Genomic DNA, 56,389 nt, shown 5'->3' on the forward strand with positions numbered 1-56,389 from the left:
ACATTAACAGGCATATTTCCGCCCGGGACTGCATACGCTGCGCAGCGACGTGTCGGATTATTTAGAGGAAAAATCCAGGAATTGATGAAACCCGTTTCCTACAGGGAGGCGGGTTTTGTTATGTCGATCTTTGTCGAATTGCATCTCTTGCCGTCTAAAGTCCTAGTCCACTATTCTGGAAGAAAAAGGGGGTGAGGTAGCTATGGCAAGAAGACGCAAATCAGATGCAGGCGCGGCAGGACTCGGACTATTGTTAATTGGTGGAGTCATATATCTCATCGTAAAGTATTGGGTCGGGATTGTCTTGTTAATTATAACTGGCACTCTAGGGTACCTGAGTTATAAAAAAGGTTTTGGGACTAAGGAAGGGAAATGGGCGGTCAGAGGTGCGACGTTTTTCGCCCTGGCCTTTCTTGGCTGGCTTGTTTCTGACGAGCCGGCAGGCTCGGTACCGGTCAACACAACGGCTGTCAGCCAAACGGTCACACCAACGCAGGAGACTGCTAAGACGGAAACGGTTTCGTCGGCCAGCACTAATGCTGTCCAATCTGCGACTAGTGCAGTAGTAGCCACATCTGCACCGACAACTGCAGCACCCACTCAGCAGTCGGAGGTTGTGCCCGCGCGGATCCAGGCAAAAGTTACCGAGGTAGTCGACGGCGACACCTTCAAAGTTACCATCAACGGCAAAGAGGAAACGGTGCGAATGCTCTTGATCGACACACCGGAGACGAAACACCCGGACAAACCGGTGCAGCCATTCGGTCCCGAGGCAAGCAAGTTTACGAAGGAACTACTTACGGAAAAGAGCGTTGAACTGGAGAAAGACGTTTCCGAGCGGGACAAGTATGGCCGGCTGTTGGCCTACGTCTACGTCAACGACCAGTCGGTGCAGGAAAAGCTGCTAGAGAAGGGATTGGCCCGGGTAGCAGTGTACCCGCCGAACGTAAAGAACGTAGACAAATACCGCGATATTCAGGCGAAAGCTCAAAAAGCTGGCGTCGGTATCTGGGCGATCGAAAACTACACGCAAGAAGATGGTTTCCATGAGGAAGTCGTGAAGAAAAATGGTCCGGGGCCGGGTAAAAGCACAACGACGACCCAAGTACAGACACAAAAGCGGAAACCGGAGCCCACACAACAACCACAAATTGAGCAAACGGTTGAGCAGATAAGGAACGATGTTTTCTATGCGAACTGTAGTGAAGCAAGAGCGGCAGGGGCTGCGCCATTGTATCGAGGTGATCCGGGATATCGACAGAAGCTCGACCGAGACAATGACGGTATAGCTTGTGAATAATGAAGAGCCCGTATTTATCTGAGCGGGGCAGTTAGCAAAATACTACATAATGGAGAAAATTGATATGTCTATTCGAAAGTATTTAAGCGAATTTGGGCTTAATATGATTAATGAATGGATTTTTGTATTACAACAAGATCAATTAGACACGATTAAAGAATTTCCTCATTCATTTCATATTTACATGATTGCAAGGCGACCGAGAATAACACTTGATCCCGATGTGATGATATTCACTGAAGAACATGTCGAGGGGCAGTTCAAGATACAAAAGGGAAATAGTTTTGACTTGTTTAAGTTTAATGTCCCCAACCATTTGGGTGCAAATGTAAGGCTTGAATGCCCTTATCCTCATACAGAATATAAGATCTATAATGACCAGGGTAATTTAGTTTCGGCAGGAAATGCAGCTGCACTAATGACAAAATTTGCGTATGAAAATACGACTGAACATGAAGCACTGGACCTAGAGGTTTTGTATATCGGTCAAGCGTATGGCGATTCTGGAGAACGAACAGCACCTGATAGACTTGTAAATCATTCAACTCTTCAGGAAATATATGCTGATACTTTAAGAAAAACTCCGGATCAAGATATTTGGATACTTCTTTGTAGTTTCGAGAGGATGTTAATGACAAGTTTTGATGGAACAGCTTCCATATATGGAACCACTGATGAAGAAGACCTTGATCACATAACTACGGTATTGAAAAATCCAATAACTATGCAGCAAGAAATCAATTTTACTGAAGCTGGGCTAATTCGGTATTTTCAACCTGAATACAATGACAAGTTCAAATATAATTTTCCAAACCCTGCACACTCGACCTACTCACAATGCTACGAATTGGATTTAAACGCCTTGTCAATTGAATTAAATACCGAAGAATTGATGTCAAGATTATGGTCTCCAAACATTTCAAGAGATTGGATTCATCTCATAGAGTATCCCCTACATTCAAAAGAACAACGAAAATATATGTTTGATTTTTTTGGTTGATGGCTCCCCCCTCATAGTTATCTGTGAGGGGGGGATCTCGCTAAATAAGAATGGGGTCTTGAAAGAATTTATCTCTCTAGTATTTTAAGATACTCTTTAACCATCGGCATGTACCTATTTGAAGGTCGAAATTCGTCCTTTTCCCATCCCAGAATCATACGGGCACTTAACCCAAAAATCTGGGCGAACCCAGCTTTAGTATATCCATGATACAGTCGTGCTTTTTTGATTCGCTGGCCAAGTGTATGTTCCGGAAGGTTCTCGAAACAACCGAGGTAAGCGATTGACACCCCCAATGCCTCAGACAACTTTCTGAGGTTAGGCGGGCTTACTGTTGTCTTGTTCTGTTCGGCCAGACGAAGAGACACTACACTAAGACCGGTTGTGGTAGCAAGATCGACCAGCATCATGTTTTTCTCTAAACGAGCACGTCTGATTCGCCCTCCAGGCGTATCATCTTCCGGAATTGCGGGAGACAGTGAAGTTTCCTTGTGTATCGAAATTCCCAAGTTGTTATCTTCACGCTTGCCCCTGCGGGTTTTACGGTTCCCGCGATCAGCGCGAATGCACCTGTACGCCGCAGCAGATCCAAAAGTATCGCTCGAAATTGTCCGGCCCGCTGCTTGACCGGATCGACCTGCATCTGGAAGTCCCCCGAGTGCCGGTAAGTCTGCTGCAGGAGCGGCCGCGAGCGGAGACGTCCGAAGAGATCCGCTGCAGAGTAGAAGCGGCGAGGGCCATTCAATGCGAGCGTTACCGGCACCGCCCCGGCGCTCCTTTCAACAGCGCGATGAACGGAGAGGAGCTGCGCCGGTATGCCGGCCTGAACAGAGAGGGGCAGAAGCTGCTGCAGCTCGCTTTTGAAACGCTCGGCCTGAGCGCCCGCGCCTACAACCGGATCGTCAAGGTGGCCCGCACCATCGCCGACCTGGCGGGAGCGGAGCAGATAGAGGCCGCCCATGTGGCGGAAGCGATCCGATATCGCGCATTGGATCGCGGGGTGCTGGGATGAGGAGTGTATCGATTTAGCCGGTAGAGGATACATAGCAGGGTATGGTCATGATAGATATTTGGGGGAACAGCCTACCGACCATGAGAAAGAGTGTGAGAGGAGCAACGATCGCCACACGAATACCGGCTGGACTGGACAAGTAGTAGCCGGTTACGCAAGTGAATTGTTTGCGGAGCAAATGTTGTCTACACACGTGACGTTCTTCCACGATGCGTGGGGAAAAGATTAGCTCATAATGTAAAGAAGCACATAAACAGTAATGTCGCCTTTTCGTAAGCAGAGGCGCATTCGGCGCGGTCGAGGTGGTGCCGCTCGTCCTGATTGGATTCGAGGCCTGTGAAAATTTGCGGAACAGCAAAGTAGTACGCGCGTTCCGCCGAATTTTTGCACCAGCCGCTGCTGCAAAATCTTGTCTGGAGTCGTGCAGCGGGTGACACGATTTTTGCCGCGGGCGTGGTTGGTATTGCCATGTTCGTGATCGGTTTGGCAACGGGCCGTTCGTGTGAGAAATCGTCCGCCGCGACAGCCATGTGCAGCCTGATCAAGAGATGGCGTGAGGCTTTTGCCAGGTCTGATGCATACACTCACCCTCGCGTAATGTAAATAAACGATACTGCCATTGGTAATAGTAAGTGTGATTCGTCATCCGGATTGAAATTGACTGGCAGGAGTTGGGGAGAATGAAAGTATACCCACTGTCATTCGAGGAATCCTTTATCCAGCCGGTGCTGGATAATGGTGTGTCCAAAGTCGTGAAGTTCTCGTTTCCAAAAGGAAAGGTATTACAGAAGCACAAGACGACCAGCGATATCCTGGTATTTGTGCTGCAGGGAAAAATCCGATTTGTCGCCCATGAAGAAGTGGAACTGGCTCAAGCCAGCATGATCTCCCTCGACAAGCAGGTGGAGCATGCCATCGAAGCATTGGAAGACAGTGTGGTTGTGCTTGTGCTGACACCCAGCCCGGCAGCTCATTCCGTGTTTAAACCGTAACGAAAGCGTTTCAGGCCCGTTGTTAGCGTTCTTCCCGTTCGGATCGGCGGGCCAGCCAACGTTGCAGCACGATGGCCTGGTTGTGGACGGAATCTTTTGCGGAATAGACCAGTGTGACGTTTTGTTCAGCGGTCATGCTGCAAATTCGGTCGGCCAGTTCGTTGCGGAGTGGATCTCCTTCCAGTTCCCGTTCGTAGCGAGCGCTGAATTCGTCAAACCGCTCCGGTTGGTGGCCGAACCACTTGCAAAGTTCGGTGCTCGGGGCAATCTCTTTCATCCACTCGTTGACCGCAGCCCGCTCTTTGGAAATGCCGCGCGGCCAAAGCCGGTCAACCAGAATGCGGACGCCGTCTTCAGGGGAGGGCGCGTCGTAAATGCGCTTCACCAAAATCTGATGCATCATAGGACAATCAGCCTTCTTTCGCAACATGCAGTGATTTGACTGCGGCCATTATATCACTCCGGAGCGAGGAAATGAACCAAGGCCCGATTTACAATACCGTCATGGTGAATCAGTGAGGTGGTGACCGTGAGAGAGCAAAAGCGTTCAGCCCTTCCTCCGCATCTGAATATGTTACCGGTAACATTCACCTTTTTTGCCGCTGGAGCCTTGTTTTTTCTCGCGGCTCTTCTGTTTGGCTTGGGGAACATGCCCCATTTGGTAACAACAGCGGCTTTGCATTCTACCGAGGGGATCTTGTGGGCGCATATGCTGTTGCTCGGCTGGGCGACGATGATTGCGATGGGAGCCAGCTACCAGGTGACACAGGTGCTGTTGAGAACTTCCACCTATAGCCGGAACCTCGCTTGGCTCCATCTGATCGCTTACGTGACAGGCGTTATTCTCCTCTTGGTCGGCTTTTGGAACTGGAACCGCATCGGAATTGTCAGCGGCGGGGGGCTCATCGTGCTGGGCGTGGCGGTCTACACCTTCAACCTGGGAGCCACTTACGCTCGCGGCAAGCTGTGGACGCCGGTCACCGTTGGAGCTATCCTGAGCCTTCTTGACCTGGGTGTGACCGTTGTGCTCGGTACGACCCTGGGCATCGCCGCCTGGACGGGTTGGTCTCCGACACGATACGAGTTACTGTTTTATACGCATATGTGGTTCGGTCTGGCTGGCTGGTTGGGAGGTCTGATTGCAAGCTACAGCTTGAAGCTGCTTCCCATGTTTTATGTATCAAGGAAGACGGGGACGAAGTTGAACTACGCGATCGTCATCCTGTTCCAGGCGGGAGTATGGCTCGGGGGTGCAGGATGGTGGTCAGATTACCGGATGTTTTCGAGCGCCGGACTGCTGCTTGTTGTCGCGGCACTCGGAATGCTTGTCTGGTTCGTTCGCGATGTTCGGCAACAAAGCAGTGGCAAGCAGCCGATCGGCGCGGTAATAGTGGCCGATGTACTGTTAACCATTACGTTTCTGGTTGCGTTGGTATGGGTAATCCTGCACGGATGGCATGGTGGCGCTGCCCGTTCCTACACGGTCGTTTCCACCCTGATTCTGTATGTGGTCCTTGGTTGGTTTTCCGCTTCCATCCTTGCGTACTTGTCCAAAATCATCCCGTTTTTATGGTGGGCTCACCGGTTTCGGACCAAAGAGCAGAAAAAGGGCGCCGTCCTGTTGGCAGAAATGGTCCGGCACGACAGGTTGACGTTGGAGCTGTGGGTCTTTCTCTTAGGATTGGGCCTGTTTATCATCGGGAATATGGGCATTCATTCTGCTGTTGCGACGGTCGGCTTGCTGATCATGGTGATCGGAGTCGTGATCTATCTGGCGGAGCTGTCAAGGGTATTTCGCCATTAACGTTGCCCATCGAGGTGGTGCTTCGCGTTAATTATCCTCTTTCCATCGTTTCAGCGCATCCCTGTCCAAAATGATGATTTCCGAACGGTGCGTATCAAGAATGCGTTGCTTTTTCAGTTGGTTTAACAGCCGGTTTACGGTTTCTCTGGTTGTTCCGATCGTATTGGCCAATTCCTGATTGGTCATCGGCAATTCGATGTGAATACGAGATCCTTTTACCTCTCCGTGTTTGTCAGCCAATTGCAACAAAAAGAAAATGATCCGGTCGTGCACGTCGTGGCCGGTAAACTGTTGAAGTTTTTGTTGAAGTTCGCGAATCTTGGCGCCCATGACATCGATGACTTTGATCGCAATGGACGGCATCGCCAAGATGAGCTGCTCAAACGCGCGGACGGGGATGGCCAAAACGTGAGTGTCCACGAGGGCTTCCGTCGTTGCCGGATAAGGCGATTGATTAAAGAAACCGGTATGGGGAAACATATCGCCAGTCTGCAAGAGCGACACGATCTGCTCATGCCCCTCCTCGTCGGTTTTGTATGCTTTGACCAGTCCGTCCTGAATGAAAAAGACCGCTTCTTTTTCGCTACCTTCCATAAAGATGATCGTTTTTTTCCGGATCAGGCGATGGATGGTGATCTGTTCGACGCGGTCCAGTTCCTGCGGGTTCAAATCCCGGAACAAAGGGACCTGCTGCAACATGTTCCGATTTCCCATAAAATAGATCCTTTCCGCTGGTTTTTATTTTGATGATATCAGATCAGAGCGGTCACTTGTAGCGAATACGAGAATGGCACCAGTCCCGTCCGGCGATCGATGCCCGACCAGCAATGCGAACAAAGAACAATGAGACATCCCTTAAAGCCAGGGGAGGGAACCCTGCTTTAGGGGATGTCTTGTTTAATCGTGTGTGTGCTTACGTTTTTTGCAGATTGTCATCCGCGTACGGCAATGGTTGATCCGTAAGCGACCATCCGGTCTTGAGTCCCAGGATGAACCAACCGAGCGCCAGCGCACCGACGGAGAAAATGGTATCACCGATGACGCGCAGCCAGACAAAGATGTGGATGATGTTCTGCGTCATGAACTCAGCAGAGCGGGCGTACCACATCCCATGCTGGACGCTTGCCCAGGTTTGCATCAGCCCGATGGGTAGCAAGCTCAATACCACCATCAACGCCAAACCGATGTTGATGGACCAAGTGTGGTCTCCTTTTGGCAAAATCCCAAAACACACGTTTTATTCTAACCAAATCGCGAGTGACACCCGTCTTCATGTTGATTATCGCCATGCAGTTGGCTGCCGCGATGCTGTTGAGCGCTGGATGCCAGGAACGGTGAAGCTGAAGATGACAGGAGATTGGAGCGTACCGTCACGATGACGCAAAAGCGAAAAAATGAACGGATTCGTGAAAAGGATCCATCTGGCCAAACAGACCCCCTTCATGATGCATGTAAATGACCATCAGTTTGCCGTCATTGGTCTTACGGACCCTTCCGTGATTGGGCTGAAGGTGGAAAACACCGTCCCCGAAACCGAGGACGGTGCTGCCATGTAAAGCTTTGCTCAACAGAAGCCGAGCCGCTCTTTCGCTTCCTCCGACATCATCTCGGGCGACCATGGCGGATCCCAGACGACATCCACCCTGACGGAGCGAATGCCCGGTTGGCGTTCCAGCAACCGTTCCACTCCCCCCGCGATGGTGTCGTGCATCGGACAGCCCGGGGTCGTCAGCGTCATGCGAACATAGACGTCCCCATCTTCGTTTTGGATCTCGTACACCAGCCCGAGATCGACGATATTGATGCCCAGTTCGGGGTCGTACACCTGTCTCAACAGCTCGCGAATCTCCGCCGTATCCATTCCAATCACCTCCTGTGTCCTGCCGGGTGATCTGCAAATCCTTTCCGATTAACTAACGGGTAAACACCCATCCGATCAAGCACGCGTAAAAGAGCGAGGACAGGGACAGCGCTGCGCCGCTCCAATGTATCAACACCGCGTCGTCCATCCCCAACCCGATGATCAGCATAACCAGACTTGCCGCGGTTAGAGCGAGCCCATAAGCGACGTAACGGTCTTCCAGCAAGTCGGCCATCGCTGGGATCTTTTCTTTGCCGACGCGAGGCCCGTACTTGTGTGTCCACCAAAGGAAGGGGATGATCTTCGACAAATACCCGAGAATGGTCAGAGCGACCCAGCCCCACAGATAAGCCCAACCGAAGATCACGACAGACCGTTCATCCGTGGACCGTTCGGGAGCGAACAGGGTGTATGCGAGCGCGGCGGTACAGACAACGGCCAGTGCACGCGTGCTGTAGACGGCCGCCAGCACGCCTGCGCCAGGACTTTTTTTGTGGCGCGCTTTGCGGATCTGGGTCGTGTGCACGTTGTAGGCGTACACCGCCAGGGTCAACAAACCGACGGCAGCTCCGACAGCAGGAAAGGGTGCGTCTGTCAGGAATGCGGCGGCTCCCGCAAGGACGGTGGCGTTCCACAACCCAAAAACGACGTATGCCATCCGGTTGGACACACCGTGGGCCAAGTAGAACATCGGCAGCATTTTGTGGCTGAAGCCGGTGATCAACAACCCGAACCATCCGATGGTCCCCAGCCACATATGGGTGTAAAACAGCCGTTCATGCCACTCCGGCCACAACCGGAATGCGAAATTGAACCCCATGAAAAGCCCGGCGAGTCCTGTCAGCACGAGGAACAAAATGGAGCCGGCGGTACTGAGCGTGATCGGGTTCCATTGGCCCGCCCGGATCAACGTCACCCCGATGTTTACGGCAAACAAGACGATGCCAATCCAGGCCAGAGCGGCAAACACGGCGATCCATTGCACACGTCCGGCGGAAAACCCGGCCAGCAAACCGACGGTTCCGACGGTATACAGCGCGTAGTGCACGTAACCCAGCTTCCGGCTGAACACGTCCTTTTGAAGCACCACGTTGAGAAGCTGATACACCGCGCCCATGGCGATCATCGTCGCCCACCCGAGTACGAGCAAATGAACATGAAACCATCCCACCGGAATGCGGGGCGGGTGCGCGATCCAGACGGCCGCCTGCGCGAGTGTTGAAAGAGAAAACAGGGCAAAACAGGCCAGCCCCGTGGCAATGAACAGAAAAGGAAGGAGAAACATCGAGGTCCCACCCTTACGTCTTTTGGATTGTAACCCGCGCCGATCCGTCCGGCTGTTCCTCCACTGTATAGGGATATCCCAGTGCCCTCAGCTCCTCAATCAGAAAGACAGGTACCCGGTCGTTGTGTATGACGACCCGGTCGCCAGTCCGGCAACCCTCCAGGGCCTTCAGGGTTCGAATCATCGGCTGCGGCGGTTCCAGTCCCCGGTTGTTCAGTTCAATCGTCTGCGGCGCCTCCGGCGAAGCAGTGGAGGGAGCTTCGCCCAAGCGGTTCTCGTCGTCCGGTTCGCTTCCTTCCAATTCGCCTTTGCGGGCCCTGGGAACAAACGTCACTTTCCAGTGATCATTCGCCAGCCGCTCGGTTTTATAGGCAAACCCTTTCGCTTTCATCAGGCCGAGCAGCGGAACGGGCTTGAAGGTGGTGTGCAACACAAACGTATCATCCGGACCAAGCGTCTTGACCGTTTCCATGATCAGTTGGAACGGTTCCAGTTTTTTGCGAAGGTGGGGTCGAACGTCCAATTCCACGATTTGCGGAGAGTCTCCCATTGGCATCATCTCCTTTTGGAAGTGTGGCCGATCCTACGCGGAACGCAGTGCTGCCTTTGCCTGTTCGTACAGCGCTGCCATCCCGCCGTAAAGCGTGTAGAAAAACGAATCCGGCGCATCGAGCGAGAATGAGAGATACTGTTTGGGATCGACGCCCAGCATGTGTTCAAACAGAGCTGAGCTGTCGTAGGCGTAAAAACAGAAGTGGACGAAGTGAAACTCCGGCATTTTCTCGTAGATGGTCGTGATGTCTTTGGCGTAGCGCTCCACATTCCGCTCGGCCTCGCGAATCATGGCGAGGGCGTCTTCGAGGTCCACCGCGATCCGGAGCGTCTTTTCGTCTACAACGGTAACCGTCGCCATGGCAAAGGCCTCCCTTACTTTTTCGCGATTTTGACCTGGAATAGGTCGGGGCCTTCCTCGAGGTACTCCCAGGTGAACCCTCCAGGATGCATCGATTCAAACTGGAACCGCAGCGGAATCGGATTGTGGTCGTTGATCAAAAGCAGGGCTTCTCCGGGCTTCAATCGTTCAAACGTCTCAAAGATCACCTTGTGTTTCAGATGCGGCGGGTATTCCGGCACCCGGATGGTGGCGACAAATTCGTTCATCATGATCTCCTCCTTGGGATAATTGGGGGGATATCTTTATTGTAAGCAGTTTGATCGTTTTCCATTGTGATACGCATCATAGTTGCAAAAACAGAAGGGAGAGGAGTGCCGCTTCCACCAACTGCAAAGATGGATTGTGGAAGGAACGCTTCAGCCGGGGGAAAAGCTGATGGATGCGGAGATCGCGGAGGAGTTGGGGATGATTGAGGATACGTAGCAGGGTATGGCCATGATACATGTATAGGCAACAAGCAGGCTGACTAGAGAAAGAGTGGGGAGAGGCTCCATTCGATAGAAGCCTGCTTTTATTATGGGATCGTACTCCCTTCGATACCATGCTGCTTGACAGCTACTTGTCGACGGGCAGGGACACCTCATGCCGACCAATCCGCTGACTCGCGCAAGATAACAGGTAGATCATGCTTACTTGACAAAAAGAAAGGAACGGTTTATTATACCCATACGGGTATATGTATATCAAAATGATCACAAAGGGGGGACATGTGTAAGGCAAAAAGAGACGGATGGGATCAGATCATCGGGAGTGTCGTGCTGGTGGTCTTCTGAGCTGCGTGGTGCGGACCTTGTCCGCATGATGGTTCCGATTTTGGATCATTTGGTTCAAGAAGTCGGCAAACATTGTAATCATGCAAATGAGAGGGGGTTTTATGGAACTGGATCTCGGGTGGATCATCACCTTATTCGCGATCGGCTTTGTCGGTTCCGTGATTTCCGGAATGGTCGGGATCGGCGGTTCCATCGTGAAATATCCGTTGCTGCTGTATATTCCCCCGCTGCTTGGGTTCGCGGCCCTTAGCGCGCAAGAGGTTTCCGCGGTCAGTGCGGTCCAGGTGTTTTTTTCCACACTGGCCGGAATGTTTGCTTACCGCAAAGGCGGGTTTATCAATAAGAAACTGGTTCTCGCCATGGGCATTCCCATCATAGCGGGGAGTTTTATCGGCGGCTTCGGCTCAAAATATTTACCCGATTCCGCGATTAACCTGACGTATGCTGTGATGGCGCTTGTTGCGGCGGTCATGATGTTTTTGCCCAAAAAAGAGGCGGTCAGAAGCGATTATTCCGACATTCGCTTCAACACAACCGTTGCGGTCATTGCCGCGGCAACGGTGGGCCTCCTGTCAGGAATCGTCGGTGCGGCTGGCGCTTTCATCACGGTTCCGATCATGCTGGTCGTATTGAAGATTCCGACCCGTGTGGCCATCGCCTCGTCATTGGCGATCACGTTCATTTCCTCAATCGGTACCACGGTCGGGAAAGTGATGGGCGGCCACATGCTGCTGATTCCGTCCCTGGTGATGGTTGCGGCGAGTATTGTTGCTTCGCCGATGGGCGCTTATCTCGGCCAAAAAATGAACGTGAAGGTACTGCAATGGATCCTCGCTGCGCTCATCACGGCAACGGTCATCAAGATTTGGCTGGATATATTGTGACCACTGTACCCTGTGTGAGGAGTATCTGCCGTCCACGGATAAAAAGGGTTGCCAGTATAAACGGCGGCGTGATCGAATACGGAAAATCTACATGCGATCGTAGGGGGTAATGTTGTGAGAAGAGAAATTCACACGGATCATGTGCTTGAATGTGAACAATTGTCATGTCCGATGCCGGTGGTAAAAACCAAGAAAGCCATGGAAGAAATAATGCCGGGGGAAGTTCTCGAAGTGCGGGCGACCGATAAGGGCTCTGTCGCGGATTTGCAGAACTGGGCCAGACGCACCGGCCATCAATATATCGGTCTTATCGAAGAGAACGGGGTTTTCCGCCATTTCTTGAGAAAAGCCTCACTCAACGAAACGAAAGCGGAAGTGAATTTTCCTCACACCATGAGCAACGAGGAATTACATCACAAACTGGCTTCCGGCGAAAGCATCATCGTGTTGGATGTGCGCGAACCTGCAGAATATGCCTTCGAGCACATTCCCGGCGCCATATCCGTACCTTTGGGACAACTGGAGGAAAAAATCCCTCAGTTGGACCCGGGGAAAGAGTATGCCGTGATTTGCCGTACGGGAAGCCGCAGCGACATGGCCTGCCAAATTCTTGCCGAGCACTGTTTTTCCAACGTGAAAAATGTGCTGCCGGGCATGTCTCAGTGGCAGGGAGCCACAGAAAGCGACGAATGAGAAACTTCGAAGAACGTAATGGAACACACAAAAGAGGACTTCGTCGGCGGCAGGGAATTTGGCGGTGCGGCGACATTTTGGAATATGCCTTTGTCGTCCAAGTAACATTGAACTTCTAACAGGAAAGGAGATTACGAATGGAACAAGTTCGATCGATTACGGCGGAAGAGCTTCATCGCAAAATGAGTTCCGGTGAAGATCTCGTGATTCTCGACGTGAGGAATGAAACGGATTACAACGATTGGAAAATTGAAGGCAAGAATCTGAGAACCATGAACATTCCGTATTTCCACTTTCTGGAGGAGGATGTGCAGGTGTATGCGGGACTGCCGAAGGATGCGGAAATCGTCATTGTTTGCGCAAAAGGCGGAGCATCCCATTATGTAGCGGAAATGTTGATGGAAAAAGGATACAATACCTGCTCGTTACAAGGCGGGATGCTTGCCTGGAGCCAGTTTTACCATCCCACCATCGTATATATGGACGATCAGTTGAAATTGATTCAAATCAACAGGTTGGCGAAAGGCTGTCTGTCTTATGCGGTTATTTCCGATGGAAAAGGCATGATCATCGATCCGAACAAAGAGATTGATGTGTACATCGAACTGGCCAAAACACACCAATTTGAGATCGAACATGTGGTGGATTCCCACATGCATGCCGATCATATCACCGGCGGTCCGCGGCTTGCCAAACAAGTCGGCGCGACATATTACATTTCTTCCGAAGAGGCGAAGGGGACGAATTTGAAGTTTGAACCGCTGGATCGTTACGACCGGATCAAGGTCGGCGATGTTCATGTGGAAGTGTTGTCGATCCCCACGCCGGGCCATACGCCGGGTTCCACCTCTTTCCTCATCGACAACCGGTTTTTGCTGTCCGGGGATACCATCTTTGTCGGCGGTTTGGGAAGACCCGATCTCGGGGGCAAGGCGAAAGAATGGGCTGAGGATTTGTATCACACTGTGTTTTTCAAGCTGAAAGATCTCCCGGATGATTGCCTGGTTTTGCCGGCGCATTACGCCGATATTCAGGAAATCAACGACCGCGGCGTTGTCGGGGAGCTGCTTGGCAAGATTCGCGAAAATAACGAGATTATGCGCAACGTAGACAAAGCATCGTTTACGGAACAAGTGGCCAGCGCAGCTTCCATGGAGAAGCCCCCCAATTTTGAGGAAATCGTGGCCATCAACCGGGGCGAACTGCAGGTCGATCAGGAAAGGGCAATTGAGCTGGAAATCGGTCCCAATCGCTGCGCAGTACACCATCACGGTTAAAAAAAGGAGGAGGACTACGCATGGCGGACGTATTTGTCGACGCAAAGGGCCTGGCTTGCCCGCTGCCGATTGTGAAAGCAAAGAAAGCCATCGATACGCTGCAGTCAGGTCAAATCATGGAGGTGCGCACAACCGACAAAGGCTCCATGAACGACTTCTCAGCGTGGATCAGACAGTCCAACCATGAATTGATCGAAGCAACAGAAGACAACGGTGTGTTTATCTTTATCGTGAAGAAAAAATAGGATGTGCGGAAGATTCCATTGCAGTCGATTCAAGGTCATGCGCCAAGTATGACTGATTTTACTCGCAAAAAATATACCCATACTCGTATATGTAAGGGGTGATTGTATGAGCCAAAAAGAAAAAACCACCATTATCCTGTTCAGCGGTGATCTGGACAAGGCGATCGCCGCCTTTATCATCGCGAACGGAGCGGCTGCATATGGTCATGAAGTGACGATCTTTTTCACCTTCTGGGGGTTGAATACGCTTCGCAAAGATCAGCCTGTTTCGGTTAGGAAAGGGTTTCTCGAGAAAATGTTTGGCAAAATGATGCCGCGCGGAGCGAATAAACTGGGACTTTCCAAAATGAATTTTGCCGGAATCGGTCCGAGATTGATCAAACATGTCATGAAGAAGCACAATGCATTGAGCCTGCCGCAATTGATAGAGCTTGCCCGGGAACAGGGAGTCAAGCTGGTCGCGTGCACGATGACCATGGATTTGCTGGGACTCGCAAAAGAAGAACTGATCGACGGGATCGATTATGCCGGTGTTGCAACCTATTTGGGGGATGCTGCAGAAGCGAAGGTGAACTTGTTTATCTAAGCCTGGTTCCCCGGATATAGGGTATAATATACCTATACACGTATAGTGAATAGGGGGAGATTCCGTACCGATGAAATATGACGAGGATGTGAAAAGAAGGCTGCGCCGCGTGGAAGGACAAGTCCGCGGGGTGCTGAAAATGATGGAGGAAGAGAAAACCTGCAAGGATGTGGTAAGTCAGCTTTCGGCTGTCCGCAACGCGGTTGACAAGGCCATTGCTTACATCGTGGCGGTCAATCTTGAACGGTGCATCTTGGAAGAGAAGGAGGCTGGCAACGATACCAGCAAATTGGTTCAGGAAGCTGTTGCATTATTGATCAAAAGCAGGTAGGGGAAGTAACCTGCGCAGGTGGTCCTAGACAGAGAGGGACAAAAGCTGCTGCAGCTCGCCTTTGGAACGTTCGGCCTGAACGTCAGGAATCGGCGGGCTTGTCGAAGGCGTTGTTGCGATGTCCGACAAACCCGCCTCGTTCCTTATGACGTTGACGACAAATGAGAGCATGCCCAGTATATTCAGCAGGCATGTCCCTGTATTGCATGCTCAGAACGATGAGATTACTTTGTGACTATTCTGAACGCTTAGCGTCTGCTGTGGATGACTCCGTTCCTTCATCGATACAACTTCATTTTCCGTACATACTGTGAGACCTGTTCAAGTCCAGCTTGCAGAACGTCTGTACTGCAAGCATAACCAATACGAACATGTCCTTCCATATCAAAGCACGCACCAGGTGTCAAAAAGGCACCAGTATGAGCAAGCAGATCTGTACAAAACGTCACAGAAGGGACTGGAAAATCATATTTCAACATCGCTGTCGTTCCCGCGCGCGGTTTGACATAGGAAAAGGATTGTTCGTGTTTCACCCATTCATCCAGGAGGGCAAGGTTGTCCCGCAAAATTTTTCGACTTCTGCTTACAATCTTGTCGTAGTTCTTCAGGGCATGGACAGCCAGTACATCGTCCAACATCCCGCAGCTGATCGTTGTGTAGTCCCGGTGCTTCATACATTCCGCAATGACGTCTTGAGGAGCGGCAATCCAACCAAAACGGAGACCTGCAAGCGAGAGTACTTTTGAAACACTGGACGTGCTGATTCCCTTCTCATATAGATCAGCAATTGAAGGAACGTCGGCCTCAGCATCCTGGAGTAAGTCCTGATAGACTTCATCACAAAGTACATAAGCTCCACACGATCGTGCAATCTCCACAATTTGTTCCAGGATATCCCGTTCCATTAAGGCACCAGTTGGGTTATTCGGATTATTAATACAAATCATTTTCGTGTTCGGTCGAATCAGAGACTTCAGCTCGTCAAGATCGGGGAGAAAATGATGTTCAGGGCGCAGCTCCAAAAGGTCTACTGTCGCTCCAAATGATCGAGGAACTTCATAAAGCTGCTGATAGGTCGGATGCACCGCAATAACGTGATCGCCAGGTTCGATAAGAGAGTAATACACTAAAAAGTTGGCGCCGCTTGCCCCATTCATGACGAGAACTTGATGAGGCTCAATGGTTTCGTACAAGTTCGCAACCAGCTGCCTGAACTCGGGAGAACCCTCAATATGACCATAGGTTAGCTTCAGCGGATAGAGGGAGCGAAAAAATTCATCAGGATTTGTACCATCTATCGTAATAAGTTCCTTCAACGTGAGGGAGTCCACACATGTTTCCGCCATATTAATGGTTGCGTTCTTTTCATGGGCATTCATCCATTCTTCTACCAGGAAAGCCTTCATTTTCATGGTTCATATCCTCCCTTACAGGTTCGCGACGATACCGATGCCTTTTGCTTCCGCTTGTTTTAAAATATAATCAGCCGTGATCAAGTCTTGCAGGGCGATCCCTGTGCTGTCAAAGATCGTAATGTCGTCATCTGAAAGACGGCCAGCAGTTGTACCAAGCATCACACTGCCTATTTCCGCAACAATGTTATCTCGTTCTATGACTCCTGTTTTGATCGGTATCTCTGTTTCTCCTACCTGGACAGCCTGGTCAACATCATCGACGAATACTCGTGCAGAAGCGAAAATTCGCTCGTCGATTTCCTGTTTTCCCTCCAGATCTGCCCCAATGCAAGAGAAGTGTGTTCCCGGCCGAACCCATTCTTTTTGAATGATCGGTTGTCGCGAAGGAGTTGCGGTAATAATAATGTCTGCTTCTCCTGTTGCCTTCTGAATCTGGTCAGTTGCCGCAAATTCTACTTGTTCGATGCGAGAAGCGTATCTCTCAAATAACACCGGATTGTCCCGATACGGAGCCAGGAACTTTTCTTTTAATATTGCTGATATCGTAGAGCAAAATGATCTTGCTTTCTCCAATGAATGATGATTGTAAACTGTCACCTTTTTGATATGATCCATGAGCATCAGCGTGGACATAATCAGATAAGGAGCCAAGTGACCTGTTCCGACGATCAATAAATGCTCAGACTCTTTTCGTGCAAGATACTTGGCGCCAATCCCTCCTGCTGCTCCTGTCCGCATTAACGTGATTGCTTCTCCTCCCATCATCCCGATGGGGACGCCTGTTCTGCTGTCGAGCACCAGCACGAAACCAACGAGGGGAGGCAGCTGTTTGGCAGGATTATCCCCAAACCATGACACGAGCTTTAATCCGAAAATATCAGCACCCACCAGATGTCCTGATTTGATGTCCATGTCAGCTTTTCCTGGAGAAAATTCATGGAACATCAGCGGGAATACCGCTGCCTCTTTTTGTGCCTTTAACAAATACGCACGCTCAACCAATTCGATTACCTGTTTCATATCCAATAGTTTCTCTACATTTGGTGGATCAATGACTCGAAATGAAAACAACCCTGCTCCTCCTCTGCATTGAAATCTTGTTGGTCATAATTTACCATAGAGTCTAAATCAAAGAACAATTGATGTATGTTATGGTTACGATTACAAATTTTTAGGTATGGATAAGGGGAAGGGGAAATATGGAACTTCGTACATTGAAAACCTTCCAGGTAGTTGCTACCCATCTTAATCAGACGAAAGCAGCCGAGATTCTTGGATATACGCAGCCGACGATCACAATGCATATACGAAATCTGGAACAGGAGATCGGTCACCCCTTATTTCATCGGGTTGGGAAGAAAACCTATTTGACTCCGGCTGGAAAAGTATTGAAGCAGCATGTAGACAGGATCATGGATTGTGTAGAGGAAATGAACAAAGCGTTAAACCGATTGCATGATCCCTACGGCACGTTGGTTATCGCTGCGCCAGAATACTATTGGACTCATTTTTTGACGATGCTTATCCATACCTTTGTGAAACTTCATCCGCAAGTAAAGTTAAAACTGGTCTCTTGTAACAGTGTAGACGTCATTCAAATGATCACCGCTCGTGAAGCGGATGTGGGGATTATTACCGGAAAAAATAAGAATGAAGATCTGGAGTTCGTTTCGCTTGATGAAGAAGAGCTGTTATTGGTCATCAGAAAAGACCTCCACCAAAATAGTGACCTTTCTGCCATTCTACAAACGTATCCCTTATTCTTTAAAAAATTTTCTTATCTTGATTGGCTGTTTGATCGTTGTATGGAAGAGATCCCCACGCCGATGGCTGTCATTGAAAGTGACAGTGAAGAAGCAATTAAGCAAGCAATTTTAAAAGGGACAGGTGTTGGCATAATCAGTGGTGATTTAATACACGAGGAAATACGAAAGGGAGAACTCATCCCTCTGCATCGCTTTACGCAGACGTTGGATACCTTCTTAATTACACGCAGGGATCGTTCTGATGAAATTACCATTCAGGCATTTGTCGAACTGGTAATGGAAGGGTGGGACGAAGCAGCTGAAGAATCCTTGTAAGCGGAATAGGTACCCGAAAAATATACAGGAGGTTGCATGGCAGTAGCCGCAACCTCCTGTCTTTTATTGCAATTTCTTTCTTAGCTGTTCCGCTGCAGACAGTGCATTCAGGTCCTGTAAAATATCACCTGGTCTGTTTCCTTTTCCAATAACATATCCTTCGAAGGTTGTCCCTACAAAGTCAAAGATATGTTGAAACTGCTGAATCATCGGCAACCCTGTGATGTATGGGTTATCTCCCCCCACCGCGATGACATATGCTTTTTTGGCTGCCATTTTTGATTTGAAATCAGGAAAATTCGGGTCTCGTAATGTTTGTGACCATCGATCAATAAAGTTCTTCATCGTTCCCGTCATGCTATACCAATAGATTGGTGTGGAAAAAATCAGGATATCATGCGGCAGGATACGTTTCATGATGGAATTATAATCATCTTGAACATCCGGAAAACCTTCCTCTGCATGCCGCATATCGATAATCGGTTTAATGACATAATCCTTTAAATAGATTTCTTCTGCATCTATACCTTGGATGGCTAACTTCGTTAACGTTTCTGTGTTCCCGTTTGGACGGGTTCCACCATAAATAACCGCAATTGTCATATGGATTAACTCCTTTTCCTGGGGATCATCTGCATATTGTTCTCGGGATATTCCTATCTTATACTAAGCATCGAAATCGATACAGACGATTATCTTGATTGGATAAATCGAAAATAACGATTTTAAAGAGGTTGCATAATGGAAATTAAACAATTGATTACATTTAAACATGCTGCCGAAAACCTGAACTTTACCCAAACTGCGAAATTGTTGAATTTTGCTCAATCAAGTGTTACGGCTCAAATCAAAGCCCTTGAAGATGAGATTGGCAAACCCTTGTTTGAGCGTTTGGGCAAACGACTGATTTTAACTGAAGCGGGACGTACCTTTAAAACATATGCGGACAAAATCATTGCATTAAGCCAAGAAGCAGTAACAGCAGCGAATGGAGAAGAAGAAATCAGCGGCACGTTAACAATAGGAGCTCAGGAGAGTCAGTGTACGTATCGATTACCGCTGATTCTGAAAGAGTTCAAGAGTGCATTTCCGAAGGTAAAGCTGGTATTTAAACCTGCCCATTCTGATGAAATAGCGAGAAAACAGCTGATGGAAGGATTATTGGATGTTGCTTTTTTTATGGATGCGTGGAAACCTGAAGGATCGTTAAAGGTAGAGCGACTTGTCAAAGAAGAGTTATTGTTAGTCGCCGCGCCAAACCAATCGAAAGCCAATTTTTCAATCGACGATCTGAAGCATGAAACGCTTTTACTCACAGAAGCCGGATGTTCTTATCGAAACATGTTTGAAGAATCTCTAAAATCCCTTGGAATTTATTCATTACATAAAATTGAATTTGCCAGTATCGAGGCCATTAAACAATGTGTGATTGCAGGATTAGGAGTGGCACTGCTGCCTGAAATGGTCGTGAAAAAAGACATTGAAGCAGGGCGAATGAGGGAATTGCCGTGGAAGCCTTGCACACCTCCGCTTTATACTCAAATTGCTTGGCATAAAGATAAATGGATGACACCACCTTTAACTGAATTTATACATGTTACTCGCAAGATGCTCTTGTCAGTGTAAATGCTTGCGGGAAGAGCAACATGATTAACCTTTTTGAGAGTGTCCAGATATGGGCACTCTTTTTTTTCGGAAAACTGTTTTAAGTTCATGCTCATTCAGTCGGAAACTCAACGATACTGAATTCTCCACTCGTTGTAACCGAAATGAAATTGATTCCGCTCATTTAAATCGTTACATTAGTGTTGCTGTCTGGATATTTGCAAGAAGGGAACCGCAGAATATAACATTCCGATTCTTATGATTACCGGGAGAGCAGACGTTTGTTTACGGAAAAACCTTTACTCGCCCGGAAAATGAGTGGATACAACTATTCGTTGACATCTTGTTTGCATCTTTATCAAACCTTCGTGACATCCAGGAGCTATATTCTTGCTGAGAATAAGCCAATAAACGGACAAGGATTGAACCAACATGAACAGGGAACATAACCAACCGTTGAAACGCTATATGCCTGGTTTAGACGGCTTGCGAGCAATTTCTGTCCTGGCTGTGATTGGTTACCACCTTGATTGGGAGTCGATGCAAGGTGGGCTGCTGGGAGTAGAGATGTTCTTTGTACTATCCGGCTACCTTATTACGGATCAGATCATATTGGAGTATAAAACAAACAATACGGTTTCTATCTGGAATTTCTGGATAAGAAGAATACGCAGATTGTTGCCTGCGATGATTTGCATGCTTCTGGCGGTGGCTTCATGGCTGAGTATGACCGATTTCTCCAGACTGCGGGCACTGCAGGGTGATTTTCTCTCCTCACTTTTTTACATGAACAATTGGTACCTCATATTTCATGACGTTTCCTATTTTGAGAGTTTTGGTCCAGCTTCTCCAATTGGACATCTGTGTTCGCTTTCCATTGAGGAACAGTTTTACCTCGTTTGGCCAATTCTTTTCTTGATCGGCATAAAACTAGTGCCGCGACGAGGAAAACTAATGCTGCTGATTCTTTTATTGGCCTCCCTATCCGCCAGTGCAATGGCACTCATGTATGAGCCGGGAACGGACCCAAGTCGAGTGTACTACGGGACGGACACCCGTGCATTCGCTATCCTGATTGGAGCAGCATTGGCAATCGTCTGGCCGAGCTGGAAGTTGAATGACAGGATTTCCCCTACTGCTCGAACGTTGCTAGATGTAAAAGGAGTGCTGGGGCTAATTGTTTTACTCGTCATGATCAATGCAGTAAATGAATACGATGATTGGCTGTATCAGGTCGGTTTTCTTATTGTGTCTTTTGTCACCGCAGGTGTCATTGCAGTATTGGCACATCCGGCCAGCCGACTGGGGAAAATCTTGGCGTGCCGACCCCTGACCTGGATTGGGGAACGTTCCTATAGTCTCTATATATGGCATTATCCGGTCATTGTTCTGTCGAGTCCGACAGTCAACACCGAGAAGCCTGGTTTCACACACATTTTGTTGCAATTGATCATGAGTGTAGCTCTGGCAGCTCTATCATACAAGTATGTCGAAGAGCCGATTCGCCGGGGAAATGTTCGTAATCTCGTTCGCAAGCGTTACACTGACAAAACGTTTGGCAGATTAGGACGACTCCTCTGAGTAAAGGCGTGAATTCGTAACAAGGGAATGAATTTCAAAATGAAAGGATGAAATGGAAAAATGAAGAGAAACGTGTGGATGATATGGGGGGTCGTCATCTTCATTTGTGCTGTTGGTTTTCCGGTTCTCCGAGCACAGACCTCGGAAACGCCTGAAAAGGCAGAAATACAAGGCCAACAATTTGAACAATCTCCCAACCCGCAGAGCACTGAAAAGAATTCGGGCGAGACTGAAACAAAGAAAATCGAGACGGAGACGAAGCAAGAGGAACCACTCAATGGGGAAGGGATCACTGTCATCGGGGATTCAGTCATTCTGGGAGTGGAGCCTTACTTGAAGGAAAAGCTGCCGAAAATCACGGTAGATGGAAAGATCGGCAGACAAATGTCGCAAGCCCAGGATGTTGTAAATGGATTAAAACAGCAAGGGAAATTAGGGGACCACATCATTATTGAACTCGGGACGAATGGCCCTTTCAAGAAAGAACACCTGCGCAATTTGTTAACGTCACTTTCTGATGCCAAACAGGTGTTGTTAGTAACAACGCGAGTTCCGAAAAAATGGCAAAATCAGGTTAATCCGACGATCAAGGAAGTCGCCAGTGAATTCAGCAATACGAAAGTAGTAGACTGGTACGCAGCCAGTGAAGGGAAGGGAAATTACTTCTACGAAGACGGGGTACATCTAAAGCCGGACGGCAGCAAGTATTATGCTTCCCTTCTGATTGAAGCCTTACAAGAAAAGTAGGACATAAGCGCTATATATTCGGAGTGGTCAGGGGAGGAGTAATTCAACCAGCGGATTACGTAAAAGATGAAATTGCCCGGCGCAAGGCTGAACGAAACGGACAGGTACCAACAGAAACAGGTGAAACGCTCGTCAAAAAGACACTTGCTGGCGTGCTTGGAATTCCCATCGAGCATTACATCAGCATTGACTTTGAAGGCTTCCGATCAGTGATTGACGAGCTGGTTGGTGTTGAAGTAAATGTAGACCGCAAGTTGTACTACAACGACCCAACCGATGGCACACATTTTGATCTTAACCCCGGGGTGCAGGTGCCGGCGATCAGGTATTAGACTATGTTCGTCACCGTCAAGACAGTCGAGGTGTCACATATTATTCGAGCGACTTTGACCGCAGCCGCCGTCAGCAAGAGGTGATGAAAGCAATGACTGAAAAGTTGGTTTCTCTTGGCGAACTGACCAAGTTATTCAAACTGCTGGAAGTGGCTGGTGAACATCTCCAGACCGACTTGTCGAAGGCGCAAATAATGGGTTTTGTTATGGGCCTGAAAGATATTTCACCTTCCAACCTGGTCTTTCTGGACAACGGTGCCTATTGGAAGGATGGATATTTGGACAGGGAGAAACTCCTTGCCGTTCGCACTGCACTTCAAAGAGAAATGAATGTGAGAAGCGACCAACGTTCTAAATTAAACAACTCTCCGATCCATGACAGCGATAAAGGCACTGCTGCGAGAACAAATCAATAACCACTCCTTGTAAACAACCTTATTTCGGTCACTTATATGGAATTCTGTACGCATGTGGAACGTACCTTAAATAAAGGCAATTAGAGGACCAAACTTCTTGCCCGATCTCCACGATGAATGATTGTGTCGACCTCGTGGAATGGGCCGAAAAAATGGTGATGTTTTAAGCTTCACACACCAAACCTAACAAGAAAGGTGTTCTGAGCGATGGAGCATGAACCTGGAAGCATGAAAGAAAATCATTTACGGAGTTACGTAGATTCTCCAGAGATGCAGAATCGGCTATACAAACGAACGTTATTTATCGTATTCGTGGCACAAATTTTTAGTGGTGCAGGTCTGGCAGCAGGTGTCACTGTTGGAGCACTTCTTGCTCAGGATATGTTAGGCACGGAAAGTTTTGCTGGTGTTCCCGTAGCGTTGATTACACTTGGATCTGCGTTGGCTGCAATGCTTGTTGGGCGTCTTTCCCAGCGTTACGGACGTCGCTTGGGGCTCGCAGCAGGATTTATCACAGGCGGTATTGGGGCAATTGGGGTCGTATTTGCGGCTGTTAGCCATAGTGTATTCCTCCTGTTCGCTTCGCTGTTTATCTACGGCGCCGGTACGGCCACAAATTTGCAAGCACGATATGCGGGAACAGATCTGGCAAAGCCAACCCAACGGGCAACAGCTGTCAGCATTGTAATGGTTTCTACTACGTTCGGTGCTGTCGCAGGTCCAAACTTGGCTGATGTAATGGGCAGTTTTGCTTCGTCACACGGTGTTCCTGCCCTTGCTGGGCCGTTTTTACTGGCTGCGGCTGCCTACATCTTGGCCGGTCTTGCCTTTGTGGGTTTCCTTCGCCCTGACCCTTTCGTTGTCGCGAAGGCTATTGCTGAGGCCAGGAAAGAGGAGAGCAGCGGCTTAGATGCGGAAACAAATACGCTGTCAAGAAACAACCGTGGAATCATCGTCGGCGCTGCCGTAATGATCTTAACCCAAATCGTAATGATCGCAATCATGACAATGACTCCCATTCACATGGATCACCATGGTCATGATTTGGGGGATGTCGGATTGGTTATTGGTATTCATATTGGTTCGATGTACCTCCCATCTCTCGTGACAGGCATTCTTGTTGACAAGATTGGCCGCACAGTCATGACGTATGCTTCCAGTGGTACTTTACTTGCTGCTGGCCTTGTCGCAGCAGTAGCACCAGCTGACTCTTTGACAGGAATAATCATCGCGCTGGCTTTGCTGGGGCTTGGTTGGAACTTTGGATTAATTAGCGGAACAGCTCTCATCGTAGATTCAACGGATCTGGCTACGCGTGCAAAAACGCAAGGAGCCATTGACGTATTCATTGCACTATCAGGGGCTTCGGGTGGAGCACTTTCAGGTATGGTTGTAGCACATTCCAGTTATGCAACACTTTCACTTGCCGGGGGATTCCTCTCGCTGCTTCTCATTCCGGTCGTGATTTGGTCACGCAGCGGTCGAAAATCCACGGTAACAGAAAGTACTTCAGCAGGCTCTGGTCAATAGAAGCCTGCTTGTTCTTTTTTTTACGGGGCTCCATAATTTTTACACAGTTTGCTTCTATGATAGGCTTAACAAAAACGGATGGGTCAGGGGAAACTGTGGTCTGGCATACGAATGCAGATTCCCCAACGATTTGACGTCCGTTCTTCCGACTGTTAGGAGGTGATACACGTGTCAACGATTCTTATCGTGGATGACGAACCGCAAATTCTGGAGATCTTGTCATCGTATCTGACCAAGGAAGGCTATCACGTCATGACGGCGGAAAATGGCAGGGATGCCTTGGAACTTGCCGATGCAGCCGATTTGATTGTCCTTGATCTGATGCTGCCGGATATAGGCGGAGAAGATGTGTGCCGGGAGATACGCAAGACGTCCCGGGTACCGATCCTGATACTGACAGCCAAAAGCGGTGAGTCCGACCGAATTGCGGGATTGGAGATAGGGGCCGATGATTATCTGGTAAAGCCGTTTAGTCCACGTGAGTTGGTGGCCAGAGTCCGGGCAATATTACGTCGGATGGGCGATTACCAGGTGTTGCGCGATCAGGTGGAATTGGGGGACTTGCATGTATCGCTTTGGGAAAAGCGTGTAACGTTGAAGGGAAAGCCGGTTGAATTGACACCGAGTGAGTATCGCTTGTTGACCACGCTGCTCCGATATCCAGGACGCACTTGGACCCGGGAAGAATTGGTGGAAGAAGTGTTGGGATTGGATTTCGCGGGAAGCGACCGAACCATTGACACACACATAAAGAACTTGCGTCACAAGATTGAGAATGACCCGAGACAGCCAGTCTACATAAAAACCGTATACGGATTAGGGTATCGACTCGACAATCCCGCACAGAGTGGGGGCTAACCTATGAAAAGCATTTGGATGAAGCTGGCGCTGGCCTTTATGGCTGTTAGCGCTAGCGGCATTCTGATTTCAACCATCCTTTCCATTAAAGAAATGGATCTTCATTTTTTCTATTACATAAGCGATGTTCATCGAAAACACCAAGCAGATCTTCTGGCCATGCTAAGGGAAGAATATCAACAAGGACACGAGTGGAACGAACGCACGTTTTTGAAATTAGATACCGCGTCACAGCTGCTGAAGTTGAAGATCACGGTATATGACCAGGAAAAGCAGCTGATCCGAACGTTTGGGAACACAACGACTGCTCATACCAAACTTCAGGATGACATGATCCCTGTTCTGGTGCGTGGTACACCGATTGGGTACCTAGGTATCGAGCATGACAACACGGACAGCATTTCCTTGGAGGAACACTTTCAGACAGCCCATACAAATGCCCTGCAGTGGACGATGCTTGCTTTATTGGTCATTGTGTGTACGATCAGTATTTTCATCGCAAAATGGATGTCCAGACCAATTGTCAATATGAGTCGTGCGGCTCTCGCTGTAACGAAAGGAGATTTGTCTGTAAGAGTTCCCCTCCCCAAAGGAAAGGACGAATTGTATGATTTGGTTCAAACGTTTAACAATCTGGTTCACAATCTGCAAAAGCAGGAGGAATTGCGAAAACGGCTTACGTCAGATATTGCACATGAGCTGCGAACTCCATTGAATACGCTGCTTGCCCAGACGGAAGGGATGATCGACGGGATATGGAAAGCAACTCCGGAACATTTGGAGGCTGCCCGTTCCGATGTGGTGAGGCTGATCCGAATCGTAAGCGATTTGGACCAAGTCATTCAGGCGGAAGCAGGTGCGCTGAGCATCTCCCTTGATGTTATCAACCTGAACCAGGTCGTGGAAAACATTGCAGATTCGATGAATCCATCTTTTCAGCAAAAAGGAATACGATTAACAGTTCGGCTGGACAACGATGTCTGGATTCTGGGGGATAAACAAAGACTGGCGCAAGTTTTTTCCAACTTGCTTACGAATGCACTAAAACATACTCCGGAGAGCGGGGAAGTCATCATTTCCGTTGTAAAAAAAGAACGAAAGGTTGAGGTGAAAGTCATCGACAACGGTGCCGGTATTTCACCAGAGGATTTGCCTTACGTGTTCGAACGGTTTTATCGTGGAGATCGATCGCGCAATCGGGAGAAAGGGGGTACCGGACTCGGATTGACAATCGTGAAAGGGATTGTGGAGGCACATCAAGGAGAAATCTCCATCGAGAGTGAAGTGGGAAAGGGTACGACCGTTACGATAACATTACCTGCGTCAGAAAGCTTCTCTTGACATGGATGTACGGGAAAAGGGCGGAAACGCTTGTTCCTGCCCTTTTTGCATGTCCGTTTAATCCTGGTCATTCTGTTATTCTGGCTTGTTGTTTACGGTTGGATCGACAGTAAAATCAGGTTTGAAACCATCGTACTTCACTTCGGTTACCATTCCCTTGGAAGCGTGGCCGAGGTCATGGCAGTGGAACATCCAGTGCCCCGGATTATCAGCCTTGAAGGCAACGACGTATTCCTCACCAGGCAGAATGTTAAGCGTATCTTTTATCAAAGGAGAGCCCGAAACAGGTTTGCCATTTTTACTCAATACCTGGAAGAAGTGACCATGCAGATGCATCGGGTGAATGTCTTCCGGAGATTTGTTTACCAATTTGACTTTCACCAGATCTCCTTCCTTAACATCAAGCGGGGGAGTGTCTGGGAACGCTTTACCATTAATGGTGAAGGTTCCGTTTTTCATATCTGTTCCCAATTCCAGCGTGTACTGCCAATCATATTTGTCATCCAGTGAGAAGATGCTTTTGGCGGCTTCCCCGTATTTTGTGATATCTACAAGCGGCATCTCTCCTGCATGATCCGATTGCGGAGAAGCGTGCTCAAATCCTTCATAGACGATTGGAATTGCCAGTGATTTTGCCCCCGGAAATGTACTGTGTTCGTCCAACAGCCATTTGCCAGGATGATTGGCGACAAACTCGATATCGTATCGCTCCCCGGGTGCGATGTTCAGCAGCTGTTCGTTTATAACAGGCGGGTTGTGTATCGGTTGGCCATCTGTTGAGACGATCCTAAACTGATGACCAGGCAAGTGCAATTTGTGGGAGAGGTACCCTGCGTTGATCAGGCGGATTCTCACTTTGTCACCCTCTTTTACGGACACGGGTTTGATAGCAGCGCCAGTCCTACCGTTCGCCGAAAAGATCGTGTACATCAGCGGCATCATCTCAGCATCGCTCATCTTACTCATGTCCATCATGGTGTTGTTCGTGTCAGTTCCATGGTTCATGTGTCCGTGGTTCATCTTGCTCATGTCCGCATTCGAGTGGGTGGAGTTGTGCATCTCAGCCATGCTGTCATCTTCCATCCATTCATCGAGGACAATCGTGTAATCATGGTCAACCGGTCGGGATTCTTTTGGTTCGACTACAATGGACCCGTACAATCCTTTATCAACCTGGTTGACACTATCCTGATGGGAGTGATACCAGTAAGTGCCGGGGACATCCACTGTAAACTGATACGTAAAGCTCTCGCCAGGTTTTACAGCATTTTGTGTTACACCAGGAATCCCATCCATATGGTTCGGAACAGGTAGGCCGTGCCAGTGGATCGTTACGGGTTCTGGCAGTTCGTTATTCAATTTGACCTGAATCGTTTCCCCTTGTTTCACCCGCAGCTGTGGTCCAGGCACTGTTCCATTAAAAGTCCACGCCGTTTTCATGGTATTGTTGTCTAGCATGAGCATGCTTTCTTTTGCTGTCAGCGTAAATGTATTTCCAGTCAGAACTTCAAATTTGGGATCTGCTGAGGCTGACATATGCTTCTGTTGTTCATGAGAGCCCGTTGTGGACATGTCATGGCCTTCTGTATGATTGAGGGTATTATTGGAACAAGCAGACAGCACCAATGCGCCGGATAAAATAACCGGAAGCGCAATTCGCTTCTCTTTGGGTATGTTATTGGTCATGGATAATCCTCCTTTTCTTTTTCTAGGGGAAGATTAACATGCGATTGTGAAGAAAAAATGGAGAAGGATGGTGTCTGAGCATAGTTGCAATATGGACGAAGCGGGTCCTCATTATTCAATAGGGGAGTATTCTGGAGGAAAAGCGTGGTGTTTTTCCGATCATAGCTAAAGTGACGCAGAAGTCATGTTCTGCGTCACTTTAAGATTCAACAGTTGACGATATACATTCATATATTCCCCCGGGAAATCCAACGGGGGGTGCTGTTGTTTGTCGAATTTTGAAAAATGAATTCCATAATCAAGTTTCAAATGTGTTGACGTCTTACATGACTGTCCACACAGAGCATATAAAGACAGGATTTGCTTTCCCGTAATCAGTACACTTTATCTCAGGGAGTTGAGCTGGATGGCACTGGTCGAGTCATTGCAGAAAGCGATTGATTATATGGAAGAACATTTGCTTAAGCCGCTGACGATCGAGGAGATTTCCAGACAAGCGAATCTTTCTGCTTTTCATTTTCAACGTACGTTTTTGATCCTGACTGACATTACAGTCGGTGATTATATTCGACGACGGCGGTTAACGCTGGCGGCGCAAGAGTTAATCAGCACAGGGATCAAAATCATCGACCTTGCCTGCAAATACGGCTATGAAACTCCCGAGGCTTTCACCAAAGCCTTCCGGAAACAGCATGGTGTTACTCCAAGTGAAGCCAGAAAAGGAATCGGAAACATTCAATCGTACAACCGCCTGTCGATACAGGTGACGTTGAAAGGAGCAGAACCGATGAAGTACCGTATCGTTAACAGAGAGGCTTTTCAAGTTGTAGGTGTAAAACGCGAATGCCCTTGTGGCGCGAATGCGGAAGGGCCGGGGATTTCGGAATTTTGGGGTGAAATGAATGCAAACGGAACGGTCGACAAGTTAATTCAACTGCTTAATGGCGAGATCAAAGGGTTGATCGGAATGAACGACAATTATAACGCCAAGAAAAACACGGTTGATTACTGGATCGCCGCAGAACATGCGGGGGATGTGCCGGCTGAATTTCTGAGCTTTGAATTCCCTGCAGCGAAATGGATTGTGTTTGAGATAGAGGGGCCTATCCCAACCGCATTAGTGAATGCCTACAAACGAATTTATTCGGAATGGCTCCCTTCTAACGGGTATGTGCCCGCTGAACTGCCGACGATAGAGGCCTATATTAGTCCAGATCTCCATAGTCTTCATTCCCGGAACGAAATCTGGCTTGCCGTTAAATAAAACGAGAAAAATTACGGTTGGAACCGGATCACGAAGGCGGCACCAACTTCAAGACGATTTTTTCGGTATGCTGCCCCGTTTCATCATTCCAGGTGATTTCATAGACCAAGTCCCGGAAAAATATGCTGGCTATCTCTTCTGCATTCATCCCCGCTCGAAACTGTATGGAGTCACGCCCCGGACTTGTGACAAATAATTGAAGCGGTTTACCTTCCTCGATAAGTGGGGAAACCAGCGTACCCCCAGGTTGGCTTGTTACCACGTCTGTCTTATAGGTAAGTTGGGTGACATTCATGGAGGTTAGCGGCTTGATTGTTCCTTCGTAGATCACTTCGTTCCCATCTTCAGAAGGTCTCACAACAAATTGCGCCTCCCAATGCTGGCTGGAGCCTTGAAAAAGGTAAGACCAGGTATGGGAATAGTTGAAAAGAATAGAAAAGCCGACGATGAGAATTAACAAGGCACCAGCGAGTACGTAAAATCGGTTGACCTTATCCAATTCATTTCCCCCCTCGAAAAAATTCCCGCGGTCTGCGCCTGCGAGTTTGATCGGGTTTACTTTATGGGGCCATCGATTCGGCCGCTCTACGGACGCTTGACATTGGTATGATTGAATACCATCATCAACATATAAGGAAAAAGAAGGGGATGCAGATCCTCGGTATTGGCGAAAGGAAAGGCGAATGATTCAAGATTCCCCGCATGAAAGGACAAATAGATGATGAATGACTTACTCATTACCAAACCGACCAGGGAAGATATAACATCAGCTTATGCTGTATTTGAAGCATCGATTACGGATGCCTTTGAGAAAGACGGCCTTGGACATTTAACCAGTGATATTGAATATGAGATTGAGTCTAAAAAGAATCTGCTCACATCTTCACTGGTAAATGCCAAATCGGGAACTTTCTTTCTTGTTGCCATGGGCAGCCTTTACGTCTTGCCCGAATTTCAAGGCAAGGGCGTAGGGTCAGCTCTGATCCATTCGATAATGAAGGTTCTTTATGAATCAGGAGTTAAACAGTTTTGTTTGGATAGCGGCTACAAGCAGGCTCAATCAAAATGGTTACGGAAATTTGGCGAGCCTTATTTCATCGCAAGAGATTACTGGGGAAAAGATCGTCACCACATGGTATGGCTATGTAAAGTAAGTGATTACGTGAAAGGACAGGATTAACGCAGGGGGGGATTGCTAAAACGCAAACAAAATGTTGCTTCCTCCGCCAAACAAGAGACCAGTAAAAAATCCTAACCCAATAATAATGGACAACTCCAATAATTTACGCATACGAATATAACACCTAGCTTATTTAATGTATCGCGACTAGGCGATAGGCACACACTCACCATCACAAACATTTTTTGTATACATGCGCAGGCAAATATACACGCCTGGTCGAACTCTTATCAAATGACAAATTTTCTCTGGGGGATTATATGAGCGACTTCAACTACGGAATTGTTGTACTGCTTGAATTTTATCCATCCTGGTTGGCCTTGCCGCGTGAAAAAAGAAGAGAATTGGCAAAAGATCTGTACCACATTATTGGTAAGTATCAAGACCATGTGAAAGTAAAATTCTTTGATGCGGATGCATTAGGCGGCAGATATACGGATTTTGTAATCTGTGAGACCAAGGACATGAAACAATACCACTATATGTGGGAAGAAATCAGGGATACGGTTGCCTATTCTCAAGGGTACTTCAAAATAAAGGATGTGATCATTGGCATCCAGAGTGCTTACCAGCAATTTGAAACTGAGGTATTGAAATTACCTGAAGAGTAGTACACGTTGCCCCGGAAAACGGGGCAATCAGTGTGTAGACAAAGTCCATGGCGCATGGGTGATAGGTCCCGCTCGCTCTCTTGACGACCAGCAAAGAAGCGGATCGCGTCCGCTCCAAAACGCGACGCGGGCAGGGGGCAAACATCTGGGTATTTCGATGAAGTGAGACTTGTGCCCCCTGTTTTCCCCGCGTCTTTCGTTTTTCCGCTGAGCAGGTCGTCAAAGGAGCTCGCTTGGCCCATCACTCCATGCCCGTACTTTATCTCCACCTTCGGTTGATCAATGTGCAGGCCTTTCGGCCTGACAACTATGGAAAGATCGTTTCCTTGCGGAACCTCAATGAAAAAGTACAGTTTGTCTTCAGTCTGGTTGCCCCGGAAAACGGGGCAATTTTTTTCAACGGTGAAGCGGGGGCAAGCACGGGAATAGAGCTTTCAATGGGGGGCAGTGTCGATATCACAACGAACCATGATCCCGCAGTGGTTGCTAGCAATGCATCCAGCAATCCATCCGGCCAGAGCACTACCGCGAATACCACCATGCTCAGTGCGTGCCGGCATTGATCTGAATACATTCACAAGGCACCCAACCAACCTGGTTATCTGCATTGATACAGAGAAACCATCCGCTCTCTTCACACGTGATCGTTACGTCTTCCCCAATGTGCACAGTAAGTTCATACGAGTTGTATTCGTGTTGTACGGTTCCAAGGTTCCCATTTACCTGCAAATAACGTTTGGGCACCCATCCTTCCAGTCCGCTTTCATTCCTGCACCAGACCCATCCGGTCCATTGTTCATCTTCTTTGATGATTTGAAGTATATCCCCTGCGTTACAAACTATGGGGGTGGGATAACTGGTCACATGACGTTTTATGACAGTGCCCTGGATTGGGTTTGACATTAGGAGACCTCCATATCAAGAATTTTGTCTCAGATAGTACCACGACCATTTACTTCAACGCTTGTTTTGATCAATGTTGATTGTCAGGCAGCTTATCTGAAACAACAATAATGAGTGTCGCAATTGGCCCAAGAAATAATGAAAGGAAGAACCAGTTCAGACCACTGCGGTTTTTTGCTTGAGCCAGTCCAGCATTGATGAGTGACAGAGTTCCCCACCCGACAAAAAATTCATTTTCCATCAAGGTCAATCCTCCAAGGTTTATAGACTTACTGGTATTTTATAAGACGTAAAATATGTATTATGTTCATTTTCTGTTTTGTCTCGATTCCCTGAGGGTTAATGCCAGTCAGCTCACTTCCTCGATCATCAACATAATCAAATATGCTCCCAACAATGCGGTCATTACTGCCAGGATATTGGATCGGTTTGGATGGTGGACAACTTGCTTAATCGTAAAGATAAATGTAACGAAAAAATGATTGCCACGACAGTTATATATAACAGCATGAATTCATCCTTTCAATAGGGAATTATCCAAATTATACTAAATGTCAGGTGTAATTGTACAACTAGGTACAACATAACTCATGATGAAAGAGTTGAGGGCATGGAGAAGTTCGACTGGCAAAAATTCACCTAGGTATCTAATGTGGAATGATAAGTGCCTTGTGATAAAAGGAGGTAGGTTATTTTGTGGTGGTAGCTGTGTATATATGTATCGGTCTTCCAGTAACTCTATTTATTCTCCTTCCTTGTTTATTGTTAGTTGGTAAGGGAAAGAAAAAAGTCATACCTACACCAATTGAAATATTGTTATTAATCATCTTTTCGTTAGTCGGTACATGGTCCTACATTATACTTTTTTATGGTGTTAACGCTGCGGGAAGTTCCGCTGATTTAATAACAGCTTCCATTGCAGTATTGTTAGGCGGAACATCATTAATACTCTCCTATCTAAATCCATTAATATGGGCTTTTGGCAAAATAAAAGCAAAAGCCAAAAGAAAACATTTGTGATTTTTTGTTCTGGCGTGTTGCTAATGGATGCCAACTCCCTCTATGAAGAAGTCTCGATGAATCCGAAACAAGGAAAAGCCAAGTCTGCCTCACTGGCGGAGTATGGCAAAACCGTGGTACTATTTTTGTCAGGGAAAGATTGCCAATGCGGATGATTGGGAAAGTGAGTTGTTCACGTCTCCTGTAATTCTTATTTGGAGTTGATGTGTCTTGACTGAGCAAAGAAAATGCCCGAATTGCAATGGTTCGGAGTTCGCAGAAGGCGATGATTTCATGCCGATAAAGCCCATTGACAAAAAAATGTCGTTTGGCTCTCCCAAAGTATATACGTTTTGTTTGAACTGCGGAGAGGTCATATCCATTAGAGTCAAAAATCCCGAAATGTTTCGCAGTTGACTATCCCAAAGCCTGATACCCGGATACGGAAGGCGTCAGATTCACACCTGCTATGGGTATGTTCTGGCGTCTTCTTTTGTTGTGCCATCGTCTTCGTTAATCGAAAATTTGACTAATAATGTACAGAAATGGCAGGAGAAAACCAATAATTCCGAAGACCCTCAGCATAAAAAAGTATTGTTTGGAAGGATAACGGTTCGCCTGCCATTTTCCGAATAGTTCCCAATAACCAACAGGATTTATCGCAATATAGCCAGTTATCACGAGCCAGCCCAGAAAAAATATACTCACGATGATCATGCCCATTAGCGAAAACCTCCTTGTTGCACAATATACAAAAAATTGCGTCTATTGATATGATAACATAGCTTCGTGCGTGAACTCGTAAAAAACTGGCATCGCTGAATATACAGATAACCAATTACACAGGCACTTTTGGCCCCTATTCTCGGGAATTTTAGGAGGGAATTCTTTTGAGCGAATTCACGTTTGCCATGCTTGTGAAGGAAGCAAACAAAAGGAAGATAAGCAGCGCGGTCCGGAAACGCCCTCTATGCAGAGATGGCTGATCGATTCATGGCGGAATACGCGTTTCAACGCATACATATGGATGATCGTATTCTGTTTGGCGGCAAGGCGATCTACCAAGGCAATCGGATGCAGATTGAATTTACACATTTTCCTCAGATAGCCAGTATCGTTACGTATCTGGTCGAGGAGACAGAGAAAAAGTCCTTACAAAAATTTCTATCAGAACACAGAGACATATTACCGGTCGATATCAGAACCGTTCATTTCTCGTTTCAAAATCGGGATGAATTTGTACAGGCGCTGGAGCGTACTTTTGATTTTCTGCATTTTTATTTCAAACAGAAGCAGGCAGATTGACTTATCGTCAGGCAGCGGCGCTGGTGCAGGATGTTGGTCCAGACCAACCTCCTGCACGGGCAGCGTGATGCCTGTAAAACCTTTTGGGACGATTTACAAAAAATTAATGACAACATGATGGAAAATCATCTTCTTTTTTTGCAGGAAATGGTATATAGTGTAATTAGTTGGTTGAATGACTAACTCGATAATATGTTTTCCATACATAATCATTCGGGGTGGAGTAAGGAAACACACTGGAATACACGCAAGGGACTGAGATGAATGGCAAAACCGAACGTCGTTTCCAAACAGGAACTGATTGAAGCAGCCAAGGCGTGCATCGTGGAAAACGGCTTGGAAAAGCTCACGCTGAAAATGGTGGCTGACAAGGCAAATGTATCGCAGGGGACCGTCTATTACCATTTTCACACCAAAAACCAACTGATGTTGGACGTGGTAAAAGATGTGTGCCTTCGTTCCTGGGAGGAGATGTCTCATACGCAATCCGTCGAATTCGCCGTCCCGGAGGCTTTGAATGCCGCCAAGGAACGGTGCCGACCGGACTCGTTTTTCCACCGGCTGTTTTTGTCGCTGGTTGTGTTTAGTTTCAACAACGAAGAAATTAGACAGGAATTGGGCCAGCTGCTCGCGTTTGAAAACAAGGTGCTTTCGGAAAAGATCCTGGAGCTGATCGCAGACAACCACGCCGATTCCAGCGTGGAGGGGACTGCTGTTCAGACTGGCCGGGACAAACGGCTGATGGGGGTTTCCACCGAGACCTGGGCGGTCCTCATCAATGCGTTGATTGACGGCCTGGCGGTACAATGCCTGGTCTCTCCCGAATTTGACCGGGATAAAGTGTTTGCCGAATTGGGCGTATTCTTTCAGAAGCTGTTGGAAAACAAATCGGATTGAGCAGCCACATCAAGTCTTGGAGGCTGGCTTCATCGTGTGTTCTTCCACACTTACCTCCAAAGACTTTTTTCCAATATATTTCCTCAAATTTAGAAAAGGAGATGAGGGTATGTTCTCAGAAAAACTGGGCCTGACCTTGCTGTTCTCGATCCTGGTCTGGCTGGGGGCGACGTTGTTCTTCGTGTTTTTCGGCAGCATGGTGTTGGTCGACCCGTATCAACAAGACTTTTTCATGAGGTTCCTGTTGTTGGAGATCGCGACAGCAGTGGTCTTGTACATCGTCTTTGTGATCTTTCGCAAGCTGGATCCCAGTCCGTATGCGGTGGTGAAGCTGGGGCTGATCGGCAGTGCAGTCGGCTTGATCATCGATGCCTTCGTGTTGTGGAACCGCGACGTGTTTTTTTCGGGATTGTCCAGTGAACAGCTGCTCGCCTTTACGATCTGGATGTCATTTGCCTATGGACTCTATCTGCTGATCCCGCTGTTCATGCGAAAAGAGAACAAGTAATTCATTTTAGATTAATCTTTGGAGGAGAAGTCGATGAAGCGTCTGAATCCCGTTATCGCGGATTTGCTCACCATTTTCAAGATGGATAAGAAATTTGTCAGGGGTGAAGGGTACTATCTGTACGAAGCAGACGGAACGCGGTATACCGATTTCATCGCCCAGTACGGCGCCATCCCCTTGGGGTACAACCACGAGGCGATCTGGGCGGCCCTGGATCAAATCAGGGCGAACATGCTTCCGAGCCTGTGTCAGCCATCCACACCCATTAAGGCGGTAGAGCTGGCCCAGTTCCTGTTAGACAAAATGCCAAAAAATCTCTCGGTCTGCACGTTTGGCCAAAGCGGGGCGGAAGCAGTGGAAGCCGCGATCAAGCTCGCCAGAGCCGCTACCCGAAAACGCAAGATCGTCAGCACATGGAAAAGCTTTCACGGCAAAACAGCGGGAGCGTTGGCGGCGACCGGGCAGGAAGTCTATCAAAAGCCGTTTTTCATCGATACCTCTGACTACATCAAGATCCCCTACAACGACGAGGCTGCTTTGGAGAAGGTGTTGCAGGAGCAGGGAGATCAAATCGCCGGTTTCCTGGTCGAACCTGTGCAGGGAGAAGGCGGGGTCAACGTACCGTCGCCCACGTATCTGCACAAGGCGCAGGAGCTGTGCCGCCGGTACGGTGTCCTGTTTATCCTCGATGAAATTCAGACAGGTCTGGGCCGGATGGGCAATTGGGCCGTGTGTGTGGAGCAGGGCCTGGAGCCGGATATCCTGCTGCTGTCCAAAGCATTGGGCGGAGGAATTGTCCCGATCGGTGTATGTATGAGCACGTCTGCTCTCTGGGAGGAGGACGATTTCGGGAAAAACCACAGCGCCACGTTTGCCAACAACAATTTTACCTGCTCAATCAGCCTGGCTTATCTCAAGTATTTGGAGCAAAACCAGCATCTGTTCCAACAGGTGAAGCAAAACGGCGCGTACATGCGCGAACGCTTGCTGCAGATTCAGCAAAAGTGGCCCGGTGTCATCAAGGAAGTACGCGGTGAAGCCTATTTGCAAGCCATCGAGTTTGAAGAGATCGATGCAGGAGATTCGTATGAATTTGCGATTCTCTGTTCGCAAGGCGGTCTCGGATACCTGATCAGCGGCTTTTTGCTCAATGTCTACAAACTGAGGATCATGCCGTATCTCAACCAGGAGATGGCTGTGCGGATTGAACCGCCGCTCACGATTTCCAGGGAAGAGATCGACAAACTGCTGCACGCCATCGACCGTACGTGCGAGATTCTCTACTATCGCGATTTCTATCATTTGTACCGTTATACCATTCACGACAATACCATCCCCGAAACAATTACTGACTATCGTTCAAAAAGAAGAGAAATTATTGTTTCTTCGACCACTCGAGTACCTCATCGCAGCTTCGCTTTTATTGCCCACTACCCGCAAACGAGAGACTTGGTCATAAACACACCGTCATTTGAACAATTCAATGATACAGAGCTGTCCGAGATACTGGAATGGCAGGCTGACTACGGAGAGCCGGGAGTAGTTTGCACACTTTCCAAAATCTCCTCGAAACACGGAGATGTCGCTGCCGGCAGCATCATCGCCATTCCCTTCGGGGGACCAAAAGTGTTGGAGCGTCCCAGAAAGGAAGTCGTTTCCGCCATTCGCGCTGCGATCCGCAAAGGGCGCGAAATGGGAGCCACCGTGTTCGGATTGGGTGCGTACACCTCCATCGTCACACGCGGCGGAATCGATGTGCGCGATATGATACTGGATCATGAGATCGTAACGACGGGCAACACGTTTACCGTCATTACATCCATCAACGCGCTGCTGACAGGTGCAGACAAGATGGACATCTCTCTCGAAACGTGCAGAGGAGCCGTGATCGGCGCAAATGGATCGATCGGGCGGCTGTGTGCCATTCTTTTGTCTCAAAAGATGGAAAATATCGTATTAATCGGCAGAAAAAGTAATGAAAGAGTAAATATGGAGCGTTTGCGAGAGTTGGCAAATGAAATCTACCTGCATGCCATCTTTTACCACAAGGAACGATCGGGGATCCGAAAGCAGCTGTTATCGCTGCTGGAAAACGAGCTCGTATTCAGCGACGGTCTGTATCAGACACGCGAACGGCTGTATGAACTGTTCCAGACGGCCGAATCGGCGGAGACAGACAATCTCGAAGAGCAGATGAGTGAAAACATCATTGACGACATCGAGCTGTTGTTCCGACAAGCCGGACACAAGCCTCCGATCGATTACGGCGTCGATATCGATTACTTCCTGCCTGAGCTTGATGTCATCCTGGTCGCTACCAGCAGCATCGGAGAACTCCTGCAGCCGGATTTGATCAAATCTGGGGCAGTCATCTGCGATGTCTCCCGTCCTGCCAACGTAGGCAAAATCGTGCAGGAAAAACGGCCGGATGTATTGGTGATCGAAGGCGGTTTGGTCAAATTTCCGGAAAACCTCGCATTTGGTCAAAACCTGGGTTACAAGCCGGGGGTCAATTTGGCCTGCCTTTCGGAAACGATTCTCTTAACCTTGGAAAATAGCAACCGCAATATGGGCATCGGCGGACGCATCACGATGGACGACATGTACTACATCCAGGGGCTCGCCGAAAAACACGGTTTCACACTGGCCAGCCTGCACAGCTTCGAGAAGGAAATCGATGACGAGTACATCGCGCGGGTCAAAGCGGCGGCCAACAAACAAGTTGTTTCATAATTTTCTAGATATAAAAGGAGGAAAAGAACATGACGACAACTTCCAGCAAGAAAAGAGTCTCTGTCCGCAACTTTACCGCTGAAAAATGGCTGGAGATCGTACCCCACGGCTATCTGAAGGGCATGATTTACGGCCGCTCTCCGCAGTACGACGTGCCCGAGATTCTGCAGGAGGAAGGCAAGCTGCGCCAGGTATGCTTGTACGATTTGGCGATTTTCGCTTCCGCCGAAAAGATTGCCGTGACCACCGCTTCCGGTCTGACCAGCATCGCCGACGACGATTGGAGCCGCGTTTTTCTGGCGACGCAGACGTTTGACGAAGCACGTCATTACGAGGTGTTCGTGGAACGGATGCGCGAGATGGGGCTGTCCGATGAGGCGATCGGCCAGTTGGTCGAGGAAGTGGCCAGTCCGGAATACCGCGCCTTCCAACAGATCATGCTCCAGCAGGTGGACAACAAAGATTTGCTGGGCGGATTGGTCACCCTCAATATCATCCTGGAAGGCATGGCGTTCCCGCTGTACGGCTACGAAGCCCGCTTCTGGAAGCCGTTTGATCCCGGATTGACCGAGATTATTATCGGAGCGTTCAAGGATGAGACGCGCCATGTGGGATTTGCCGAGAAAAAACTGGCGGATGCGATCCAGCAGCGTCCGGAAGAAAAAGAACGGCTGTCGCGCCTGGCTACCGAATGTTCGGTGCGGATGCAAAAAGCGTTTGAAAGCTTTCTCAATCAGTTCGTCGGGCTGTATCAGGAAGCTTGCATGGAGCACAAGGACTTGGTGGGAGATGCCGAGATTGCGCCAGGAATGCGCATGATCGACACGCCGGTAGTGGATCAGGTGAACATGGTGCTGAGCGATATTATCAACGGTCATCGGGAGCGCTTGAAGAAAATCGGACTTGAGTATTTGAACTAACGCAAAGCCAACGGTTGCCCCAGTCTCCTGTGCCTCGGAACACGGAACCTTCGGGAAATCAGGAGGCTGGTTGGCTTCACAGGCGAGCTTGCGCAAACCACACTTTTTCGTAAATGGGGTGTCCCGTGGATGGCAACAGCGATCAAAGAAAAGCCAGCCTCGAAACGAATCATTTATTCCGAGCAAGACAGCATTTACAAAAAAGACTGGATTTTGTACACGACCAGTGATGAAGATTCGTACTCCGAATTAAAAGCGCTGCGCATCCGTCCCAGCGACACTGTGCTGGTGATTACGGGGAGCGGCTGCCGCAGTCTCGCATTGCTCGTCGACGAACCCAAACGACTGATTTCTGTAGATGCCAACCCTACGCAAAACTATCTGCTGGAACTGAAAATCGAAGCCATGCGCCTGCTGCAGCATGACGAGTATCTGCAATTCCTCGGCGTGAAACCGGCCACCTTTTCCAGGATGGACGTATACCGGGAGTTTGAATCCAATTTGACGCCCCAGGCCCAGGCGTACTGGAGCCGCTATCGCGACAAAATCGAGGAAGGCTTGATTTTCCTGGGGAAACACGAGCAATTTTATAAAAAATATATCGGGTCGCTGCTGTTTCGACCCAAGAAAAAACAGTTCCTGCACATGCTTTCGCTCACTTCCCTGGAAGAACAGAGGGCCTATTTTCGTGAGCATTTCAACACGCTGCTATGGCGCTGGTCCATCGAGAACCTGTGCCGCCGCACCGTCTTCAAGTGGACACTCGGGGACCCCAGCTATGACAACGAGGTCGGCCAGCAGCAAAGCATCGGCAACTATATTTTGCAGAGGCTGACCCATACGTTCGAAAATCATCTGGTGCGGGAAAACCACTTTCTTACCTTTTTGTACTGCGGAAAGTACATGAACGAAGAGGCAATGCCCGTCTACTTGCAAAAGCAGCACTACGAGACGATCAAGCGAAACCTGGACAAAGTGGAGATTGTGACGGATCTGATCGACCGGTATCTGGCCCGGGCAAAGGAGCCGTTTATCGACAAGGTGTCGCTTTCGGACATATCCGGCTGGGTTCCCAATGAAACGTTCCAACAGATCCTCACGGAAATCACGAAAAAACTAAGGAAAAACGGAATCATTTGTTATCGGAATTTTTTGGCGAAACGTATGGTAAACCCTGAGCTTTTGCCCCTCTATGAGCGTGATGTGGATATGATCGAGCGGCTGAATCACGAAGACCTGGCCTTTGCCTTTACGTTTGAAGTACTCAAAAAACGGGAGGAGTAATGGATGAATACGTACTATGAAATTACCATGCATGACCCGGAAACGGACACGACGGCGTTTATCGTTATCGATCGCTTGATCGGAGGGATTGCCACAGGAGGCTTGCGCATGTCTCCGACGGTCACGCTGGAAGAAGTGCGGGATTTGGCGGAAGTCATGACTTACAAGCACGGTCTGATGAACCTGCCGCTGGGAGGAGCCAAGGCCGGAATTGTCGGAGATCCGTCAGCGCCTGACAAGGAGAAAAAAATCCAGGCCTTTGCCCGAATGGCTGAACCGCTGTTGAAAAGCTGCCTGTTGTTGGGAGAGGACATGGGGATTTACGCGAAAGATGTAAGAGCGATGTACGCCCACATACAGCTTGACCCGCTGGAGCGAGTGCTGAACCGGCTGCAGGAGCGGGGCGTAAAGTACGAGATTGGTCAGGGTGTCCGGGCACATGACTTGTTGTCTGATCAAAACATGGAGACGACAGCAGGCTTTGGCCTGATGGAGAGCCTGCTGGAGACGGCCGAACTGATTCAGCTTCCGCTGGAGCAGGCGACTGCTGCCGTGCATGGATTCGGCACGGTGGGCAGTGAAATCGCCAAGCTGCTGCACGATCGCGGCGTCACAATTACAGCAGTCGGCGATGCCGAGGGAGCAATCTATCGGGAAGAGGGCCTGGACATCCATCAGCTGCTGTCCATCCGCAAGCCAAACGGCTGCATCGATCGCGAGAAGATCGCTCAGGCGGTAAAGCAGATGACCAACGAAGAGCTGCTGCAGCTGCCGGTCGATTTGCTGATCCCCGCTTCTGTCTCGCAGGTGATCCATGAGGGGAATGCACACTCGATCCGGGCAAAAATCATTGTCGAGGCGGCCAACATGCCGACTACGAATGAAGCCGATGAAATCCTCCGGGAAAAAGGCGTGATCGTGCTCCCCGATTTTATGGTCAACGCGGGTTCGGCATTGTCGTTTGGCTTGATCATTACCGGGGAAGCCCTGCCGCAGGACATGTGGACCGAGTCGGCAAAACGGATACGCCGGATGGTGCGAACAGTGCTGACACAGAGCATGGAGCAGGAGGAGCCGACGCGCATCGTTGCTCTCGCCCTTGCTTCTGCACATTTGCAGCAAATGCTGTACAAGGAACGCTCCGTGAGCGAACTAACCGCTTCGGTGTGACGCGCGATGAAAAAACTGTTTATCCTGTCAGTCATCGTCAGCCTGTTCACTGTGATGCAGGATGGAACGCTGTTGTACGTCCTGCTGCCGCAGATCCAGGAACAATTCGCAACCAGTCTGTCCACAGCGATCTGGATCATGAATCTGTACATTCTGCCGTTCGCTCTGCTCATGGTATTCATGGGCAGAGTGGCGGACCGTTTTGGACACATCCGGGTGTTCCTCAGCGGGTTGGCACTGTATGCAGCAGGCTCTTTCCTCGGGTATTTCAGCAGCTCCTTTCCTTTCCTGTTGACCTGCCGCTTCATTCAGGGTATCGGTTCTTCCATTCTCGTGCCCGTCAGTCTGGTGATCTTGCTGAAGCGGTTTGGGAAACAGCGCTATGGGCAAGCGATCGGCGCCTGGAGCGCCACGTGTGCGCTTGCAGCGGCTTGCGGCCCCATCAGTGCTGGGTTGATCGGTCATTTTGCGACCTGGAGGTTCACCTTTTTGGCAAATGGTACGCTGGTGCTGCTCGCGTTGCTGGCCATGATTGCCTCGCTCAAATCGTCTGCTGTACCTGAGGAGGACCAGGAGACGCAGGCCGTCCCTATGCCGAATCTGTGGAAGGAAAGTGAAACGTACCTGTTGCTTTTCGGCAACTTCTTTGCCGGGTTTGTTCTGAACAGCCTGCTGTACGTACTGCCTTTTATGCTGGGAAATTTTCTCGACTACGACAGCCTGCAAATCGCCTACACCGTCACACCTCTGTGCGCTTCCATTATCGTATCCGTGGGAATCGTCGGGCGGCTGGAGAGAAAAATGCCGCTGGAGATTGTCGTCAGCACAGGATTTTTCTGTCTGCTGGCGAGCCTGTGCCTGTACATGATTCGCGAAGTGCCCCTGTACGTGTACATCGGAGCATCGTTCCTGGCCGGACTTGGGCTTGGGATCGCCATCATTTCCATTACGTCGGCCTGGATGAAGAAATTTACCTACGATCATCTGGGGTTGGGCTCGGCCATATTGAACATGCTGCGACTGGTGGGTGCTGTCATCGGGAGCTCGCTTTCGGCCAGCCTCTTTCGCAGGATGGTCGATACATCGCTGCACACAGGCGGAGTTCCCGCCAATGAATGGCTGGCAGGCCTGAAAGCGTCCGGTGCCCCGGTTGCGCCCATCGTGTGGGCAAGCGGGTTTTCGCAAGTGGTCGTTGGCGTGTTCACGGTTCTCAGCCTCGTACCCGTCGCCATGATTGTCTGGTATACCGCCCGATATGGGCGGAGGCGCAAGCTTGAGAATCAGGCTTCTCCCGTCCAAGATGGATAGACGCGACGGGCGAAGCCCTTCTTTTTACAGAAAGGAGAATGTCTGATGAAGCGAAGAACCGCTTTCGTTTGCGATGAGAGTTATTTTTGGCACAATACCGGGAATGGCGCATTGTTTTTGCCCGCTGGCGGCTGGATTGAAACGGATGTGCATTCAGAGAATCCGGCGACCAAACGGCGTGTGAAAAACCTGCTGGAGCGTTCCGGTTTTATCCGTGAACTGGTGTCGATTCCGCCCAGGGCGGCAACAGCAGAAGAGATCGCAGCTGTGCATGATCCGGCGTATATCAAGCGGGTGGAAGCATTGAGCCAGACGACGGGCGATGCAGGTGAACTGGCGGTTGTCGGGTACGGATCGTTTGAAATCGCCTGTCTGTCGGCGGGGGGAGGTCTGCGTGCTGTCGATGCGGTAATGCGCGGCGAGGTGGACAACGCCTATGTGCTGCACCGACCGCCCGGCCATCATGCGGAGCGGGACAAGGGCATGGGATTCTGCCTGTTCAACAACGTCGCCGTCGCAGCCAGATACGCGCAGCAAGCGTATGGTTTGAAGCGGATCGCAATCGTCGATTGGGATGTCCATCACGGAAACGGAACGGAAAGCATTTTTTACGATGACCCTGGGGTCTTGTTTGTGTCGCTGCATCAGGAAAACAACTACCCTCCCGGCAGAGGCAGCTTGTCTGATACTGGAGCCGGGGCGGGGGAAGGATACACGATCAATATTCCACTGCCGGCCGGTACTTCTGACGCAGGCTATCTGGAGGCGATCCGCACCATCGTCGCGCCTGTGATCCGCCAGTTTGGCCCCGAGCTGATCTTCGTCTCTGCAGGGCAGGATGCCAGCCTGTTTGACCCGTTGGGCAGAATGATGGTGACCGCGGAAGGGTTTTATCAGATGGCACAGGAAATGCTTGCGCTGGCGGATGAATGCTGTCAGGGCAGGCTGGTTGCCTGTCACGAAGGCGGGTACAGCGCGGCCTACGTTCCGTTTTGCACGCTTCGGGTGATCGAGGCGTTGACCGGTATCAGAAGCGTGGTAGAAGACCCATACGCTCCCACGTTTCAGCATTTGCCGACACAGGTGATTACCCACGATCAACGTCTTTATTTGCAAATGGCCAAGGAGCAGCATGTCAAACGCTGGTCCGTTTTGCAAACGTAATACTGTCTTTTTCCAATCCGGCAGCTCATGTCCCACCCTCCAGACGTTTTTCAAAAAGCAGAAACGTGAAGCGAGGTGAGGTAAAAAAGCAACGGACGGCTTGATGCGGGTGTAAGCTCGGCAAAACTGGCCATGTCAAACACTGCTGGTAAGGGGCGAAAGCTGTGAGCTTGTCGCTCCTATTCTTTTTTCGTTCCTGTCAGTTCCTCACATGATCCAAACAGCCTCTCGTACCCTATGCATGAAAAATAGGCCTCATATTATAATAAAAAAGATGACTCGTGTTTGAGGTGGGCCAGAAAATGAATAAAACCATTGCAGATGTAGCCAAACTTTCAGGAGTGGCCAAAAGCACCGTATCTCGCTACTTAAATGGCGGTTCTGTAAGTGAAGCTACCAAACGAAAAATTGAACGCGCTATTAAAGAAACAGGATATACACCGAATCCTTTTGCCCAAAGTTTAAAGGCGAAGAAAACAGCCTTTATTGGCACGATCGTTCCGCGACTGGATTCCTATGCGGCATCGCATACAATCATCGGGATTGATGAACAATTAAAAGAATTGCATTTTCAATTGTTAATCTCTAATACGAACCAGCAAATTGAACGGGAAATCGAAATGATTTACAGCTTGGCTGGCCAGAAAGTGGCGGGAATTATTTTGCTGGCAACGCAAATCACTCCGGCACATTTGGCTGCGTTTGAAAAGGTGAACATCCCGATTCTTCTTGTTGGGCAAGAACATCCCGACGTACACAGCCTGATTCACAATGATGTGGAAGCAGGCTATGCCATTGGAAAATATGTAGTAGAGAAAGGCCATCGCAAAATTGCCTACTTGGGTGTTAGCGAACAGGATGTCGCAGTGGGCGTAAAACGAAAGGAAGGATTTAAACGGGCGATAGCGGAAGCGGAAGGGTGTGAGGTCCATTATTTTGAAACAGGTTTTAACATGTTTGTTGCACAGCAAGCAGCAGCAGAACTACTGGAACAATTTCGCCCCACTTGCATCGTATGCGCGACAGATAACATTGCACTGGGAGCGTTAAGAGCCGCCCAATTAAAGGGATTGCGCATTCCGCAAGACGTCTCGATTACAGGTTTTGGCGGATATGATGTGACCGAAATTATCCATCCTGGTTTAACAACTGTTAAATTGTTTTTTAAAGAAGCTGGTAAGATGGCTGCACAGCACATTGTGAAGCTGATCAATGAAGAGGAAGTCCCCAAACGAACATTATCAAAATTTGAAATCATTGAACGAGAAAGCGTTGACAGTATCATTCCTCGTCACGTATAATCGGGTTGGAACCGGTTCCAAATCACAAGGATTAGGACCGGTTCTTATTACAACGAATTTGGAACCGGTTCCATCGATGGGTGAGGGAGATGCGATGAAATACGATCAGATTGCCAAAGAACTGTTTGAAGCGATTGGCGGAAAAGAGAATCTTTCTGCCTTGGCTCACTGCGCCACACGTTTACGGCTCGTTTTGCATGATGAAAGCAAAGTAAACCAAGAAGCGCTTGACAAAATGGACGCGGTAAAAGGAACGTTCTCAACTGGCGGACAATTCCAAATTATTCTTGGTGCAGGTCTGGTAAACAATGTGTACCATGAATTAGCCCGATTAACCGGACTTCAGGAAATGTCGACAACAGATGTAAAAGACGCCGGAGCCAAACGTTTAAACCCGCTCCAGCGTTTCGTGAAACTGCTTTCTGATATTTTCGTTCCCATCATTCCGGCTATTGTTGCCGGCGGGCTGCTGATGGGGATCAATAATATTTTGATCGCGAAAGACTTGATCTTCGAGGGCAAGTCGCTCATTGAAGCGTATCCGGAAATCAGTGACTTGGCCGCACTTATTAATACATTTGCCAATGCGGCATTTGTGTTTTTGCCAATTTTAATCGGTTTTTCCGCCACCCAGCGTTTTGGCGGCAATCCGTACCTGGGAGCTGCGCTTGGCATGCTGATGGTTCACCCGGACTTATTAAACGGGTATGACTACGGCAGCGCCTTGACGAGCGGCAGCATTCCTGCCTGGAACATTTTCGGCATGGAAATTGAAAAAGTGGGGTATCAAGGGACGGTACTGCCTGTATTAGCAGCTTCTTTTATTCTGGCAAAAACCGAACAATTTTTACGCAAATATATCCCTTCTGCGCTTGCGAACTTGCTGACACCCCTATTCACGATTTTTATTACAGGCATCTTAACCTTTACAGCCGTAGGACCGTTGACTCGTCTTGCGGGCAACGTACTAACGGACGGACTGGTTTGGTTGTATGACACAGCGGGCGTTATCGGCGGTGCGCTGTTCGGGTTGGGGTATGCCCCGATCGTGATTACCGGGATGCATCATAGCTTTATTGCTGTTGAAACCCAGCTGCTGGCAGATTTCGTGAAAACAGGCGGAACATTTATTTTTCCTGTTGCCGCGATGTCAAACGTTGCCCAAGGCGCTGCAACGTTGGCGGTTTTCCTGATGACGAAAGACAAGAAAGTGAAAGGGATTGCCTCCGCTGCCGGCATTTCGGCCGTTTTGGGCATTACGGAGCCTGCGATGTTCGGTGTCAACCTGAAACTTCGTTATCCGTTTATTGCCGCGATCATCGGGGCGTCTGTATCAACGGCCTTTATTACCATCTATAAGGTCAAAGCGGTTGCGCTTGGCGCTGCCGGTTTGCCAGGGATTATTTCCATTCGCCCGGATTCCATCGTTCCATACGTCATTGGCATGGTCATTTCGTTTGTCGTTACCTCTGTCATGACGATCATTTTGGCCAAACGCGCAGCAAAAAAAGCAGCTCAATAAAAATAAATGGGGTCTGATCGATAAACGGTCAGACCCTGTATGGACGAGATGAAGGAGTTTGGGTCTATCAATGGAATGGACGAGAGAACAACGCTATCGACGAATCGAAGAAGCAACGATAGAAGAATTAACAGCCCTGCAAGAAAAGGTGAACAACAGCAGGTGGCGACAGAAATATCATATCCAACCAGTCACAGGTCTTTTAAACGATCCAAATGGTTTTGCTTACTATAACGGAGAATATCACTTGTTTTATCAATGGTTTCCGCTCGGTCCGGTTCATGGATTAAAATATTGGTATCACACCAAATCAAGCGATCTGGTTCACTGGCAAAATGTCGGTATCGCGTTACAACCGGACGATTATTTTGATTCTCACGGGGTTTACTCTGGCAGCGCCATTGTTCATAACCAGACACTTTATTTCATGTATACAGGGAATACGAGGGATGAGAATTGGGTGCGCCATCCTTATCAGTGTTTAGCCTTCATGGATGAAAACGGGCAGATTAAAAAATTACAAGCGCCGGTGATTCACGAAGTGCCAAAAGGCTATACCGATCATTTTCGCGATCCGAAAGTGTGGAAAGTGCATGACACATTTTATGCTGTAATCGGCGCACAGCGGGAAAACGAAACGGGTTGCGCTGTGCTATATTCATCACCTGATTTAATGCATTGGACGTTTGAAGGTGAGATTCACACCCGGTTACAGCATTTTGGATTCATGTGGGAATGCCCCGACTATTTCGAACTGGATGGAAACGGTGTGCTGATCTTCTGCCCGCAAGGAGTAGTGCCAGCGGGAGAGCAATTTCAATATGTGCATCAATCCGGTTATATCGCAGGAAACAGACTTGATCTCAAGACAAAAATCTTTGAACACGGTGAGTTTGTGAAGTTGGACCGCGGCTTTGACTTTTACGCCCCGCAGACGACCATCGACCATAAGGGACGGCGCTTATTAGTCGGGTGGATGGGTCTTCCCGACATTCCATATCCAACAGATCAGGATGGATGGGCCCATTGTCTCACACTGCCAAGAGAATTGACCATCCAAAACGGAAAGCTGATTCAGCGTCCTGTAAAAGAACTGGAAGCATTGCGGCAAGATGCGGTCCATGTGAAAGATACGCTTCACAATGAGCAAAAAAGGTATGACGGATTCAACGGGACCTGCTATGAACTGATTTGTGAATTTACGAACATGGAAGCAGAGGAAGTGGGGATTGAATTCCGGTCATCTGATGAGGAAAAAACGGTCATCTCCTATAACAGACACAAGCAAAAGGTAACGTTAGACCGCACCTATTCCGGGGAAGTTCCGGCGAAAAAATACGGAACAACAAGCACATGCCGCGTGGAAGGAAATGCGGTAAAGCTTCATCTCTTTGTCGATACGTCTTCCGTCGAAATTTTTATCAATGACGGCATGGAAGTGTTCACAAGCCGGATTTTTCCCAGTCCGGAAAGCACAAAGATTTGCTTCTTTGCTCGAAACGGAAACGTTTCATTGGATACGACGATCTATCATCTAACCGCGATGCAAAAAAACGGAGGTGCAGACGATGGGCCGCTTGTTTTCCATTGGTGAAGTGCTCATTGACTTTATTCCGCTGCAAAAAGGAAAAGCATTAAAGGACGTTCACTCTTTCAAACGTGAGCCAGGGGGAGCACCGGCAAACGTGGCGGCAGCTGTAGCGAAATACGGGGCAGAATCGGCAATGATTACAAAGCTGGGAATGGATGCCTTCAGTGACTTTTTGATTGAAGAGTTACAAAAAGTCAGGGTAAAGACCGATAAAATCAAACGAACAACAGAAGCGCATGCAGGATTGGCGTTTGTTTCCTTGCGCGAAGATGGGGAGCGGGACTTTTCCTTCTATCGCAATCCTTCTGCAGATCTATTGCTTTCAGAAGACGAAATTGAAGCAAGCTGGTTTGCGAAAGGCGATATTTTACATTTTTGCTCTGTCGATCTCGTCGAGAGCCCGATGAAAAAAGCCCATGAAAAAGCGATTCAGCTGGTGAAAGAAAAAGGAGGGCTGATCAGCTTCGATCCAAACGTTCGCCTTCCATTGTGGAACAGCGCAGAGGAATGCAGACAAACGATTGCAGCATTTATTCCAAGAGCGCATCTGATCAAAATATCCGATGAAGAATTGACGTTTATCACCGGAATCACGAATGAACAACAGGCGATTGAACAATTATTCACAGGTGACGTCAAAGCCGTAATTTGCACAAAAGGAGCAAAGGGAGCCGCCCTTTACACCAAGCATGCCACATATGAATCCACTGGTTTCAACGTGGCGGTGCAGGATACGACTGGCGCAGGAGATGCCTTTATCGGCGGGTTTTTATATAAACTCCTGGAAAAGGGAGGAAATGAGGAAAACTTGCTCGATATATTGCATGAGCACCATCACGAAATCCTCACCTTTGCCAATGCAAGCGGTGCACTCACCACAACAGGACAAGGGGCAATTTCAGCCTTGCCGTCAAAAGAAGAAATCCTTCGCTTTATTAAAACATATGAAAAGTAATAGATATGAAAAGTAAGGGCACAGACCGCGGTTAGGAACCTTGCTGCTCGTTTTGCAGACATCCCCCTGGCGTAATGGAGAAAGGGGGATGTTTTTTGTTGTCTACCCTGGTCCTTTCAGAGCTAATTATAAAGAAGGTTTAATGAAATTTAATGTTTGCGGACGAAACAAAATTTACTACCCCGATCAGGATAAAGAAGAGAAATGAGGCAGGACGCCTTGCATGGCCGTGAAATAGTGCAAGAGCACGAGGAATTTTGTAAATCGTAAAGGAACGAGTATTAAAAGCCCGAAGAATAGCTCTTCGGGCTTTGGAGTATTTAGCCTTTACGGGCGCCTGTAACTGCGGTACATGGCCCCAGGAGATATTCTTGTATCCGTTCGTGCAGCAACAAGTAAATTCAAGCGCCCATTTGATAATCTAAGCTACAGTCACGATGATCGGCTGACCCTTTGTAATAATGATGGTGTGCTCTTGTTGTGCCGCAAAGCTGCGATCCGGTAAACATAAAGTCCACCCATCCGGCTGCTCAACCACATAATCCGCCCCTGTTGATAAAAAGGGCTCAATCGTTATGACCATTCCCTCTTTCAACACGCGTTTATCGTGCCTGTCATAATAAGGGAGAATTTCATTTGGAGATTCGTGCAGAGACCTCCCAACACCGTGACTGCACAAGTTTTGAATGACCTGATAGCCGCCTTTTTTCGCTTCGGTTTGAATAATCCTGCCGATTTCATTCATTTTTACTCCATGCTTGAGTGAAGAGATGACCTTCATCATCGTTTTGTATGTGTAATCACAGAGACGGGTTAAAGCAGGGTTGTAGGGAGGCATGACAAAAGAGTGACCCGCATCCGCAAAATATCCTCCCAGTTCAGCGGAAACATCGATGTTAATTAAGTCGCCCGGTTGAATTTTTCGATTTCCCGGGATTCCATGAGCGATTTCATGGTTAATGCTGATACACGTGTTGCCGGGAAAGTTATATACGGTTTTGGGTGCAGGCACGGCCCCGTATTTTTTTAAAATCTGTCCTCCAATATCATCCAGTTCCTTGGTCGTCATTCCGACACGTGCGTGACGCTTCATTTCATTGATTGTCAACGCAACAATTTTGCCGATTTCCTTCAGACCATCGATATCTTTCTGCGATTCCACTGTCATAGACAGCCCTCCATTTTAATTCATAGTAACTCACTCGTATTGGAAAGTATTCCAGATTGAAGATGATCCTAGCTAACGGGGCGGTATGGACTTTTACACTGGCATGAACCTTTAACCTGTATCAGCCAAGTTGTCCTTCTTACTAGTATACGAAAAAAATTGATGTGAATCATTGAATGGGGCGATCCGCCCGGTCACAAGCAGCGTACAATCGTGTCTGTGAAAAACTGGAGACGGGGAAGACAACGCCTTTGTTTATCTAGCCTCGGCTACAGACTACGGTAGAACGCAAGAAGTGGTGCAGAAATGGGTTGCTTCGGAGTCCTGTTCACACTGATTTGGTCATAAGACGGACTCACACAACATAATAAAAAATTGAACCAGTCATATCGTCAAGACGTACCTCCTTCAATTCCCCCAATACGGTGGGGGATTATTTTTTTGCTTGTTGAGGCATCATGGTAAAAGGAGGGAGCTGCCCATGTGCGGACGGTTTACGCTAGTCACAGACCCGGAAAAGCTGATGCGTCGATTCCACCTGCAGGAGATCCCGTTTGATCTAAAGCCGAGGTACAACATCGCCCCCGGTCAGCAGATCCCGGCCATTCTTGCCGACGGCGGGCGACGCAGAATTGGCCAATTGCGTTGGGGGCTGGTTCCATCTTGGGCCCAGGACGATAAAATCGGCTACAAGATGATCAATGCGCGCGCCGAAACGCTGCAGGAGAAGCCGGCTTTTCGGAGGCTGTTTGAGCGCAAGCGCTGTATGATCCCTGCGGACGGCTTTTTCGAGTGGAAGCAGATGGACGGGAGAAAACAGCCGATGCGCATTACCATGCGGAGCGGAGAACCGTTTGCCTTTGCTGGTCTGTTTGACACGTGGACAGCGCCTGACGGCCAGAAACTTCACACCTGCACGATCATTACCACCCGGCCCAATGAGGTTGTCGCTGACATCCACGACCGGATGCCGGTCATTTTACGGCCAGAGGATGAAGACCTATGGCTTGATCGGGAGAAATACGATCCCGACTTGCTGCAGTCGCTGCTCGTTCCATTTGACCCCGGACAGATGCGAGCGTATCCAGTATCTGCGATTGTTGGAAGCCCGAAAAATGATTTCCCTGCGTGCATTGAGGAGGTTGCTTGGCAGTAGCGGCAACCTCTTGTTTTTTTATCAAAAATTAAATCGCGTACGAGTTTATGCACATCCGGGAGAGGCATAGATGGTAATGCAAAATAGCCTGGAAAGTATCCAGATATTCCATATATTAATCGCAAGAATCATGTTTTTTCTAGCGTGAATATCTAACGCGTCAACCGCGGTATCATTTTCCCGATGAATCGCGGTTTATAGGTTGATATCTTCACGCGTGTCCGTGTGAATAACATCCTTGGAAAAAGAGTACTTGATGGTAACGGATGCAGGTGGTCGCTTGGTATGCACCTCGTAGATGGTAATGTATGGACCGCTGTCTTTAAGAGCTTCTCCAGGATAATGAATATTATTAAGGAAAATATATTCCACACCAAGTCCTCGCCCAAGTCTTGGGGAATGTTTTTGGATGGGCACTTTCCTTGCAGCGGTCTCCGATATGCCTGTTTTTCCGTGCAAACTCCAACTGGTTTTCGATTGAACCTCGCTCGGCCTGATTGTTTGAGCTTAATAAAATGCAAGTTTGTACATATTATATCACCTCAATAACGAACATTTGTTCATGTTCATTTCATAAAAAAGCCCATAAAGGACTATAATGTGTTACTTTTAGTTTGATTAAAGAATTCAACAAATCGATTTGCTACTAGACCAAGAATTAGAAGATCTATTGCTTTTGAAAACAAAATGTGAATAATTTGAATCGAACTTAACAAAAAACTCTTGTTTATCATCTCTTGAAGCCTAATGAAATTTGAATCACCTGAGAAAGGAATAGCAAAGTGAATTGAAAAAGTAAAATAAAAGGTATTGTAGAAAGCTACAGGAGTTGTTGTGTTAAAAGAATCTCTAATCTCTGTGAAATGTGGAATACCTTTTAAATAACCAAATATTTCTCCTAACAATATTGCAAACGAGTATATAAAACAAAAAACTAAATCAGTTATGAAAATGGTTGCTCCAATTATCACAACTGTTGACGCAAAAAAATTTTTAAAACTCTTTCCTTTAATATTGTCAAACTCAATAATTATTTGATTAATAAGATCTATTAAATTTACTATCGCGAAATAAAGAAATGGTAGCAAGCAAATAATTAAGAATACTATGTTCAGAGTCAAGTTTTCCCCAAAAATTAATACACGCAGTTTACCATGTAATAGAAATATAATAGTCGAAAATAGTACAATCATAACTATTTGAAAGAAAATTCGGGGTACAATAGTCAAAGTAGAATTGGTAGCAACTTTATAGAAGTAAACAGTCAAAAAAAATAATGTAACGAATAGCACTACGTATCCCGGAATTAATGGTAAGCAGAAATATAGCAATAGAAATGAAACCATAGTTAATTGATTATAAGCAAGCCTAAAAAACTCATCTCTCAGTACATTAAATACTTTCATTATAAATTTTCAGTCCATTCCATTCTGATTATCTGCTGTTATTGATTTAGGATAAATTAAATTAATAATGAATAGAAGTTTAGTTTTTGCTTTACCTTCTCCAACCTTTCAACACACAATTCTGGTGTCACCTTGAATTGTTCTTATAATACTTAGATCTTCAATAATTAAAATCCTTAGCATATGTAATGGCAAAAAAGCATATCGGGTGAAATTCCTGGAATCCCACTCTGGAAGCTCTCGGAACGCTTATAGCAGCATGATTTGTCGTCCAGCGTGACGGAGGATATGATAAATCTCATATGGTAAAAGCGTTCCCGTTGAACTTTGGCAGGAAGCCTTTTATTGTAATGCTCCTGAATCGTCCGAATTTGTATGACAGTGAGGGGACGTCCTTATACACAAGAAAGATAATTAAGGCTTTCGCAATTCGGGACTCAACTATATCAATGGGCCCGCGAATACCGAGGGATAGGAGAATCGCGAGACACATGATTCCAACGGAGTAGGGGAATACGGTAAGTTACAAGATCCTTCACCTTGACTGCGAATGTGTTCGCGTTAAAATCAAAAGTAGTGCAATTGAACTATTTGTATTATACTATCTAGTGTAAAATTTTGCTAGGTGTTGTCGCTTATTCAGGAAGGAAACTTTAGTAATAATGGGCAGGCTCTTTTTACAATGAAGTTTTTTAGAATTAAACTTCCATGAGAGGTGATTTCTATGGATTTTGGGGCAATTTTGGGAAAGCTTGGTCCGTTGTTTTTTTCCTTTTTGATGCCCAAAATAAAAAACTCAAAGTTAATTAGAGATCTTCAGGCAAAATGGGTCAAAGATAACTATGCCAAGAAAACGACCTTAATGTTCGAAGCAGCACTTGCTGATGCGAAAGCTACTTTTGATTTGCCCGATGAGTTAATTCGGGATCTAATAGAAGACCGAACTAACAGAGAAGAAATGTTTCGTTGGATATTAGAGGGAGTCCCATATGAGAAATTTACTCGTGAACAGCTAAATCTGGAACCATATATGGAGGCATATCCTTCTTATCAGGACTTTATTGTACCTTTTTTCCAAACTATCTTATTGAAACTAGAAGAATACAAAGTTACTCAATGGGAACCTGAATTTTTGCAAATCCTAAATAGAATTAATTATTTTGAGGACGAAATTAAAGAGGGGTTTAAGAATATTGAGCAAAATCAAATAAAGACTATTCAAATTACAGAAGAAAACAATCGTTTACTAAAACAGGCTCTTACCCCTGTGGGGTTCGAGGATTTAAGTAAACTCATAAAACAGGGAAAAACAAATGTTGCCCGTGAAAAAGCCGAAGAGAGGCTAAAAAGAAGCCTTAAGCAAGAAGAATACTTGGAATTGCATTCCATAATCGCAACAAGTTATATAGTGAGCGGTAAAGAGAACGAGGCAATTCCACATTTATATGCCGCTGTTGCAAATTCTAACGACGAAGCACGTAAAAAGAGACTGCTGGCTTTAATACACATTTTCGAAAATCAATTAGATAAAGCCTTATCTAATATTAGAGAAGCGATTGACATTGAAGGTAAAACAACGAAGAATTTAGAGATTCTGATAAACATTTTTCTCCAACAAAAAAAATATGATGAAGCACTTAAAATATTGCTAGAGAACCCAGACTCCGATTTAGATCAAATAAAGGCACACGTTTTGCTGAACACAAAAAAATACGATCAAGTTACCGAACTATCTGATTACTATTTGAATAATGAACCAAACAATATCAATTGGTTATTAATCAAAATTGAATCAAAAATCCTAAAAATGGAAAATGATATTTCAAATAACGTTTTCGTTGATCCTGAAAAAATTTTACTAGAAGTAATGCCAGTGTTGGATCATTTGGAGAAACAAGACATTGATAATATTGGCATTCTGACCAGGATCAAGGAATTGAAATCGGCACTATATTTTAGAAACAAGCGCTTTTCTGAGGCAAAAATATTGTATGAAGAAGTGTATCGTGACAAAGGAAATATCAATAATCTCATTTCTTGTTGTATATTTGACGGTGATTGGGATAGAGCGATTGATTTACTTCAAGAGAAGATATCCGTTGAAACCCCAAATCTTAATGATCTCATTACCTTAAGTCAAGTTTATGTAGAAGCTGGAAGACCAAATGATGCATTAGCTTTATTAGAGGCTAATAAGTCGCTGGTTGAGACAGAACTCAAGATTCCTTTAAAGTACTACTTCACATATATGGATGCCTTATTCCTAAATGTGAATCATAGCGAAATAAAAAATTTGATTGAAGTACTTAACTTGACAACCTCAGACCGTGAGGGAATCTACGCACTAAAAGCCTATTACGCGATGAAACTTCATGATTGGGAAGAAGCAGTAACCAATTGGGAGTCATGTATTGATCAGTTAGATGGACAAGTTGTAATCGAGTGTAAGATACA

60 protein-coding genes and 2 pseudogenes (1 of these 62 cut by a window edge) are annotated in these 56,389 nt (G+C 47.8%); 43 read left to right on the top strand and 19 right to left on the bottom strand.

Annotation, left to right across the window (positions count from 1 at the left end; translation table 11 throughout):
* Positions 1–202 precede the first annotated feature (202 nt).
* Positions 203–1,300: a thermonuclease family protein gene (locus KDN35_RS16325; RefSeq protein WP_212133288.1), complete on the top strand. Its 1,098-nt coding sequence runs from the start codon at positions 203–205 to the stop codon at positions 1,298–1,300.
* A gap of 64 nt (positions 1,301–1,364) precedes the next feature.
* Positions 1,365–2,300, top strand: coding sequence for a hypothetical protein (locus KDN35_RS16330; RefSeq protein ID WP_212133289.1), 936 nt, complete (start codon positions 1,365–1,367; stop codon positions 2,298–2,300).
* Positions 2,301–2,368: 68 nt separating this feature from the next.
* Here KDN35_RS16330 and KDN35_RS16335 read toward each other — a convergent pair whose 3' ends face one another.
* Positions 2,369–2,809 (bottom strand): helix-turn-helix domain-containing protein, encoded by a 441-nt coding sequence (locus KDN35_RS16335; RefSeq protein WP_249179159.1) that lies wholly within the window; start codon positions 2,807–2,809, stop codon positions 2,369–2,371.
* Here KDN35_RS16335 and KDN35_RS19985 point away from each other — a divergent pair.
* Positions 2,779–2,904, top strand: a pseudogene (locus KDN35_RS19985) (hypothetical protein); the annotation flags it as partial. The gene KDN35_RS16335 and the pseudogene KDN35_RS19985 sit on opposite strands and share 31 nt — an antisense overlap.
* A gap of 3 nt (positions 2,905–2,907) precedes the next feature.
* Entirely contained in the window at positions 2,908–3,312 is a 405-nt protein-coding gene (locus KDN35_RS16340; protein WP_249179165.1) for a magnesium chelatase subunit ChlI family protein, read from the top strand.
* 230 nt (positions 3,313–3,542) lie between these two features.
* Here the strand turns inward: KDN35_RS16340 and KDN35_RS16345 are convergent, their stop codons facing one another.
* Positions 3,543–3,842 carry a hypothetical protein gene (locus KDN35_RS16345; protein ID WP_212133292.1) on the bottom strand — a complete coding sequence of 100 codons (300 nt, stop codon included), beginning with the start codon at positions 3,840–3,842 and terminating at the stop codon, positions 3,543–3,545.
* Positions 3,843–3,992: 150 nt separating this feature from the next.
* On the opposite strand from KDN35_RS16345, the gene KDN35_RS16350 reads away from it, so the two are divergent.
* A complete protein-coding gene (locus KDN35_RS16350) occupies positions 3,993–4,304 on the top strand; it encodes a cupin domain-containing protein (RefSeq protein ID WP_212133293.1) in 312 nt (103 codons plus the stop codon).
* A gap of 22 nt (positions 4,305–4,326) precedes the next feature.
* Here the strand turns inward: KDN35_RS16350 and KDN35_RS16355 are convergent, their stop codons facing one another.
* A complete protein-coding gene (locus KDN35_RS16355) occupies positions 4,327–4,704 on the bottom strand; it encodes a DUF488 domain-containing protein (RefSeq protein ID WP_212133294.1) in 378 nt (125 codons plus the stop codon).
* 297 nt (positions 4,705–5,001) lie between these two features.
* Between KDN35_RS16355 and KDN35_RS16360 the strand changes: the two genes are divergently transcribed.
* Positions 5,002–6,108, top strand: coding sequence for a hypothetical protein (locus KDN35_RS16360; RefSeq protein ID WP_212133295.1), 1,107 nt, complete (start codon positions 5,002–5,004; stop codon positions 6,106–6,108).
* Between the two features lie 27 nt (positions 6,109–6,135).
* Here the strand turns inward: KDN35_RS16360 and KDN35_RS16365 are convergent, their stop codons facing one another.
* Together KDN35_RS16365 and KDN35_RS19990 are read right to left on the bottom strand one after the other, a co-directional pair.
* Entirely contained in the window at positions 6,136–6,807 is a 672-nt protein-coding gene (locus tag KDN35_RS16365; RefSeq protein WP_249179160.1) for a Crp/Fnr family transcriptional regulator, read from the bottom strand.
* 214 nt (positions 6,808–7,021) lie between these two features.
* Positions 7,022–7,189: a hypothetical protein gene (locus tag KDN35_RS19990; RefSeq protein WP_249179161.1), complete on the bottom strand. Its 168-nt coding sequence runs from the start codon at positions 7,187–7,189 to the stop codon at positions 7,022–7,024.
* Here KDN35_RS19990 and KDN35_RS16375 point away from each other — a divergent pair.
* Positions 7,188–7,487 (top strand): hypothetical protein, encoded by a 300-nt coding sequence (locus KDN35_RS16375; protein WP_212133328.1) that lies wholly within the window; start codon positions 7,188–7,190, stop codon positions 7,485–7,487. The genes KDN35_RS19990 and KDN35_RS16375 overlap by 2 nt on opposite strands.
* Before the next feature lie 185 nt (positions 7,488–7,672).
* On the opposite strand, the gene KDN35_RS16380 is transcribed toward KDN35_RS16375, so the two are convergent.
* Genes KDN35_RS16380 through KDN35_RS16400 form a run of 5 tightly spaced genes read right to left on the bottom strand, consistent with a single transcriptional unit; the run spans position 7,673 to position 10,415 of the window.
* On the bottom strand, positions 7,673–7,969 hold the full coding sequence (locus tag KDN35_RS16380) for a metal-sulfur cluster assembly factor (protein WP_171566975.1): 297 nt from the start codon (positions 7,967–7,969) through the stop codon (positions 7,673–7,675).
* Between the two features lie 52 nt (positions 7,970–8,021).
* Positions 8,022–9,254, bottom strand: coding sequence for a hypothetical protein (locus KDN35_RS16385; protein WP_212133297.1), 1,233 nt, complete (start codon positions 9,252–9,254; stop codon positions 8,022–8,024).
* A 13-nt stretch (positions 9,255–9,267) separates the two neighbouring features.
* On the bottom strand, positions 9,268–9,804 hold the full coding sequence (locus tag KDN35_RS16390) for a DUF2249 domain-containing protein (RefSeq protein WP_311837934.1): 537 nt from the start codon (positions 9,802–9,804) through the stop codon (positions 9,268–9,270).
* A 33-nt stretch (positions 9,805–9,837) separates the two neighbouring features.
* A complete protein-coding gene (locus tag KDN35_RS16395) occupies positions 9,838–10,167 on the bottom strand; it encodes a hypothetical protein (protein WP_171566978.1) in 330 nt (109 codons plus the stop codon).
* 14 nt (positions 10,168–10,181) lie between these two features.
* On the bottom strand, positions 10,182–10,415 hold the full coding sequence (locus KDN35_RS16400) for a DUF2249 domain-containing protein (RefSeq protein ID WP_171567021.1): 234 nt from the start codon (positions 10,413–10,415) through the stop codon (positions 10,182–10,184).
* Between the two features lie 82 nt (positions 10,416–10,497).
* On the opposite strand from KDN35_RS16400, the pseudogene KDN35_RS16405 reads away from it, so the two are divergent.
* From KDN35_RS16405 to KDN35_RS16435, 7 genes and pseudogenes are all read left to right on the top strand, one after another.
* Positions 10,498–10,617: pseudogene (locus tag KDN35_RS16405) on the top strand (GntR family transcriptional regulator); the annotation flags it as partial.
* A 466-nt stretch (positions 10,618–11,083) separates the two neighbouring features.
* Complete coding sequence (locus tag KDN35_RS16410) at positions 11,084–11,866, top strand: sulfite exporter TauE/SafE family protein (protein ID WP_171566980.1); 783 nt, start codon at positions 11,084–11,086, stop codon at positions 11,864–11,866.
* Between the two features lie 114 nt (positions 11,867–11,980).
* Positions 11,981–12,559 carry a sulfurtransferase TusA family protein gene (locus KDN35_RS16415; RefSeq protein WP_171566981.1) on the top strand — a complete coding sequence of 193 codons (579 nt, stop codon included), beginning with the start codon at positions 11,981–11,983 and terminating at the stop codon, positions 12,557–12,559.
* A 137-nt stretch (positions 12,560–12,696) separates the two neighbouring features.
* Positions 12,697–13,836, top strand: coding sequence for an MBL fold metallo-hydrolase (locus tag KDN35_RS16420; RefSeq protein ID WP_212133299.1), 1,140 nt, complete (start codon positions 12,697–12,699; stop codon positions 13,834–13,836).
* Between the two features lie 20 nt (positions 13,837–13,856).
* Complete coding sequence (locus tag KDN35_RS16425) at positions 13,857–14,081, top strand: sulfurtransferase TusA family protein (protein ID WP_212133300.1); 225 nt, start codon at positions 13,857–13,859, stop codon at positions 14,079–14,081.
* Between the two features lie 106 nt (positions 14,082–14,187).
* Positions 14,188–14,667, top strand: coding sequence for a DsrE/DsrF/DrsH-like family protein (locus tag KDN35_RS16430; protein WP_171566986.1), 480 nt, complete (start codon positions 14,188–14,190; stop codon positions 14,665–14,667).
* Positions 14,668–14,737: 70 nt separating this feature from the next.
* Positions 14,738–14,998 carry a metal-sensitive transcriptional regulator gene (locus KDN35_RS16435; RefSeq protein ID WP_171566988.1) on the top strand — a complete coding sequence of 87 codons (261 nt, stop codon included), beginning with the start codon at positions 14,738–14,740 and terminating at the stop codon, positions 14,996–14,998.
* A gap of 278 nt (positions 14,999–15,276) precedes the next feature.
* Here KDN35_RS16435 and KDN35_RS16440 read toward each other — a convergent pair whose 3' ends face one another.
* Together KDN35_RS16440 and KDN35_RS16445 are read right to left on the bottom strand one after the other, a co-directional pair.
* Positions 15,277–16,410, bottom strand: a complete 1,134-nt coding sequence (locus KDN35_RS16440; protein ID WP_171566990.1) for an aminotransferase — start codon at positions 16,408–16,410, stop codon at positions 15,277–15,279.
* Positions 16,411–16,425: 15 nt separating this feature from the next.
* Positions 16,426–17,484: an ornithine cyclodeaminase family protein gene (locus KDN35_RS16445; protein WP_212133301.1), complete on the bottom strand. Its 1,059-nt coding sequence runs from the start codon at positions 17,482–17,484 to the stop codon at positions 16,426–16,428.
* A gap of 128 nt (positions 17,485–17,612) precedes the next feature.
* Between KDN35_RS16445 and KDN35_RS16450 the strand changes: the two genes are divergently transcribed.
* The gene (locus tag KDN35_RS16450; RefSeq protein WP_171566993.1) at positions 17,613–18,494 is read left to right on the top strand and encodes a LysR family transcriptional regulator; all 882 of its coding nucleotides are present in this window, start codon (positions 17,613–17,615) and stop codon (positions 18,492–18,494) included.
* 63 nt (positions 18,495–18,557) lie between these two features.
* Here the strand turns inward: KDN35_RS16450 and KDN35_RS16455 are convergent, their stop codons facing one another.
* Entirely contained in the window at positions 18,558–19,097 is a 540-nt protein-coding gene (locus KDN35_RS16455; RefSeq protein ID WP_171566995.1) for a flavodoxin family protein, read from the bottom strand.
* Between the two features lie 138 nt (positions 19,098–19,235).
* Between KDN35_RS16455 and KDN35_RS16460 the strand changes: the two genes are divergently transcribed.
* From KDN35_RS16460 to KDN35_RS16495, 8 genes are all read left to right on the top strand, one after another.
* Positions 19,236–20,120: a LysR family transcriptional regulator gene (locus tag KDN35_RS16460; protein WP_212133302.1), complete on the top strand. Its 885-nt coding sequence runs from the start codon at positions 19,236–19,238 to the stop codon at positions 20,118–20,120.
* 411 nt (positions 20,121–20,531) lie between these two features.
* Entirely contained in the window at positions 20,532–21,680 is a 1,149-nt protein-coding gene (locus KDN35_RS16465) for an acyltransferase family protein (protein ID WP_212133303.1), read from the top strand.
* 78 nt (positions 21,681–21,758) lie between these two features.
* Positions 21,759–22,427 (top strand): SGNH/GDSL hydrolase family protein, encoded by a 669-nt coding sequence (locus KDN35_RS16470; RefSeq protein WP_249179166.1) that lies wholly within the window; start codon positions 21,759–21,761, stop codon positions 22,425–22,427.
* Between the two features lie 23 nt (positions 22,428–22,450).
* Positions 22,451–22,759 carry an LCP family glycopolymer transferase gene (locus tag KDN35_RS16475; RefSeq protein WP_212133304.1) on the top strand — a complete coding sequence of 103 codons (309 nt, stop codon included), beginning with the start codon at positions 22,451–22,453 and terminating at the stop codon, positions 22,757–22,759.
* Positions 22,760–22,851: 92 nt separating this feature from the next.
* Positions 22,852–23,175: an LCP family protein gene (locus KDN35_RS16480; RefSeq protein ID WP_249179168.1), complete on the top strand. Its 324-nt coding sequence runs from the start codon at positions 22,852–22,854 to the stop codon at positions 23,173–23,175.
* A gap of 207 nt (positions 23,176–23,382) precedes the next feature.
* Complete coding sequence (locus KDN35_RS16485; RefSeq protein ID WP_212133305.1) at positions 23,383–24,705, top strand: MFS transporter; 1,323 nt, start codon at positions 23,383–23,385, stop codon at positions 24,703–24,705.
* Between the two features lie 168 nt (positions 24,706–24,873).
* Positions 24,874–25,563 (top strand): response regulator transcription factor, encoded by a 690-nt coding sequence (locus KDN35_RS16490; protein WP_212133306.1) that lies wholly within the window; start codon positions 24,874–24,876, stop codon positions 25,561–25,563.
* Between the two features lie 3 nt (positions 25,564–25,566).
* Positions 25,567–26,904, top strand: coding sequence for a HAMP domain-containing sensor histidine kinase (locus KDN35_RS16495; RefSeq protein WP_212133307.1), 1,338 nt, complete (start codon positions 25,567–25,569; stop codon positions 26,902–26,904).
* 75 nt (positions 26,905–26,979) lie between these two features.
* On the opposite strand, the gene KDN35_RS16500 is transcribed toward KDN35_RS16495, so the two are convergent.
* Complete coding sequence (locus KDN35_RS16500) at positions 26,980–28,590, bottom strand: multicopper oxidase family protein (RefSeq protein ID WP_171567005.1); 1,611 nt, start codon at positions 28,588–28,590, stop codon at positions 26,980–26,982.
* Between the two features lie 406 nt (positions 28,591–28,996).
* Between KDN35_RS16500 and KDN35_RS16505 the strand changes: the two genes are divergently transcribed.
* Entirely contained in the window at positions 28,997–29,854 is an 858-nt protein-coding gene (locus tag KDN35_RS16505) for an AraC family transcriptional regulator (RefSeq protein ID WP_212133308.1), read from the top strand.
* A 28-nt stretch (positions 29,855–29,882) separates the two neighbouring features.
* Here KDN35_RS16505 and KDN35_RS16510 read toward each other — a convergent pair whose 3' ends face one another.
* Complete coding sequence (locus KDN35_RS16510; protein ID WP_171567009.1) at positions 29,883–30,353, bottom strand: hypothetical protein; 471 nt, start codon at positions 30,351–30,353, stop codon at positions 29,883–29,885.
* Between the two features lie 222 nt (positions 30,354–30,575).
* On the opposite strand from KDN35_RS16510, the gene KDN35_RS16515 reads away from it, so the two are divergent.
* From KDN35_RS16515 to KDN35_RS16525, 3 genes are all read left to right on the top strand, one after another.
* A complete protein-coding gene (locus KDN35_RS16515) occupies positions 30,576–31,034 on the top strand; it encodes a GNAT family N-acetyltransferase (protein WP_249179163.1) in 459 nt (152 codons plus the stop codon).
* 260 nt (positions 31,035–31,294) lie between these two features.
* Entirely contained in the window at positions 31,295–31,645 is a 351-nt protein-coding gene (locus KDN35_RS16520; protein WP_171564518.1) for a darcynin family protein, read from the top strand.
* A gap of 248 nt (positions 31,646–31,893) precedes the next feature.
* Positions 31,894–32,208: a hypothetical protein gene (locus KDN35_RS16525; protein ID WP_212133329.1), complete on the top strand. Its 315-nt coding sequence runs from the start codon at positions 31,894–31,896 to the stop codon at positions 32,206–32,208.
* Here KDN35_RS16525 and KDN35_RS20275 read toward each other — a convergent pair.
* Entirely contained in the window at positions 32,189–32,548 is a 360-nt protein-coding gene (locus KDN35_RS20275) for an SH3 domain-containing protein (RefSeq protein ID WP_171564519.1), read from the bottom strand. The genes KDN35_RS16525 and KDN35_RS20275 overlap by 20 nt on opposite strands.
* A 70-nt stretch (positions 32,549–32,618) precedes the next feature.
* Positions 32,619–32,789, bottom strand: coding sequence for a hypothetical protein (locus KDN35_RS16535; protein WP_171564520.1), 171 nt, complete (start codon positions 32,787–32,789; stop codon positions 32,619–32,621).
* 455 nt (positions 32,790–33,244) lie between these two features.
* Here KDN35_RS16535 and KDN35_RS16540 point away from each other — a divergent pair, with 455 nt between their 5' ends.
* Entirely contained in the window at positions 33,245–33,568 is a 324-nt protein-coding gene (locus tag KDN35_RS16540) for a hypothetical protein (protein WP_212133310.1), read from the top strand.
* Between the two features lie 492 nt (positions 33,569–34,060).
* Here KDN35_RS16540 and KDN35_RS16545 read toward each other — a convergent pair whose 3' ends face one another.
* Complete coding sequence (locus KDN35_RS16545; RefSeq protein WP_212133311.1) at positions 34,061–34,270, bottom strand: hypothetical protein; 210 nt, start codon at positions 34,268–34,270, stop codon at positions 34,061–34,063.
* Positions 34,271–34,525: 255 nt separating this feature from the next.
* Between KDN35_RS16545 and KDN35_RS16550 the strand changes: the two genes are divergently transcribed.
* The 13 genes from KDN35_RS16550 to KDN35_RS16610 all read left to right on the top strand — a co-directional run bounded on the left by KDN35_RS16550 (position 34,526) and on the right by KDN35_RS16610 (position 50,205).
* Entirely contained in the window at positions 34,526–34,852 is a 327-nt protein-coding gene (locus KDN35_RS16550; protein WP_212133312.1) for a hypothetical protein, read from the top strand.
* Positions 34,853–35,116: 264 nt separating this feature from the next.
* A complete protein-coding gene (locus KDN35_RS16555; protein WP_212133313.1) occupies positions 35,117–35,749 on the top strand; it encodes a TetR/AcrR family transcriptional regulator in 633 nt (210 codons plus the stop codon).
* Between the two features lie 109 nt (positions 35,750–35,858).
* Positions 35,859–36,257 carry a hypothetical protein gene (locus tag KDN35_RS16560; protein WP_171564524.1) on the top strand — a complete coding sequence of 133 codons (399 nt, stop codon included), beginning with the start codon at positions 35,859–35,861 and terminating at the stop codon, positions 36,255–36,257.
* Between the two features lie 33 nt (positions 36,258–36,290).
* Complete coding sequence (locus tag KDN35_RS16565; RefSeq protein WP_212133314.1) at positions 36,291–38,990, top strand: aminotransferase class III-fold pyridoxal phosphate-dependent enzyme; 2,700 nt, start codon at positions 36,291–36,293, stop codon at positions 38,988–38,990.
* Between the two features lie 29 nt (positions 38,991–39,019).
* Positions 39,020–39,910, top strand: a complete 891-nt coding sequence (locus KDN35_RS16570; protein WP_171564527.1) for a ferritin family protein — start codon at positions 39,020–39,022, stop codon at positions 39,908–39,910.
* A gap of 129 nt (positions 39,911–40,039) precedes the next feature.
* Complete coding sequence (locus KDN35_RS16575; RefSeq protein ID WP_212133315.1) at positions 40,040–41,194, top strand: DUF3419 family protein; 1,155 nt, start codon at positions 40,040–40,042, stop codon at positions 41,192–41,194.
* Positions 41,195–41,197: 3 nt separating this feature from the next.
* Positions 41,198–42,364, top strand: a complete 1,167-nt coding sequence (locus KDN35_RS16580) for a Glu/Leu/Phe/Val family dehydrogenase (RefSeq protein WP_212133316.1) — start codon at positions 41,198–41,200, stop codon at positions 42,362–42,364.
* 6 nt (positions 42,365–42,370) lie between these two features.
* Positions 42,371–43,672 carry an MFS transporter gene (locus KDN35_RS16585; protein ID WP_212133317.1) on the top strand — a complete coding sequence of 434 codons (1,302 nt, stop codon included), beginning with the start codon at positions 42,371–42,373 and terminating at the stop codon, positions 43,670–43,672.
* A 45-nt stretch (positions 43,673–43,717) separates the two neighbouring features.
* Entirely contained in the window at positions 43,718–44,836 is a 1,119-nt protein-coding gene (locus tag KDN35_RS16590; protein ID WP_212133318.1) for a class II histone deacetylase, read from the top strand.
* 302 nt (positions 44,837–45,138) lie between these two features.
* On the top strand, positions 45,139–46,137 hold the full coding sequence (locus KDN35_RS16595; protein ID WP_171564532.1) for a LacI family DNA-binding transcriptional regulator: 999 nt from the start codon (positions 45,139–45,141) through the stop codon (positions 46,135–46,137).
* A 94-nt stretch (positions 46,138–46,231) separates the two neighbouring features.
* A complete protein-coding gene (locus KDN35_RS16600; protein ID WP_212133319.1) occupies positions 46,232–47,659 on the top strand; it encodes a sucrose-specific PTS transporter subunit IIBC in 1,428 nt (475 codons plus the stop codon).
* Between the two features lie 70 nt (positions 47,660–47,729).
* The gene (locus tag KDN35_RS16605) at positions 47,730–49,253 is read left to right on the top strand and encodes a glycoside hydrolase family 32 protein (RefSeq protein WP_212133320.1); all 1,524 of its coding nucleotides are present in this window, start codon (positions 47,730–47,732) and stop codon (positions 49,251–49,253) included.
* Positions 49,228–50,205 (top strand): carbohydrate kinase family protein, encoded by a 978-nt coding sequence (locus tag KDN35_RS16610; RefSeq protein ID WP_212133321.1) that lies wholly within the window; start codon positions 49,228–49,230, stop codon positions 50,203–50,205. Before KDN35_RS16605 ends, KDN35_RS16610 begins: the two co-directional genes overlap by 26 nt.
* A gap of 421 nt (positions 50,206–50,626) precedes the next feature.
* Here the strand turns inward: KDN35_RS16610 and map are convergent, their stop codons facing one another.
* Positions 50,627–51,373: a type I methionyl aminopeptidase gene (map, locus tag KDN35_RS16615; RefSeq protein ID WP_212133322.1), complete on the bottom strand. Its 747-nt coding sequence runs from the start codon at positions 51,371–51,373 to the stop codon at positions 50,627–50,629.
* Between the two features lie 481 nt (positions 51,374–51,854).
* On the opposite strand from map, the gene KDN35_RS16620 reads away from it, so the two are divergent.
* Positions 51,855–52,529 (top strand): SOS response-associated peptidase, encoded by a 675-nt coding sequence (locus KDN35_RS16620; RefSeq protein WP_212133323.1) that lies wholly within the window; start codon positions 51,855–51,857, stop codon positions 52,527–52,529.
* A 2,130-nt stretch (positions 52,530–54,659) separates the two neighbouring features.
* Positions 54,660–56,389, top strand: partial view of a tetratricopeptide repeat protein gene (locus KDN35_RS16625; RefSeq protein ID WP_171564538.1) — the start only. It continues 1,789 nt past the right edge of the window; only the first 1,730 of its 3,519 coding nucleotides appear in the window; the start codon lies at positions 54,660–54,662; the stop codon falls past the right edge of the window.

The organism is Brevibacillus sp. NL20B1 (genome assembly GCF_018195675.1).
Taxonomy (GTDB): domain Bacteria; phylum Bacillota; class Bacilli; order Brevibacillales; family Brevibacillaceae; genus Brevibacillus; species Brevibacillus aydinogluensis.

What these genes read in the sequence shown, in the direction of transcription:
- KDN35_RS16325 (WP_212133288.1), top strand. Translation starts at nt 203, where the DNA reads ATGGCAAGAAGACGCAAATCAGATGCAGGCGCGGCAGGACTCGGACTA.
- KDN35_RS16330 (WP_212133289.1), top strand. Translation starts at nt 1,365, where the DNA reads ATGTCTATTCGAAAGTATTTAAGCGAATTTGGGCTTAATATGATTAAT.
- KDN35_RS16345 (WP_212133292.1), bottom strand. Translation starts at nt 3,842, where the DNA reads ATGGCTGTCGCGGCGGACGATTTCTCACACGAACGGCCCGTTGCCAAA.
- KDN35_RS16350 (WP_212133293.1), top strand. Translation starts at nt 3,993, where the DNA reads ATGAAAGTATACCCACTGTCATTCGAGGAATCCTTTATCCAGCCGGTG.
- KDN35_RS16355 (WP_212133294.1), bottom strand. Translation starts at nt 4,704, where the DNA reads ATGCATCAGATTTTGGTGAAGCGCATTTACGACGCGCCCTCCCCTGAA.
- KDN35_RS16365 (WP_249179160.1), bottom strand. Translation starts at nt 6,807, where the DNA reads ATGTTGCAGCAGGTCCCTTTGTTCCGGGATTTGAACCCGCAGGAACTG.
- KDN35_RS16375 (WP_212133328.1), top strand. Translation starts at nt 7,188, where the DNA reads ATGAACTCAGCAGAGCGGGCGTACCACATCCCATGCTGGACGCTTGCC.
- KDN35_RS19990 (WP_249179161.1), bottom strand. Translation starts at nt 7,189, where the DNA reads ATGACGCAGAACATCATCCACATCTTTGTCTGGCTGCGCGTCATCGGT.
- KDN35_RS16380 (WP_171566975.1), bottom strand. Translation starts at nt 7,969, where the DNA reads ATGGATACGGCGGAGATTCGCGAGCTGTTGAGACAGGTGTACGACCCC.
- KDN35_RS16385 (WP_212133297.1), bottom strand. Translation starts at nt 9,254, where the DNA reads ATGTTTCTCCTTCCTTTTCTGTTCATTGCCACGGGGCTGGCCTGTTTT.
- KDN35_RS16390 (WP_311837934.1), bottom strand. Translation starts at nt 9,804, where the DNA reads ATGGGAGACTCTCCGCAAATCGTGGAATTGGACGTTCGACCCCACCTT.
- KDN35_RS16395 (WP_171566978.1), bottom strand. Translation starts at nt 10,167, where the DNA reads ATGGCGACGGTTACCGTTGTAGACGAAAAGACGCTCCGGATCGCGGTG.
- KDN35_RS16400 (WP_171567021.1), bottom strand. Translation starts at nt 10,415, where the DNA reads ATGAACGAATTTGTCGCCACCATCCGGGTGCCGGAATACCCGCCGCAT.
- KDN35_RS16410 (WP_171566980.1), top strand. Translation starts at nt 11,084, where the DNA reads ATGGAACTGGATCTCGGGTGGATCATCACCTTATTCGCGATCGGCTTT.
- KDN35_RS16420 (WP_212133299.1), top strand. Translation starts at nt 12,697, where the DNA reads ATGGAACAAGTTCGATCGATTACGGCGGAAGAGCTTCATCGCAAAATG.
- KDN35_RS16425 (WP_212133300.1), top strand. Translation starts at nt 13,857, where the DNA reads ATGGCGGACGTATTTGTCGACGCAAAGGGCCTGGCTTGCCCGCTGCCG.
- KDN35_RS16430 (WP_171566986.1), top strand. Translation starts at nt 14,188, where the DNA reads ATGAGCCAAAAAGAAAAAACCACCATTATCCTGTTCAGCGGTGATCTG.
- KDN35_RS16435 (WP_171566988.1), top strand. Translation starts at nt 14,738, where the DNA reads ATGAAATATGACGAGGATGTGAAAAGAAGGCTGCGCCGCGTGGAAGGA.
- KDN35_RS16440 (WP_171566990.1), bottom strand. Translation starts at nt 16,410, where the DNA reads ATGAAAATGAAGGCTTTCCTGGTAGAAGAATGGATGAATGCCCATGAA.
- KDN35_RS16450 (WP_171566993.1), top strand. Translation starts at nt 17,613, where the DNA reads ATGGAACTTCGTACATTGAAAACCTTCCAGGTAGTTGCTACCCATCTT.
- KDN35_RS16455 (WP_171566995.1), bottom strand. Translation starts at nt 19,097, where the DNA reads ATGACAATTGCGGTTATTTATGGTGGAACCCGTCCAAACGGGAACACA.
- KDN35_RS16460 (WP_212133302.1), top strand. Translation starts at nt 19,236, where the DNA reads ATGGAAATTAAACAATTGATTACATTTAAACATGCTGCCGAAAACCTG.
- KDN35_RS16465 (WP_212133303.1), top strand. Translation starts at nt 20,532, where the DNA reads ATGAACAGGGAACATAACCAACCGTTGAAACGCTATATGCCTGGTTTA.
- KDN35_RS16470 (WP_249179166.1), top strand. Translation starts at nt 21,759, where the DNA reads ATGATATGGGGGGTCGTCATCTTCATTTGTGCTGTTGGTTTTCCGGTT.
- KDN35_RS16480 (WP_249179168.1), top strand. Translation starts at nt 22,852, where the DNA reads ATGACTGAAAAGTTGGTTTCTCTTGGCGAACTGACCAAGTTATTCAAA.
- KDN35_RS16485 (WP_212133305.1), top strand. Translation starts at nt 23,383, where the DNA reads ATGGAGCATGAACCTGGAAGCATGAAAGAAAATCATTTACGGAGTTAC.
- KDN35_RS16495 (WP_212133307.1), top strand. Translation starts at nt 25,567, where the DNA reads ATGAAAAGCATTTGGATGAAGCTGGCGCTGGCCTTTATGGCTGTTAGC.
- KDN35_RS16500 (WP_171567005.1), bottom strand. Translation starts at nt 28,590, where the DNA reads ATGACCAATAACATACCCAAAGAGAAGCGAATTGCGCTTCCGGTTATT.
- KDN35_RS16505 (WP_212133308.1), top strand. Translation starts at nt 28,997, where the DNA reads ATGGCACTGGTCGAGTCATTGCAGAAAGCGATTGATTATATGGAAGAA.
- KDN35_RS16515 (WP_249179163.1), top strand. Translation starts at nt 30,576, where the DNA reads ATGAATGACTTACTCATTACCAAACCGACCAGGGAAGATATAACATCA.
- KDN35_RS16520 (WP_171564518.1), top strand. Translation starts at nt 31,295, where the DNA reads ATGAGCGACTTCAACTACGGAATTGTTGTACTGCTTGAATTTTATCCA.
- KDN35_RS16525 (WP_212133329.1), top strand. Translation starts at nt 31,894, where the DNA reads ATGCCCGTACTTTATCTCCACCTTCGGTTGATCAATGTGCAGGCCTTT.
- KDN35_RS20275 (WP_171564519.1), bottom strand. Translation starts at nt 32,548, where the DNA reads ATGTCAAACCCAATCCAGGGCACTGTCATAAAACGTCATGTGACCAGT.
- KDN35_RS16535 (WP_171564520.1), bottom strand. Translation starts at nt 32,789, where the DNA reads ATGGAAAATGAATTTTTTGTCGGGTGGGGAACTCTGTCACTCATCAAT.
- KDN35_RS16545 (WP_212133311.1), bottom strand. Translation starts at nt 34,270, where the DNA reads ATGGGCATGATCATCGTGAGTATATTTTTTCTGGGCTGGCTCGTGATA.
- KDN35_RS16550 (WP_212133312.1), top strand. Translation starts at nt 34,526, where the DNA reads ATGGCTGATCGATTCATGGCGGAATACGCGTTTCAACGCATACATATG.
- KDN35_RS16555 (WP_212133313.1), top strand. Translation starts at nt 35,117, where the DNA reads ATGGCAAAACCGAACGTCGTTTCCAAACAGGAACTGATTGAAGCAGCC.
- KDN35_RS16560 (WP_171564524.1), top strand. Translation starts at nt 35,859, where the DNA reads ATGTTCTCAGAAAAACTGGGCCTGACCTTGCTGTTCTCGATCCTGGTC.
- KDN35_RS16565 (WP_212133314.1), top strand. Translation starts at nt 36,291, where the DNA reads ATGAAGCGTCTGAATCCCGTTATCGCGGATTTGCTCACCATTTTCAAG.
- KDN35_RS16570 (WP_171564527.1), top strand. Translation starts at nt 39,020, where the DNA reads ATGACGACAACTTCCAGCAAGAAAAGAGTCTCTGTCCGCAACTTTACC.
- KDN35_RS16575 (WP_212133315.1), top strand. Translation starts at nt 40,040, where the DNA reads ATGGCAACAGCGATCAAAGAAAAGCCAGCCTCGAAACGAATCATTTAT.
- KDN35_RS16580 (WP_212133316.1), top strand. Translation starts at nt 41,198, where the DNA reads ATGAATACGTACTATGAAATTACCATGCATGACCCGGAAACGGACACG.
- KDN35_RS16585 (WP_212133317.1), top strand. Translation starts at nt 42,371, where the DNA reads ATGAAAAAACTGTTTATCCTGTCAGTCATCGTCAGCCTGTTCACTGTG.
- KDN35_RS16590 (WP_212133318.1), top strand. Translation starts at nt 43,718, where the DNA reads ATGAAGCGAAGAACCGCTTTCGTTTGCGATGAGAGTTATTTTTGGCAC.
- KDN35_RS16595 (WP_171564532.1), top strand. Translation starts at nt 45,139, where the DNA reads ATGAATAAAACCATTGCAGATGTAGCCAAACTTTCAGGAGTGGCCAAA.
- KDN35_RS16600 (WP_212133319.1), top strand. Translation starts at nt 46,232, where the DNA reads ATGAAATACGATCAGATTGCCAAAGAACTGTTTGAAGCGATTGGCGGA.
- KDN35_RS16605 (WP_212133320.1), top strand. Translation starts at nt 47,730, where the DNA reads ATGGAATGGACGAGAGAACAACGCTATCGACGAATCGAAGAAGCAACG.
- KDN35_RS16610 (WP_212133321.1), top strand. Translation starts at nt 49,228, where the DNA reads ATGGGCCGCTTGTTTTCCATTGGTGAAGTGCTCATTGACTTTATTCCG.
- map (WP_212133322.1), bottom strand. Translation starts at nt 51,373, where the DNA reads ATGACAGTGGAATCGCAGAAAGATATCGATGGTCTGAAGGAAATCGGC.
- KDN35_RS16620 (WP_212133323.1), top strand. Translation starts at nt 51,855, where the DNA reads ATGTGCGGACGGTTTACGCTAGTCACAGACCCGGAAAAGCTGATGCGT.